Annotated in this window: 43 protein-coding genes, 3 tRNA genes and 3 pseudogenes; 21 read left to right on the top strand and 28 right to left on the bottom strand. The window is 38.0% G+C overall.

Features of this window, described 5'->3' with window-relative positions; all coding sequences use genetic code 11:
* The first annotated feature begins 131 nt into the window (after nt 1-131).
* On the top strand, nt 132-533 hold the full coding sequence (locus B3X18_RS00750; protein WP_005015586.1) for a hypothetical protein: 402 nt from the start codon (nt 132-134) through the stop codon (nt 531-533).
* 141 nt (nt 534-674) lie between these two features.
* Here B3X18_RS00750 and B3X18_RS00755 read toward each other — a convergent pair whose 3' ends face one another.
* The gene (locus B3X18_RS00755) at nt 675-1,982 is read right to left on the bottom strand and encodes a hypothetical protein (RefSeq protein ID WP_005015587.1); all 1,308 of its coding nucleotides are present in this window, start codon (nt 1,980-1,982) and stop codon (nt 675-677) included.
* A 114-nt stretch (nt 1,983-2,096) separates the two neighbouring features.
* On the opposite strand from B3X18_RS00755, the gene B3X18_RS00760 reads away from it, so the two are divergent.
* The 3 genes from B3X18_RS00760 (at nt 2,097) to B3X18_RS00770 (ending at nt 4,908) form a co-directional block, all read left to right on the top strand.
* Complete coding sequence (locus B3X18_RS00760) at nt 2,097-2,282, top strand: AlpA family phage regulatory protein (RefSeq protein ID WP_005404905.1); 186 nt, start codon at nt 2,097-2,099, stop codon at nt 2,280-2,282.
* 446 nt (nt 2,283-2,728) lie between these two features.
* Complete coding sequence (locus B3X18_RS00765) at nt 2,729-3,919, top strand: YagK/YfjJ domain-containing protein (RefSeq protein ID WP_005015590.1); 1,191 nt, start codon at nt 2,729-2,731, stop codon at nt 3,917-3,919.
* Entirely contained in the window at nt 3,919-4,908 is a 990-nt protein-coding gene (locus tag B3X18_RS00770) for a hypothetical protein (protein WP_005015592.1), read from the top strand. Before B3X18_RS00765 ends, B3X18_RS00770 begins: the two co-directional genes overlap by 1 nt.
* Before the next feature lie 235 nt (nt 4,909-5,143).
* On the opposite strand, the gene B3X18_RS00775 is transcribed toward B3X18_RS00770, so the two are convergent.
* Nucleotides 5,144-5,233: transfer RNA gene (locus B3X18_RS00775), tRNA-Ser, on the bottom strand.
* 96 nt (nt 5,234-5,329) lie between these two features.
* Nucleotides 5,330-5,668: pseudogene (locus tag B3X18_RS00780) on the bottom strand (GreA/GreB family elongation factor); the annotation flags it as partial.
* Between the two features lie 104 nt (nt 5,669-5,772).
* Between B3X18_RS00780 and gmtY the strand changes: the two are divergent.
* The 4 genes from gmtY to greB are packed head-to-tail and all read left to right on the top strand — an operon-like array spanning nt 5,773 to nt 10,913.
* Nucleotides 5,773-7,083: a gamma-mobile-trio recombinase GmtY gene (gmtY, locus tag B3X18_RS00785; protein WP_034688991.1), complete on the top strand. Its 1,311-nt coding sequence runs from the start codon at nt 5,773-5,775 to the stop codon at nt 7,081-7,083.
* Nucleotides 7,080-9,845, top strand: a complete 2,766-nt coding sequence (gmtZ, locus tag B3X18_RS00790; RefSeq protein WP_286935012.1) for a gamma-mobile-trio integrase GmtZ — start codon at nt 7,080-7,082, stop codon at nt 9,843-9,845. The genes gmtY and gmtZ overlap by 4 nt, the downstream gene beginning before the upstream one ends.
* Nucleotides 9,835-10,446: a gamma-mobile-trio protein GmtX gene (gene gmtX / locus B3X18_RS00795; protein ID WP_034688826.1), complete on the top strand. Its 612-nt coding sequence runs from the start codon at nt 9,835-9,837 to the stop codon at nt 10,444-10,446. The genes gmtZ and gmtX overlap by 11 nt, the downstream gene beginning before the upstream one ends.
* A complete protein-coding gene (greB, locus tag B3X18_RS00800; protein WP_034688828.1) occupies nt 10,443-10,913 on the top strand; it encodes a transcription elongation factor GreB in 471 nt (156 codons plus the stop codon). The genes gmtX and greB overlap by 4 nt, the downstream gene beginning before the upstream one ends.
* Here the strand turns inward: greB and B3X18_RS00805 are convergent.
* From B3X18_RS00805 to B3X18_RS00825, 5 genes and pseudogenes are all read right to left on the bottom strand, one after another.
* Nucleotides 10,904-13,069, bottom strand: coding sequence for a DEAD/DEAH box helicase (locus B3X18_RS00805; RefSeq protein ID WP_051590410.1), 2,166 nt, complete (start codon nt 13,067-13,069; stop codon nt 10,904-10,906). The genes greB and B3X18_RS00805 overlap by 10 nt on opposite strands.
* Entirely contained in the window at nt 13,069-14,517 is a 1,449-nt protein-coding gene (locus tag B3X18_RS00810; protein WP_286934995.1) for a Hachiman antiphage defense system protein HamA, read from the bottom strand. The genes B3X18_RS00805 and B3X18_RS00810 overlap by 1 nt, the downstream gene beginning before the upstream one ends.
* Nucleotides 14,514-15,635 carry a ComEC/Rec2 family competence protein gene (locus B3X18_RS00815; protein WP_051590411.1) on the bottom strand — a complete coding sequence of 374 codons (1,122 nt, stop codon included), beginning with the start codon at nt 15,633-15,635 and terminating at the stop codon, nt 14,514-14,516. Before B3X18_RS00815 ends, B3X18_RS00810 begins: the two co-directional genes overlap by 4 nt.
* A gap of 141 nt (nt 15,636-15,776) precedes the next feature.
* Nucleotides 15,777-17,054, bottom strand: a complete 1,278-nt coding sequence (locus tag B3X18_RS00820; RefSeq protein WP_034688833.1) for a hypothetical protein — start codon at nt 17,052-17,054, stop codon at nt 15,777-15,779.
* A gap of 193 nt (nt 17,055-17,247) precedes the next feature.
* Nucleotides 17,248-17,391, bottom strand: a pseudogene (locus B3X18_RS00825) (transcription elongation factor GreB); the annotation flags it as partial.
* 342 nt (nt 17,392-17,733) lie between these two features.
* Between B3X18_RS00825 and B3X18_RS00830 the strand changes: the two are divergent.
* Complete coding sequence (locus tag B3X18_RS00830; protein ID WP_005025093.1) at nt 17,734-18,843, top strand: transglycosylase SLT domain-containing protein; 1,110 nt, start codon at nt 17,734-17,736, stop codon at nt 18,841-18,843.
* Between the two features lie 99 nt (nt 18,844-18,942).
* Here the strand turns inward: B3X18_RS00830 and B3X18_RS00835 are convergent, their stop codons facing one another.
* Nucleotides 18,943-19,329 (bottom strand): SCP2 sterol-binding domain-containing protein, encoded by a 387-nt coding sequence (locus B3X18_RS00835; RefSeq protein WP_005015601.1) that lies wholly within the window; start codon nt 19,327-19,329, stop codon nt 18,943-18,945.
* Between the two features lie 204 nt (nt 19,330-19,533).
* The gene (gene ttcA / locus B3X18_RS00840; protein ID WP_005015602.1) at nt 19,534-20,436 is read right to left on the bottom strand and encodes a tRNA 2-thiocytidine(32) synthetase TtcA; all 903 of its coding nucleotides are present in this window, start codon (nt 20,434-20,436) and stop codon (nt 19,534-19,536) included.
* 496 nt (nt 20,437-20,932) lie between these two features.
* On the opposite strand from ttcA, the pseudogene B3X18_RS00845 reads away from it, so the two are divergent.
* Together B3X18_RS00845 and htpX are read left to right on the top strand one after the other, a co-directional pair.
* Nucleotides 20,933-21,578: pseudogene (locus tag B3X18_RS00845) on the top strand (lytic transglycosylase domain-containing protein); the annotation flags it as partial.
* 337 nt (nt 21,579-21,915) lie between these two features.
* Nucleotides 21,916-22,821, top strand: coding sequence for a protease HtpX (gene htpX, locus B3X18_RS00850; protein ID WP_005015604.1), 906 nt, complete (start codon nt 21,916-21,918; stop codon nt 22,819-22,821).
* Between the two features lie 89 nt (nt 22,822-22,910).
* On the opposite strand, the gene B3X18_RS00855 is transcribed toward htpX, so the two are convergent.
* From B3X18_RS00855 to B3X18_RS00895, 9 genes are all read right to left on the bottom strand, one after another.
* On the bottom strand, nt 22,911-23,486 hold the full coding sequence (locus B3X18_RS00855; protein WP_005015606.1) for a DUF4112 domain-containing protein: 576 nt from the start codon (nt 23,484-23,486) through the stop codon (nt 22,911-22,913).
* 70 nt (nt 23,487-23,556) lie between these two features.
* Nucleotides 23,557-24,897 (bottom strand): magnesium transporter, encoded by a 1,341-nt coding sequence (mgtE, locus tag B3X18_RS00860; RefSeq protein ID WP_005406148.1) that lies wholly within the window; start codon nt 24,895-24,897, stop codon nt 23,557-23,559.
* Nucleotides 24,898-25,104: 207 nt separating this feature from the next.
* Nucleotides 25,105-28,203, bottom strand: a complete 3,099-nt coding sequence (locus B3X18_RS00865) for a multidrug efflux RND transporter permease subunit (RefSeq protein ID WP_005406092.1) — start codon at nt 28,201-28,203, stop codon at nt 25,105-25,107.
* Nucleotides 28,204-28,578: 375 nt separating this feature from the next.
* Nucleotides 28,579-29,556: an MBL fold metallo-hydrolase gene (locus B3X18_RS00870; protein WP_005406164.1), complete on the bottom strand. Its 978-nt coding sequence runs from the start codon at nt 29,554-29,556 to the stop codon at nt 28,579-28,581.
* 201 nt (nt 29,557-29,757) lie between these two features.
* The gene (locus B3X18_RS00875) at nt 29,758-29,949 is read right to left on the bottom strand and encodes a hypothetical protein (protein ID WP_005406082.1); all 192 of its coding nucleotides are present in this window, start codon (nt 29,947-29,949) and stop codon (nt 29,758-29,760) included.
* A gap of 632 nt (nt 29,950-30,581) precedes the next feature.
* Nucleotides 30,582-32,216 carry a chaperonin GroEL gene (groL, locus tag B3X18_RS00880; RefSeq protein WP_005015664.1) on the bottom strand — a complete coding sequence of 545 codons (1,635 nt, stop codon included), beginning with the start codon at nt 32,214-32,216 and terminating at the stop codon, nt 30,582-30,584.
* Between the two features lie 58 nt (nt 32,217-32,274).
* Nucleotides 32,275-32,565, bottom strand: a complete 291-nt coding sequence (locus tag B3X18_RS00885) for a co-chaperone GroES (RefSeq protein WP_005015665.1) — start codon at nt 32,563-32,565, stop codon at nt 32,275-32,277.
* A 184-nt stretch (nt 32,566-32,749) separates the two neighbouring features.
* Nucleotides 32,750-33,523, bottom strand: coding sequence for a metallophosphoesterase family protein (locus tag B3X18_RS00890; RefSeq protein WP_005406207.1), 774 nt, complete (start codon nt 33,521-33,523; stop codon nt 32,750-32,752).
* On the bottom strand, nt 33,504-34,442 hold the full coding sequence (locus B3X18_RS00895; RefSeq protein WP_005025058.1) for a diacylglycerol/lipid kinase family protein: 939 nt from the start codon (nt 34,440-34,442) through the stop codon (nt 33,504-33,506). Before B3X18_RS00895 ends, B3X18_RS00890 begins: the two co-directional genes overlap by 20 nt.
* A gap of 397 nt (nt 34,443-34,839) precedes the next feature.
* On the opposite strand from B3X18_RS00895, the gene B3X18_RS00900 reads away from it, so the two are divergent.
* Nucleotides 34,840-36,669, top strand: a complete 1,830-nt coding sequence (locus tag B3X18_RS00900) for a phosphoenolpyruvate carboxykinase (GTP) (protein ID WP_005015671.1) — start codon at nt 34,840-34,842, stop codon at nt 36,667-36,669.
* A gap of 233 nt (nt 36,670-36,902) precedes the next feature.
* Nucleotides 36,903-37,331 (top strand): hypothetical protein, encoded by a 429-nt coding sequence (locus B3X18_RS00905; protein ID WP_005406087.1) that lies wholly within the window; start codon nt 36,903-36,905, stop codon nt 37,329-37,331.
* 36 nt (nt 37,332-37,367) lie between these two features.
* Here B3X18_RS00905 and B3X18_RS00910 read toward each other — a convergent pair whose 3' ends face one another.
* Both B3X18_RS00910 and folD read right to left on the bottom strand, forming a co-directional pair.
* The gene (locus B3X18_RS00910; RefSeq protein ID WP_005406100.1) at nt 37,368-38,036 is read right to left on the bottom strand and encodes a class I SAM-dependent methyltransferase; all 669 of its coding nucleotides are present in this window, start codon (nt 38,034-38,036) and stop codon (nt 37,368-37,370) included.
* Nucleotides 38,037-38,358: 322 nt separating this feature from the next.
* Nucleotides 38,359-39,207, bottom strand: a complete 849-nt coding sequence (folD, locus tag B3X18_RS00915) for a bifunctional methylenetetrahydrofolate dehydrogenase/methenyltetrahydrofolate cyclohydrolase FolD (RefSeq protein ID WP_005406102.1) — start codon at nt 39,205-39,207, stop codon at nt 38,359-38,361.
* A 152-nt stretch (nt 39,208-39,359) separates the two neighbouring features.
* Here folD and B3X18_RS00920 point away from each other — a divergent pair.
* Nucleotides 39,360-39,433, top strand: a tRNA-Cys gene (locus B3X18_RS00920).
* 12 nt (nt 39,434-39,445) lie between these two features.
* Nucleotides 39,446-39,531: transfer RNA gene (locus B3X18_RS00925), tRNA-Leu, on the top strand.
* Between the two features lie 466 nt (nt 39,532-39,997).
* Here the strand turns inward: B3X18_RS00925 and B3X18_RS00930 are convergent.
* The 4 genes from B3X18_RS00930 to rlmE all read right to left on the bottom strand — a co-directional run bounded on the left by B3X18_RS00930 (nt 39,998) and on the right by rlmE (nt 44,044).
* Nucleotides 39,998-40,312 (bottom strand): DUF5713 family protein, encoded by a 315-nt coding sequence (locus B3X18_RS00930; protein ID WP_034428752.1) that lies wholly within the window; start codon nt 40,310-40,312, stop codon nt 39,998-40,000.
* Nucleotides 40,313-40,376: 64 nt separating this feature from the next.
* Complete coding sequence (folP, locus tag B3X18_RS00935) at nt 40,377-41,228, bottom strand: dihydropteroate synthase (protein WP_005406069.1); 852 nt, start codon at nt 41,226-41,228, stop codon at nt 40,377-40,379.
* A gap of 134 nt (nt 41,229-41,362) precedes the next feature.
* Nucleotides 41,363-43,258 (bottom strand): ATP-dependent zinc metalloprotease FtsH, encoded by a 1,896-nt coding sequence (gene ftsH / locus B3X18_RS00940; RefSeq protein ID WP_005015684.1) that lies wholly within the window; start codon nt 43,256-43,258, stop codon nt 41,363-41,365.
* A 135-nt stretch (nt 43,259-43,393) separates the two neighbouring features.
* A complete protein-coding gene (gene rlmE / locus B3X18_RS00945) occupies nt 43,394-44,044 on the bottom strand; it encodes a 23S rRNA (uridine(2552)-2'-O)-methyltransferase RlmE (RefSeq protein ID WP_005015686.1) in 651 nt (216 codons plus the stop codon).
* A 194-nt stretch (nt 44,045-44,238) separates the two neighbouring features.
* Here rlmE and yhbY point away from each other — a divergent pair, with 194 nt between their 5' ends.
* Together yhbY and B3X18_RS00955 are read left to right on the top strand one after the other, a co-directional pair.
* Nucleotides 44,239-44,562, top strand: coding sequence for a ribosome assembly RNA-binding protein YhbY (yhbY, locus tag B3X18_RS00950; RefSeq protein WP_005015688.1), 324 nt, complete (start codon nt 44,239-44,241; stop codon nt 44,560-44,562).
* A gap of 12 nt (nt 44,563-44,574) precedes the next feature.
* Nucleotides 44,575-45,111, top strand: a complete 537-nt coding sequence (locus tag B3X18_RS00955; RefSeq protein ID WP_005025044.1) for a DOMON-like domain-containing protein — start codon at nt 44,575-44,577, stop codon at nt 45,109-45,111.
* A gap of 60 nt (nt 45,112-45,171) precedes the next feature.
* On the opposite strand, the gene B3X18_RS00960 is transcribed toward B3X18_RS00955, so the two are convergent.
* Complete coding sequence (locus tag B3X18_RS00960; protein ID WP_005015692.1) at nt 45,172-45,564, bottom strand: hypothetical protein; 393 nt, start codon at nt 45,562-45,564, stop codon at nt 45,172-45,174.
* Nucleotides 45,565-45,894: 330 nt separating this feature from the next.
* Here B3X18_RS00960 and carA point away from each other — a divergent pair, with 330 nt between their 5' ends.
* The 4 genes from carA (at nt 45,895) to B3X18_RS00980 (ending at nt 51,594) form a co-directional block, all read left to right on the top strand.
* Nucleotides 45,895-47,034, top strand: a complete 1,140-nt coding sequence (gene carA / locus B3X18_RS00965; RefSeq protein ID WP_005015695.1) for a glutamine-hydrolyzing carbamoyl-phosphate synthase small subunit — start codon at nt 45,895-45,897, stop codon at nt 47,032-47,034.
* A 15-nt stretch (nt 47,035-47,049) separates the two neighbouring features.
* Nucleotides 47,050-50,280 (top strand): carbamoyl-phosphate synthase large subunit, encoded by a 3,231-nt coding sequence (gene carB / locus B3X18_RS00970; RefSeq protein WP_005015696.1) that lies wholly within the window; start codon nt 47,050-47,052, stop codon nt 50,278-50,280.
* Nucleotides 50,281-50,371: 91 nt separating this feature from the next.
* Nucleotides 50,372-50,848 carry a transcription elongation factor GreA gene (gene greA / locus B3X18_RS00975; protein ID WP_005015697.1) on the top strand — a complete coding sequence of 159 codons (477 nt, stop codon included), beginning with the start codon at nt 50,372-50,374 and terminating at the stop codon, nt 50,846-50,848.
* Between the two features lie 125 nt (nt 50,849-50,973).
* Nucleotides 50,974-51,594, top strand: a complete 621-nt coding sequence (locus tag B3X18_RS00980) for a CatB-related O-acetyltransferase (protein WP_005406123.1) — start codon at nt 50,974-50,976, stop codon at nt 51,592-51,594.
* An 87-nt stretch (nt 51,595-51,681) separates the two neighbouring features.
* Here the strand turns inward: B3X18_RS00980 and B3X18_RS00985 are convergent, their stop codons facing one another.
* Nucleotides 51,682-52,050, bottom strand: coding sequence for an MGMT family protein (locus B3X18_RS00985; RefSeq protein ID WP_080941304.1), 369 nt, complete (start codon nt 52,048-52,050; stop codon nt 51,682-51,684).
* Between the two features lie 86 nt (nt 52,051-52,136).
* Nucleotides 52,137-55,572 (bottom strand): beta strand repeat-containing protein (locus tag B3X18_RS00990; protein WP_286935010.1); only part of this gene is annotated, 3,436 nt, incomplete at its 5' end.

Raw genomic sequence — 55,572 nt, forward strand, 5'->3', positions numbered from 1 at the left:
ATGACTCATATAAAATTACTGTCCGCTGCCTGCTTATTGATCGCTTTGCTGAGTGCTTGCACCCCCTCACAAGATAGGGCTAGCAAACTGATCAGCCACAGGCAGAGCTTGATCCGAAAACCCAGAAATTCATGCAAACGGATTTAAGCGAAACACTGGCCGATGATGAAATGCCGGCTTCATCTGAAACAGATCTGAACAATCAAAATTTAGATACGGCATCGATTGCTGATGAGCAAACAGAAGCTAAGGCTATAGCTGAAGAATTTGACATACGCGTCTACCGTGCTGAATCGCAAGGTTCATTGACAGGTTATATTGATAAAATCGATATTATTTCACTCAACGATCAGCCCACCACCATTACGGGCGTTCAGGTCAACCGCGGCAACTGTGAAATAACCCGCATATATGATTATAAAAACATGTATTACGGCTCAGCGGCTTTAGCTTATCCGCGCTGCAAGGTTGAGTCTATTCGTGAAGTCAGTATCAGTACAGCTTATGGGACTTATGCTTATCGGATTGGGTGATTTCAAAATAAAAAATAAGCGGAAAACTTGCTTAACTTTCCGCTTAAACACATAATTTCTTATTGGCTTTTTCGCCAAATTATTATGTAAAAATTACGAGTAAAAAAGGCCCCCTTAATACGCTGCGAAAGTTATCATGAGTTATTCATAATTAAACAAATTTGTCTTTTTTTTATGATCACTGTAAGCTGACTTTATTTGATTCCAAGTCCACGTAAAATTACCCATGCTGTTACGACTATTTGATATAAATTCTATTTTCCAATTATCGGTTTTATCAGCATCAACACTCATTTTGACCTTAAAACCCATATCTAAAAAACCAAACTCTAAATATTTAAAAAATGCCAATATTCTTGCTCTAGCATCTTTATCTCGTTTTATTTTATTTGGACTTGTCTTTTCTCTAGAATCATTGTGAGAAAAAATAGATTTATCATATTCGTCTAAAAAATTTTCATACATAATACTGCGTAACACAGGAATGATTGAACCCTCTTTTTCTACACTTCTATACACTAAATGTTGTTCTTTGGGCCAAGTTTGCAATAATAATTTCATTATATTATTACATTCATAAAGCTTATTATATTTAGACAAACGCTGCCCATTCAAAAAATTTGATTTACCAACAGCAAGCTTTAATTTAAAATTTTTGGGATCATCTTTTAAAAAATCGAAATAAAAAAGCTCAATCAGATGTTGAAACAAAAAATGCAATAAATTATCAACTAAAGTACCTGGTTTGAAATTTAATGGTGTCTTCAAAGTTGAATAATATTTTTTACCTTGAGACGTATTAAATGTAGAAAAACCTGTGATAGATGTACGTGCAAATATTGAGTAGTATGGAATTTCTCTTAGCAAATCCATAAATTTTCTCTGAATTGCCTTATTTTCCAATTGAGTATTCGGGCTCACTATTTCTGCATATAATTGAAAGTATCTAAAAATTGATCGATTTACTCTATCTTTAGAAAGAAAGGAGGATAATGCATAGTTATTGAAAAAGTTATAATAATCTAAGAACTGATTTGTATATTCTTTAGGAGAGCTTAAATTATCTATTAAATTATAAAAAAAAATCTCTATAATATCTTGGTCAATGTTTAACTCTGATATTAGAGCCTTATTGTACGATATATCATGAAATTGTTTAAAATCCCAAAAGTATTGATTTAACTCATAAACAATATCATCCTCAAAAAGGTCAAATTGAATCATATCATCAAAACTATCAACTTTGATTGAAAAATTATTACCCTTTTTTTCTCTTAGAAAATTTCTAATTTCAAAAGCTACGACTTCGTTATTTTCCTCAAACCATCTATACATATCTGGAAATCTTTTTTTTGCTTTAATCATCTCACACGAATAAATAACAACTAATCTAAAAAGATTCGCTAATACTGCTTTAAACAACTCTTCTGTTTGATAATCTCTAATCACGTAATCATTCTCAACTTTTATTTACGTATATTCTTACCATAATTCCTTTGTGTTCACATCAGTCGAAATTAGAATTTTATGCAAAACAATCAACACCCTACAAGCACTATGTGTATGCTTAAATTGAAAGATGTCATCAACAAGTGCCAAATTAGCCGATCCACCATTTATGACAAGCTGGATCAAAAATCCAAGCGTTATGACCCTGACTTTCCTAAACCACGCAAGCTGGGAATGAACAGCGTTGCCTGGGTTGAAAATGAAGTTGAGCAATGGCTGAAAAACCTGCCTTACCACTAATTCTATTGGCATAACTTTCATAATTTCTTAGTTCTCAAATTCCCGTAATGACCAAAGGGCAATTTCATCATTTGCCCTTACGGGACAGCTATGACTTATGAAAGTGAATTTAGGTTTTTTAATTTAATTAATAAGCATTAATTATCTATATGAAATAAATAGTTAGGTATCTAATACAGATTAAGTAGCTCTTATACACTCAGTACTGATATCTCATTATTCTTAATAATAACTAGGTACTTAGATACCGATTATTAGCACAGATCAATTAATACCTTATTCAAGTAAATTAATCACTTAAATATAAAAAATAGATTGATTAAACAGATGGATACAACTGTCTGGGTAACCGATTCAGTATTCACCGTACTCAGTTATCCACCCAACAGTACCATCATTTTAATAGTTAAAACTTACTTAGATTAGAATCTTATGAGTAATCCCATATGGAACCACAAATTAATATTGAACAAAATTATCCGTCTAATGTATTAGAGCTCACTAGTGAACAATGCAATGGTAAATTTACTCTTAAAGAGAATCCCGTTGTTTCAAGTATGTTCAGTATGATTTTTGCCATTAATCAAATTGAACGTGAATCACTAGAGTACTTATTTAAGCTCAACAATGAAGGCTTAAGCTTAAAGACCTATGACACTTCACTTGATTTATTCTTAAAAGGAATCTATTCAATTGAACAAGTCAGTCAAAGTAACTATCACTGTGAACATAGCGTCATTTTTAAACAAGCCTATGATGCAGTGGTTGCACCTCACATTCATCCTAACGATGAAACTTTATTTTGGAATGCACTACCAAATTATAGATTCGTAGTATTAGATGAGGAGACAGGAAATCCCAAAAGCTCCCATACAACTGCTCAACTAAAAAATGAGTTGATTCGTGAGATTTTTATCCGGATAGATTCACCTATCTTTAAAGCGGCCCAGAATGCACGTGCTGAAAAAGCCAAACATCAGTACAAGCGGGCAGTCAAGTTAATACAATGCCTGAGAAAGCTTTTTAGCAAATTGTTAGTAATCCGTATTGATTTATGCTGGAAACACCTGATACAGGATAATCTCACGTTTGACGAAATGAGAGCCTATTTCGCTCAACTGTTAAAGCGCTTTCATTATGACAAAAACCTTCCCAACATTGCTGGTTATATCTGGAAGCTCGAATTCGGTCAGCATAAAGGCTACCACTATCACTGCCTGTTCTTTATGGATGGTAATAAGTTCCAGCGTGATACTCACTATGCAGAGGTCATTGGTCAGTACTGGTCACAACTGACCGGGAACAAGGGCTACTACTTTAACTGTCACCGCGACAAGATCAAGTATCGCAACCTGGCTATTGGCATGGCTCATCATGATGATCAGACCTTCTTTGACAACCTTGATCAGGTTCTATTGTACATCTGCAAGCAGGATCAGTTCCTCATTGATCAACGTCTTCTAACCCAAAAATTACGTGTATTCCAGACAAGCAAGCTTCCTCGTAAAACCGGGTCTGTGGGGCGTCCCCGCCAATTTAAATACCATGAGCTGTCACCTGTTCAAGCTACACCAAAAGAGCTTGTAACAGGTATCCATACACCGGCTAAATTTAAAGTATTAAAAGGAAATATATAATGAGCTTCGAAAAACTTGAACAAATCAATGCAACAGACTTAATAGGTGGCTCAAATAATCTGCAGCTCTTGTCTTACCTGAAGCATTTAAGTGAAACTGCTCATCAAATGAGCTTGAAGAACTCAAAACCGTTCCAGACCAAAGGAGAGGTACTCATACCTTCAGCAGCATTAATTCAACTAGACACAGCAGTAAAAACCATGTTGCAAATGGTTCAGTCAGGTTGTACGCCTTCCCTCTCCCTGCAAGCTCATCCATTTGTATTAGACAAAATGAGTAGCCTGTTATTTTTTAAAGTTTATGAAATTGTTAAACAGAGGCAATGGATAGATCTTTTAGCAATTAACCAGCATCCCGCAAAAGCCCAGATACATCTATTTTTACAGCAATTATGGAATGAAATCCGGGGATATGCTGCAAGTACTGAGGCTCAAAGTAATCTTAAAACCCGTAACAAGCTAATAACCGATCAAGCTACCAAAAATTCTAGAGTCGTTAGCCGACTACTTACTGCTCATACTAATATTCAGGTAGCGAGAGTTTCTTGTTTATTTAATATGACTGGTCATACACAGCTACTAGACATGAACAGAGATGAGAAGGTGATGACAAAGCTAAAAGGCAAGTTAATTAAAGAGCTTCTACAACTCAATCAAGGAGGGATATTATGTATTCAGTGGCGTATCCAGCAAACCCTGTTCGGTCAGTACTATTTAAATATGCTGGTTTATTATCGTGATCAACATCATTTAAATTTACCTAGTCATGAAGACCACTTTATACATGGATCTGATGACAGTACACAACCGACTGTTCAACTGGATTTAAGCAATACTCTTATACATTACGCTCGAATTGAAAGAGATAATTTTCAGGGAATAAATCTGGCGCAATGGAAAGTAATTTTTAAAGTGATGCTCTATCCTTTGAAGTATTATTATTATCATTCCAAAATCATATCACCCAAGTTTGAATACATCATTTACTGATGGCATTTTAATCAATTCTTTAAAAGCCCAATAATTATTTATTGGGCTTTTTTTATTGAAAAAGTAGTTTTATAAGACTGCAATAAATTAAAACTGAAACGCTTCATTTTCCTATTACATCCTAAATATACCTATTTGAGTTAAACACATCCAAAATTTTATGTGGGGTAGTTTGAGGGGTAAGCTACAGGTAAAAAAATAAGCCCTTGTAGATACAAGGGCTTATAAAAATATTTGGCGGAAGCGGTGAGATTCGAACTCACGGAGGGCGTGAACCCTCGTCGGTTTTCAAGACCGGTGCATTAAACCACTCTGCCACGCTTCCAACGAGCGCTATCATATAAACTATTCGTAAAATTGGCAAATCATTTTGTAGATTTAATTGGACAAGTGTTCAAAATAGAACCAGATATTATGAATTTCATGGTTTTTCATAACAAATTGCATTGATATACCATTGCTTTTTCCCTGAAGGGGTCATCACTTCAATCTCATCATTCACCTGTTTTGAAAGTAATGCCCTAGCCATAGGTGAGTCAATTGAAATATGTTGAGGATGATGATCATAAATCTCATCTATCCCGACAATTCGTAAAGTTTTCTGTTCACCATATTCATTTTCAATATCTACCCAAGCACCAAAGTAAACGCGTCCGTCCTGTTCAGGTGAATGGTCAACAATTCTCAGCTCTTCCAGCCGTTTTCCTAAATATCTTACCCGACGATCAATCTTGCGTAAGAGCTGTTTATTGATATTATAACCCCATGTTTAAACATACTATTTATTAATAAAACAGTTTGACAATTGATCAAATACTGATAGCTTGATTGTTAAAACAACTCATACTACATAATAAATATTATATGGCTTACGTTAAGAAAATTTATGTCAACTATAGAGACTGCACATCACATAGTAGCTTGACTCTGCCTTGTATCTTTACCGAGAAAGGCATCATCATTTCTCACTTACGTTACTTAGCTTGGTTTAATTCAAAGAGTGCTGCATGGAAAGAAAGATCATGTTATGCCTTACAGCTTCTACTGAAATATATTAACTCTGTTCCTAATATTGATAGTGCAACAAAGCTACTCAAAGCTTTCACAGAAGCTTTAATCACTGGCACCATTGACTATTCTAATGGTAAAGATCCCCTTGAATTATATTGGAGACCGCGTTCAGTTAGGGATACCAATAATTTGTTATTTCATATAACTCACTACACTGACTTTCTTACTCTACAGGATGAACACTCATCGATTAGAGTTAATCCGTTCCGTAAAGCTACTTGTTATGAAGAACGTTTGAATTGGTGTGCTTACTACCATAAGCAAGCAAATGTATTTTTAAATCACTTAACATCTAATCAACTAACGCAAGACCAAGTACGTTTGGTTGATTCTTTTAAAGAAAGCCTATTTGATTTTGAATATGCTGTACGTTTTCCTGAAGATCAAATAGAAAGGCTCCTATACCTAGGCTTTGATAAGAATGGAGATATAGATTATAGATCTCAGGCAATTACGATGTTGATGAATTATGGTGGTCTAAGAAAGAGTGAAATTTTTCATATCTATACCTCAGATATTACATTGCACCCTACCCGCCCTTTCGAAGCTTTGGTTAGAGTCTATCATCCAGAATTAGGTAGTTCTCCAGATCCCGCATTCAGAAACCGAAAGGAATACTTATTAGCAAAAACAAACTATAGACCAAGAAATAATTATCTATTTTCTGAAAGACTCTATGCTGGCTGGAAAACTCCTTTACTTACCTCAAGAGAAGGATACTTTGAAGTTGTTTTTAATCCACCTGAAAAAGCAAAAGAATTTTTATCAATTTGGGCAAATTATTTAAAATTTCAGCGAATAGAACCTAAAAGAAACAGTCCTCATCCTTTTGCCTTCACTAATACTTTTGGTGAACCTGAAACTATAAAAAATTTCCAAAGATTGCATAAAAATGCTGTTGAACGTATTGGATTACAGTGTAAAAAAAATCTTGGAACAACAGAACACGGTCATCGACATGCTTACGGTTTTCGGGCAAAACAAGCTGGCTTAAATCAGGTAGAAATACAAAAAGCTATGCATCATAAAAGTCCCACCTCTTGTCTTGTATATATAAAACCTACCTTAGAAGAAGTCCAGGACAAGTTACGAGCAATTAAATAATGAAACCACAAATCATACGGCAGATTGAAAGTAAAAAATTTAATAGAGAATTTTCTACTTATCCGACTTTAGAATTGTTAAAACAAACATGTAAAAAATTAAATATTACCAATTCAATGCTTTACAAACAGACCTATAAAGAATTTGGATTACCTGCTCATCCTGAAAGAATCTATGAGGATTGGATCAGCTATAAAGATTTTTTCGATATTGTCGACTTTGTTTCATACACTGAATTAAAAAAATTAATCACACCTAAGAATCTTAAAAATGCTAATGAATATAAAAAGTATGTTGTAAAACAGAATGATTCATCTCTTCCTCTTGACCCTCAAGGGGTTTATCAAAACGAATGGGAAAATTGGTATAAATTTTTAGGTAAAGTTGAGCCCTTTAAACCAGATTTCATATCAAGAGAATATGAAGCTTGGGCAATAAAAATTAAAGAATTTATGACTCGAGCAAGAGGTGGAGGGAGCAAAGAAACCCATCTATGCAGATTTGTACGGCTTTATATAGAAACCTTTGATAAAAGTAAATCTCCCCATTCTTTTTTAATTCAAGAAAAGTTTGATGTTAAGCCTTTCAGAGATTTACTGGAAAACTTTAATTCAGATGTTTTAAAACGAAGCATTATTAAAGCTGTAAATGAGTTCTTAGATTATATTATTGATAATGATCTAACTATTGAAGATGAAGATACTGGTGAAATTGTACGTGTAGATAATGCACGTAACCCCTTTTCCCTTTTACTCAATCAACAAAATTTATCCTCAAGCTTTATTCGTTCAGAAACGACAAAACCCTGCCTACAATATCATTTTGTTAAAAAGGCTCAAGAATGGATCTTACCTAATAAAGCAAAATGTTTTCAGGATTTAGAACACTTACATAAATTTGATGCTGACTGGATCAAAGTTAATTTTGATCAACTTGATTTGCATGATCCCGACTGTGTATACCGCATTATTGATGATCAAGCATACTTATGGTGTCCTACAGACTGGATTCATACCTATGCACTAACTAAAGTACCCTTAAGAGGCCGGCAAATTGCCTATAATGATTCAGGTGAAGCCGATGAATATATTGCAGAGTTAGATCTTCAAAACAAAATAATATGGAAGAAAAATGACTCTATATTTGCAGGCTTAACTAAACAACAATCCTTTATTAAGAAAATGCCTGACAATCAGATAGGCATGTTTACTACTACTAATAAAACAAATAAAAATGGACAAGGTTACACAATTCCATGGATGTCTGAAGATTTAGCCTATTGGTTAGTGAAACTCCGCAAGTGGCAACAGAAATATAATCCTATTAGCTACCCAAGTACTTGGTTAGATTGTCAAAGAACAAATTTGAATGAACTTCAAAGAAAGGCAAAAGGATTAAATTGTTTTCTCTTTAGACGTTTTAATGATTTCGAACCTGCAACAGTTGGAAATGCTCTTACCCCACGTTTAGCTGCTACTCTTTTCCATATACAACCTTCAAACTTAGCTCTAGCTACATTAGAAGGTAATCCAGCGACATTAGGTTGTTATAAATCCAAATATACTCCTCATAGCATGCGCGTCAGCCTCATTACAGCTTATGTACTGGAAATGGGAATGCCTATAGAAATAGTGATGAAAATTGTTGGTCATAGCTCTGTTATCATGTCTATTTATTATTGCAAGGTTTCACACAGTGAAATTAGAACCAAATTGGAAGAAAGCGAAAAAATAATTTTAAAATCAGAAGTTGAGTCTATTCAAAAAACTATTGAACAAAACAAAATTGAAAATATTAAAAATCATTTAATTGGAAACAATGCAGAATTATTACAGGCATTGTCGAATGAGGTTCCTGCAGGAAATTATGTATTTAGAGATTATGGTATCTGTCCGTTTGCAGCATCAAGATGTGACGATGGTGGTGAAATAATCAAAAGTAGTTCGTTCTATACTCCTACACCTCAGGGTTATTTAGGTATTCAAAACTGTATACGCTGCCGACACTTTATTACTGGTCCAGCTTTTATCGGTGGCTTATTAGCAATTACCAATGAAATTTTACTCCAATCTAATGATCAATCTGATATTTGCTCCAAATTACAACTTAAAGTTAATCAGCTTACTCAAGACATTGAGAATCTGGAAAGAGAAGAATATATAGCCAATTTTAAGCAACAAAAATTTGAAGGTACTTTAAAAAGATTTCAATTAGAAACTGAACTTAGAAATTATGAAGCTGAGTATGAAACGGCAGCAAAAAAATTAGATATGCTTCTATGCGACATACAAGCAGCATATAGTCATATTACGAAATGCCATAAACTAATCAATAATACCTCACTTGAAAGTAATGAAAAACTTTCCTTAATCACTACTTCCGATGCAGAATTAATATTAGAAATGGAAGAAGTTGGCCATTATCAGCAATTACAAGAAGTTTGTGAAAATGCTGTCATTTATAAATCATGTAATGCTGATCAGGCTATTTATCCAAGGACACAACTAATCGATAAAATGGCTTTATTTAACGAAATTATGCCTAGTTTATTTATGCTATCCAAAGAACAACAACTGATTGCAGGCAACCAAATTTTCAATTTATTAATGAGCCGTCTTAAGTCCTGGGATAAAGTACAAAAAGTCATGGATGGTAAAATTAAGCTTGTTGAACTAGCTGAGTCAGAACAAATATTAAAATCTGAAATTGAGCTAATACTACATAATTCGCCAACTTTCATTGGGGCAAATCATGGATCCTGAAGATTTATTAAAAGAGTTAAAAAAGAACAGCACTTTAAAAGTTCAGCAATCACTTGATGCTATATATGAAGTTTGTAATGAACAAAAAGACCGGGGCATTAATGATTTCTCAATTAGTACAATTTCTAAGTTGGGTTTTCAAAGAGGAGTACCCAAAGCTCAAAGTATCCGGAATAAAACAGGTGAAAAATACAAAACCTTAATTCAATCTTTTGCTGATCAAAGTTCTCATAAACCTAAGCTGAAGAATCCTTCTAAAAGTAATAACGAATGGATAGATGAAATTTTAAACCCTAAGCATCAGTTGCTTGTTCGTATTATGGCATCTGAGTTAAAAGAAGCTCAGCAAATGATCCGCGAAATTATTCCTCCAAAGCAAAGGATTGATATTTATGACCATAAGAATATGATATCCGATCAATCGTTCAAACTTTCTGAACAAGAAGTTCGAGCTTTACAGTATTTGCTATCATCGGATTTTCAAAAAAAGTGGGATCTGAAACCAACACAGTTTGGTGAACTTGTTGATAAGTTCAATAAGCCTATTTTTAAAGTTTCAACATTGGATGCCCTACGTAAGGCGCTGGAGTATTTATCTTGAATCGCAAATTGCTAACTGCAGAAGGCTATCAACGCTTACAAGATGAGTTAAATGATTTAGTTCGTAAAGAACGACCAGAAATCACTAAAATTGTTTCTTGGGCTGCAAGTCTCGGTGATAGATCAGAAAATGCTGACTATCATTATAATAAAAGAAAGCTGCGCGAAATTGACCGTAGAATCAGATTCTTAACTAAACTTTTTGAAGTTGCTCATAAAGTTGAATACAGCCCTGAACAAGAAGGAAAAGCTTATTTCGGAGCTTGGGTTGAATTAGAAAATGATGAAGGTGAAATCATCAAATTTCGGATTGTAGGTGATGAAGAAATATATGGTCGAAAAGACTACATTTCACTTCAATCACCTATGGCAAAAGCATGTTTAGGTAAGTCAATAAATGATGAGATTCAGGTAAATACACCTAAGGGAAAAAAAATCTGGTACATAATAAGTATAACTTATAAATAACCAATAACTCTTTGAAGAAAATCATTTTCAAAGTCAGAAAGGAATGAATATCTATTACTATTTTTACCACGGAAAAAATCTAAAATAGAATCAATATTTTCTAAATCTTCAAGATTTATTTCATCAAATATTTTCTTAGAAACTTGGTTCGGTATACCAAACTCTTCTAATGCATTAAATGCTGATGGAAAAAAGAAATTTTCTAAATTTGAAGCAAAAATCTTATAATTACCATATTTTAAACCATACTTATTAAAAATATATTCTTGAATATCACTAATTGCATATAATATTTTAGGAAGATTATAGTTAACCAGATTCTTCTTAAAATTAAAAACAGATTGAACTGCATCATCTATAGTATAATCATGTTCACGTGATCTTCTAAAATTATAATCATTGATGATTAGAGTACTGTCTTCTTTCTTATCAATAATATCAATTATTTTTTTATTTAATTGAGCTTCAGTTCTTACAGATCCACCGGCCATAGATGAAATATTAAAATAATTAAATAAAATAAAAGAAATATGTTTTAATTCTTTTTTATTAGGATAGATACCATCCCAACACATATATGGATTCCAATCAGTTAAATTAGAAACCAAATCTTCAGCAAAATTAATCATTTTATTAGGATCAATACCTTGATGTTTCAATAAAATTGATAAAGGTAAAACTTCCTGTTCATAAAATTTTTTAACTCTTTCTTTATTCGAACTATTAACTTCATCGCCTAGATGTAATAATAATGAATCGGAAATATTTTCACTTTGTGTAACGATAGGAACATCAATATATGGTAATTCAGCTTGGGGTTTCCTTCCAAATATATAAACATTACCAACATAATGCTCAAACATTCTTCCAGAACGTCCAGCAATATTATTAAAAGTAAACATATCTAATTTAGTTTTTCTTGTAATACAATCATCATAAATTACAATATTTTTCGCATTGGTATTTACACCCTCAATTAAAGTTGAAGTACAAATAAGAATATTAATTTTTGATTCATTAAATAAATCTACAATTGTAGAGCCAACTGCTCGTGGAATTTGAGCATGATGGTAAGCGATACCATGTTTTAGACCTTCAACCAAGGACCATTGAGGATGATATGTATAAGATAACCAATCCGCAAATTCATTATTATTATCATTTATTTCTAAGATATTTTTGTTTAAGATTCGAGATAATAAAGCACTAGCTCTCTTTGGTGATTTACAGTAAATTACTGTTTGCTCATCACGACCTTTTGATTTTAATAAAGGTATTAAAAACTTATCTCTTTCTATATCAATATCAGCATCTCTTCCATTAGTATTTATATCAAAATAAATTTCATTTGTCGCTACTGTTGCAAAGTGATCGAATTTAAGAAAAGAACATCTTAATTCATCTTCTATGCCTTCAAATAGACCATTAATTCTAGGTCCCAGCATATAAAACCGTTTACATTTATTATAAAGAGATTTAAAAGCTAAGTTCAAACTATCACATCTTTCATCATTAGTTGAGGTAGGAGCAAGTTTATAAAATTCATCGATAATAAAAAAATCTACTGATGAAATTGACTTAGATTCAAGTACTCTCTCTTGAGTAAAAATAAATATATTTTTTTTAGATGAAGTTTGGTTTGCTTGAGTAACAATTTTATAGTAATCGCTATATTTATATAATTTCTTTTTTAATTCATCTATTAGTGCAATTGTAGGTACAACAATAACAAGATTATTAAACATATGGCTTGAAACCAATGCTTCAATAATCAAACTTTTTCCAAAACTAGTAGGAGCACTGAGAATAATATTCTCGCCATTCATTATTCTATAAAATACTTCAGCTTGTCTTATATGAAAAACTTTATCTTTATCTTGCGGCGTAGTAAAAAAACTCGTTCTGAAAGTATCTTTTGATGTTAATTCCTTATTTTTCAAATAAGGAAAAAGTCCTAACTCACCTAATAAATGATCTAAAATAAAATCTCTTTCAATCTCTCCTCTTCTTTCAAGAGTTCTTATCACTATATCTTGAATTAAAGATTTATTTTTATGAGTATTAAATTCATTTATAAGAGAAATAAGAAAATTATCCCAATCTGAAAAATGAGGGTTTTCTAATTTATCTCTTGCTTCTTTATACCAGTCTGACATCAAGATAATTCCTTATACAATTCATCATTAATTTTTTGAATATCAGATACGGGAAAACAAAAAACACGGAGATCAACAAGTTTTACCAATCCATCGTTTATATTACTTTTCAAAAGATTACGACATTCCAAAACATGATCTTCAAAAAGTTTTATAAAATTTTCTTTGTCAAAATTATTAATTAAATCACTATCATGCATCAGAAATATAGGTATTATTATTTTATCAAATCTTTCATCAATTGATAAATTAGCATCGGATAACCTTTCTAATTTTTCTTTATGGGGCCAAGAATCATCAATTTGATTAGTTAAAGCAAATAAACGGTTTTTTAATGAGCGAATATCTACAATATATTCGATATTTTTAACTATAGATTCAATAACTTCTTCAAGTGTTCTATTAACTGATGAAGCTCCTATCCATAATTCTAAACTATCAAAAATTAAAACAGCATGTGTACATGAAAATGTTTTGTTATTTATATCGAATAACTTATTCATTACTGGGATAGTTTTATATGTTTCTCTTATTGCAATATGTAAACAAAGATCCCCTAAAGCATCCAGGTTATTTAATAAAAAGTTATCTTTTGCAAACTTAAATAGCTGCCTATCACTTCCATTAAAGTTCTTTTGTTCTTTTAGAGTCAAAGCGTAATCAATGATCCAATCATAGACTGTTTCACTAAAATTATTAATTTTCCATTCGCCAAACTCAAACCCAATATCAATCCCCTTAATATTAGGATCTGAAGCATTACAATTTACACAATATTTAAATGGTGATAAAGGATGCTTTGGTGGATTATAATCAATACCATTTTGAATTTTATACTTAATAAAATTTTCATTTATAATATTTAGAATATTAATATCTTTTAATACATCTTTAATAGAAATTCCATATAAAGTATTTTTACCTTGCTGGTACACTAAAATACCTATACAGTCATTATTATAAATTACTGGTGAACCCGACATACCACTATAGTTAGTTACAGTTGTTGCTTGAGTAACTTCAAAGCTATAATTAGAAGTTGTGACATTTGTTAAATCATTGGAAATTTTTACCTTAATTGGCTCATAAAATATATCTTTTTCTGCAGGATAACCACATGAAAGTACTTCATTATCTATACCTACATTAGTAGAATATAAATTTATATGATGATTTAATTCAAAATCTAATATTTCAATTATAGCTATATCTAGTTCTTTATTACAATATATACATTTAGACTCTATGTAATTACCTTTTGAGTAATCATCACTTGATAAATAAATTCTAATATATTTTGGATTTATATCTATAACATGATTAGCAGTTAACAATATTTTTTTTGAAATTGAAAAGCATGTTCCTCTTTTTATTAATCCAGATTCGGTTATAGCTTCTATAACGTATATAGAATTCAATTTAAAATGATCAAGACTAATAACACTCATAATTCAACCCCCTGTATTCCCTGAAATAATTTAACATTTATATATTTTTCATTAATTTCATTTATAAACCAATTAGGGATATGATTTACTTCATGATTAATATAAATTTCAATTTCATCTTGTTGATTTACGAATATTATCCTTGATAATGTTTCTAAATCAGGGTGGCTATGAATATTACCATTTGTACTTATAAAATATTTTTTACTTTTAATTCTTCTAAGCAAATCTAAATTAGTATTATTTTTACTACCATGATGGGATATTTTTATTAAATCTACTTCTAAGGTTTCTATACACTCCATATCTAACCAAGATATGATTGTTTCTACATGACAATCACCTAAATATAGTATTTTTTTATCACCATATTCTATTAGAAAAGCAAAACTACTTTTATTCGTTAAAGAAGGATCCGGAAAATAAGGTGTAGTTGCTAAAGATTCAATAGAGCTATGTGATGTTGCATTAATATTAAAATTTTCTGTATGTGAATCGATGATATTTTTTACAAATAACTCAAAGGCTTCAGAGTAAGATTTAGTTAAAATTTTAGGCCTTATTTTTTTCTCATTAAGACTTTTCAGCCAATTTTGTTTTAATTCATTAAGATCATCTTGCGTAGGAGAAATAATTGTAAATTTTATTTTATTACTATAAAACTCTTTTAATTTCTCCCGATATATAGCTTCTTGAGAAACTATCGAATTACAATTTATACCTTTCTCTTTAATTAAATAAGATAGAGATGTGCCTTCGGCATACCCTACTGGTATAGTAGTTTCAATATTATCGCATTCACATGCAAAAGCTTTTAACTGTCTCTCAATAGTACGATCTATTTCTTCATTATTTATTGTAATATTTTCAAATATTTGCTCAACACCATTAAAATATATTTCATTAATTTTTGGACATTTTTCATCTAATAAAAGTTTGATAACTCCATTAACATGGTCGTTATCAATGTGAGTAACAATTAACGTATCAATTTTACTAACCTTATCAAATATTTCCTTTTTCCATTGGTCAAATGAATGTGCAGTACCTCCATCTATCAGTACAAATTCCTCATCTGTTTGTATGGAGATACAATCTCCATTTCCAGCTTGATGCATGGTTATTCTGATCATAAAATATGCAATTTTTTAAGTTACGAAAATATAACACATTTCTTCTTTTCTAGAAATGGCTTATCTTTAGTAACTTAAGCATATTCTCTTAAAATATATACTATATAGTTTATTGATTTTATTAACTTAATTAATTTCTATACTTGAGTTAGAGCACCATAAAGATAGTATTTGTTCTGAGGTATATTTTTCCCATTTCTCATAATTGCGAATTATATTAGCACTAATAAATAACTCTACATCTGAATAATTCCAGCTCTCTGGAAGGCAACGAGGATATTTTGGTTTTTCTTTTTTTTCTTCAAGATAATCTAAATAGCTTAAGATTTTAAGATTAAATAGGGGTTCTTTAACAAATTTATTATTATCTTTATAGATATTTTCTACTTCATATAATTTGGACATTGTTTTATTAGCCTGATAGCTTAATAATGAATAAATTTCATTTAAATTGAATTTACTAATCATACGCATTAAATTAAATTCTAAAGCATTATTTTTTTTAATCGGTATCTTTTTCCTACTACATATATCATCAATTAAAAAATAAACCTCTACTAAACGCTTTGTATCTAAATAATTTTTAATATCCTCACAATCATCTACTTTTAATTTATAATTAATAATATTACCATAAAGCTGTCCAATCCATTCTTCTAAATTATTCATTCCTTCAGGAATTATTATTTTTATTTCAGATCTAAAGTTTAATGATAAGTACTTTGTGATTTCCTTTTTAATTTCATCTCCTATATAACAATCCAATTCGAGTTTAAGCATGTCTAATTCATGTTGTTTTTTTATAATATTATCATACTGGTTCGTTATAAAAATATAGCCTTTTTTAATTAGTCTTTCTATAATATCATTAAAGCCATTAGCTTCTATTTCATTGAAAATATTCCATTCATTGATTGATATACTCTCTTTTATAATAGTGCTTTTAGTAATAAGTACATATAAGAAAATCTTTTCTAAATAGGTTAGCTCTGAATTAGGAGAAGCAATTTCTATATTTTCTTTTAATGAAACCAATTCTTTAAAATTATTTAAATGTAATTTTATAGAATTATCAGCTTTATTCTTTTGGCATGGATAACATTTTAGTTCATGAATAATCCTTTTATATTTTTTAAAGTCAAGATCTCTTCTTTTTAAAATCTTAATCTCTTTAATGCACTTTCTACAATCCATTACTTCATAAATTATTATATATCCACTATTCTTAACAATACGTTCTAATTTATCAGGTGTTCTAAGGCTGTATTTATCTAATAGAGCCTTAATAGTATGATTAAACTTTAAGTTATCAAAATCACTAAAATCCCAATAATCATTTAACATATCGAGATTAAAGTCTTTATATTCTGTATTAAATACAATTTTATAGTTTTTATTAGTCATTTGTTTAAAAATTAATCTAAATAAGATTTATTTATCATATTTTTTATAAAGGAACAATAAATTAAATAGCTTTGTTTACAATTCTATTGGATACAAATCTTATAGTATGTAATTTTAGTATGCATACTATTCGTATTTAGTTGAATTTAAGGATAAAAATAATTATTAGTATAAATTTTAGGGTTATTATTTAAAAATCGGCATTTTCACTACGATCGCCCAGGCTGGCAGCCCAGTTAACTTTCTTGGTTATTTCCGGACGTTCTTCGTGCCAGAGCTGTTGTAATTCAGCCACCAACCGGTCATAGCCGGCTCGAGTAATTAAGTTAGATTTCATTATGAATATTCAGTTTATATAATTATCTATTATGCCATACAGTTTCAACATATTATCACAATCTTAATTTAAAATTTATTAATATCAATTATTTATATAAATATCGCTCAGCTATTTTTGATCAAAATTTGACATAATAAAATTTGCACTTTATTATCCGTTCACTTTTTAGTATTTATGTTCTTTTTATCTATGTAGTTAAACTACACAGTTTTATTTCATCCCTGTCATTTTAAATGACTTCATGACTGCCCATCCTCTTATTGAATTTATCAACTTATAAAAGTTGCAGACCCGTTTTTGTCTGCCTTTTAGGGCATAAGTTACTTTAGCGGAGACACCATGCACAGTAGTTCAACTTTTGGGTCAAGGCTTAGCCTTAACTCTTTATTTTCTACTCTCCCTGTTCGATTACTTGTATTAAGCACAGCTCTTGTACCTTGGCACAATATTAATGCAAGTAAAGCTTCACAATATAATTCCGTTGTGAATACCAATACGTTAACTGTGGTCACGGTGGAAAGCCCAACGACCTTATTTAAAGATGGCAAGATTATGTATGGCTTCGGCTATGATCTTGTCCGTAATTATGCTCAAAACCTGAATGTCAGGCTCGAACTAAAGACAGTTGCAGACAACGCAACAGCTTTAAAATGGGTCGCTCAAGGCAAAGCCAATATGGCAATGACTACGGCTGACTTTAATACTATTGAAAAGCACCAGCTGACGTCTTTCTCTGCAAGCTGTGGAGATACAACCAGTCTGGTTAAAAATGGTTTAAACCCAGCATTGAACTGGGTATTCAAGCAGGCCGAAGAACCGCTAGCTGCTACTGCAAGTGGCTACATTTGCCAAGGTAAACAAAATGGGGCCATTCGTCAGTTGGCTTCTTTTTACAACCGTAATGTAGTACAGCCTGATGCCTGGAAAACCATTCAGCGTGATTTGTCAAAACGTATGCCGATTTATAAAGCGAGTTTTCAGCAAAGTGCTGAACGTTATGACCTGGACTGGCACCTGCTGGCTGCAATTGGCTATCAGGAATCTTATCTAAAGCCCAATTCAGTTTCACCTACAGGCGTACGTGGCCTGATGATGCTCACCAGTAGTACAGCTAAAGCTATGGGAGTACAGAACCGTACAGATCCCCATCAGAGTATTCAAGGCGGGGCCAAGTACTATGATTTAATGCTCGACAAGTTTTCTGACGTTCCTTATCCGGACCGTCACTGGTACGCCTTGGTAGCTTATAATATGGGTCCTGGTGCTGTTGGCCAGATTCAAAAACGTATTCAAACCCAAGGCCGTAATCCAAATAACTGGGTAAATCTTTATGATTATCTGGAACGCCATCAGACAAGTAATGGTCGTTATCATCAGGCTGTGCAATATGTTACCCGTATTCGAGCCTATCTTGAACATATCAAGAAGTCTGAGCTGGTCACAATTTAGACAAAAGTGTTATATATGATATAGAATGTAAGACAAAGAATTTAATTCATAAAAAAAGCTTACCTTCAGTAAGCTTTTTTGCTCTTAAACTTCTTTTTTTCAAGAAGTTTGCGCAAGGATATTCTTAAACAGGTCTTTCTGCTCTTGGCTTGGCTTTACAGTCTGTAATGCCATCAATTGTGACATATCGCCTTGCACCTTGATTTTGCCTGTCATAAATGCTTGCATCGCAGCTGCCATATCGAATTCAAGGAAGACTTTACGCAGGGTTTCGCCATCCATATTCAAAGTAGTTTTAGCATTTGAAGACAGACCTTTCTGGATTTTTCCACCATCTAATGAAAGTTCAGTCGTATTATTGTCTGCATTTACAACTACAAGATTAATTGCCAGATTAGCCAAGGCTGGTGGCAGGTTCAAATCACCTGCTTCAGCAGTTAATTTATCAACAGTTGCAAACCAATCATCAGTGAGTAACGCAGGCATAATTTTTCCTCAAGTATATTTTTCAATTTATAGAGCTGTCTTTCCAGACAGCATATTCATGAAGCTGTGAGCTTTTATTTTGTTATAGCATGTAATAAGGCAATTAGAACAATTTTTTTGTACTGATCATTCAGTTTTTGATGTTTTTATGTATTACTGATTTAAATAGGCACCTTAACTGGGCAAGATGCCTAATATTTGCTTTTATTCAGCAGCAAAACTCAAATTAACTACATCCAGACGATTAGTTTTTTCCGGTTCTTTGAAGTCATACTCACGTTGCGAATCAAGTATCTCAAAATCGAACAGTTCACGGTCAGCCAGCTGAGATGGTGATACGTTCTGCAAAGCGCCGAAAATACTGTGCAGACGTTTCGGATGGGCTTTATCCCAATCACGCAACATATCATTAATGATTGCGCGCTGCAGATTTTCCTGAGACCCACAGAGATTACATGGAATAATTGGGAACTGGCGCAGCTCCGCATATTTTATAATGTCTTTCTCTTCCACATAAGCCAGTGGACGAATCAGAATATTCTTTTTGTCAGATGACAACAGTTTTGGTGGCATGGCTTTTAGACTGCCACCATGAAACAGGTTCAAAAAGAAAGTTGCCAGAATGTCATCACGGTGATGTCCAAGAGCAACTTTAGTTGCGCCGATTTCCTGGGCAAAACCGTATAGGGATCCACGGCGTAAACGAGAGCACACAGCACAGTATGTTTTACCTTCCGGTGTCAAGCGTTTGGTAATGGTATAGGTGTCTTTTTCCAGAATGTAATATGGAATATTGTTTTCTTCCATATAACGCGGCAAGACATCCTCCGGAAAACCAGGCTGCTTCTGGTCTAGGTTGACAGCAACTACATCAAAGTTAATTGGTGCAATACGCTTGAACTGTAGCAAAATGTCCAGCAAGGTATAACTGTCTTTACCACCCGATACGCACACCATTACCTTGTCGCCATCTTCAATCATCTTGAAGTCACGAATAGCATGGCCAACTTGGCGACGCAGCTTTTTAAGCAGACGATAATAGGCTGAACTGGTTGGCAGTTCTGGCTTGAAATTAAATCCCTGGTTGGACTCAACTGGCGAGTACATAGAACAGAATTACCCATAAAAGAAATACCGCGCGATTTTAGCCGATCTCCCTCCGATTCGCATCACCGAATTACAATTAATGTGGAACACCACTGGTCAGAAAAAAATAAGCCTTTGTATAAAAAATAGACGCTCGCGTTCAAAATTGTATCAAAATGCTTATATTTTGGACTTTTCCACAGTTTTCCACAAAACCTGTGGATAAAATTGTGGATTTCTCTAGGCTTGACAGGGGGTGTAATCGGCCTATTAAGGGTTTTATTTAAATTGATCATTTTTTGATCAATTAATATTTATTAATAATTACAATTACTTATATATGTCAAGATATACTTTTTAAAAAATTTTTTTTATTTATTTGGTTATTTTAAAAACAAATGGTCTTGCTTTTTTTTCAATTTTTTTTGTTAAAGAAACTCAAGTTTTTGGTTTCTATTGTAGAGTTTTTTGTTAAACTCGGACTGAATTTTGAGCTCCAAGTTGCTTACAGATTACTATGAAAACTTACTTTGATATTTCACGCTTGGGTATCTGGGGATGTGCCGTACTTGTACTGGTTTCAAGCTATAGTAGTGCAGGTCAAATGTATGTCTATAAAGACCAAAGTGGCAGCACCCTCCTGACTAACCGTAAAATGAATGACAGTTCATTAAAGAAAGTTAAAGTTACTTATTATCCTGAGAGTAATATTCACAGTTATAGTAACTGGGGAAAGTCAGAAGCGGCGGTGTTGCCAAGCTATAGCAAAAATCGTGATGCTTTTGATCATATAATCAAACAGGCGGCTCAGCAGCATGGTGTCAGTGAAGGTCTGATTAAAGCAGTTATGCACACTGAATCAGGCTTTAATGTAAATGCCCGCTCTCCTGTAGGTGCACAGGGCTTGATGCAATTGATGCCTGCAACAGCACGGCGCTTTAATGTCTCAAATGCATATGATCCTTATCAGAATATTCTAGGAGGAGCCAAATATTTAAGCTGGCTCCTGAAACGTTTTAAAGGCAACACGCATCTTGCTCTTGCAGCCTATAATGCAGGAGAAGGTAATGTTGCTAAATACGGTGGTATTCCCCCATTCCGTGAAACCCAGGATTATGTTCGTCGGGTCACCAGTCGTTATAGCAACCTTTACTCGGGCGGAGCTCTAAACCTTACTGCCAGTAATAATCCGGAAAATGGATTGCTGGTTCAGGAAACAGTGAATTCTGCTGCAAATACTCAAGCTGCAGGCCGGAGCTATGCGCCCCGGCAAATTATTACGCTGGCAGATGGCTCCTATACAGATGCACCAGGCACTTATGTCAGCTCTAACGCTACAGCCTCAGCACGTATTCATATTTCTAACTGATCTTTTAATTCATTTTTTCTATATATATTTTTCAAGTTTTTCTTGAATTTTAACGAGCATCACCGCATATTAGTTTTACGATTTATATTTCAAAATCGATTTATTTTTTCTATCAAAAGAGGATTATCTCAATGATGCGGATTGGTTTGTTCTTGCTAACCAACCTCGCGGTACTGGTAGTAGCTGGCATTATTTTGTCGCTCTTCGGAGTCGGAAGTTATCATGGTGCGGGTGGCCTTAATCTGGGCAACCTTTTAGTCATCTGTTTTGTATTTGGTATGGTGGGTTCTCTCATCTCCCTCTTTATGTCCAAATGGATGGCTAAAAAGGCGACCGGTACACAAATTATTGACCCTAATGCTCCTCAAAATCAGGCAGAAGCCTGGTTATTGCAGACCGTTGCTGAATTATCACAGCGTTCTGGCATTCAAATGCCAGAAGTGGGCATTTTTCCGTCTTATCAGTCTAATGCATTCGCAACAGGCTGGAACAAAAATGATGCACTGGTCTCGGTCTCTACCGGTTTGCTTGAACGTATGAATAAGGATGAACTGCGTGCAGTACTGGCGCATGAAATCGGCCACGTCGCTAATGGCGATATGGTTACACTTGCCCTGATTCAAGGGGTAGTGAATGCTTTTGTCATGTTCTTTGCCCGTGTAGTAGGCGACTTCATTGACCGTAACGTATTTGGCCGTGAAGATGGTGAAGCACCTGGGCTGGCTTACTTTGCAATTACGATTGTACTGGATATTGTATTTGGTATTCTTGCCTCTGCAATTGTCATGTGGTTCTCACGTTACCGTGAATATCGGGCCGATGAAGCGGGTGCACAGCTTGCCGGAAAACAGGCTATGATTTCTGCCCTGTTACGTCTACAGGCAGAGTCTGACATGCCAGATCAGATGCCTAAAGAAATGAAAGCCTTTGCAATCTCTTCTGGTAAAGAAGGTGGTTTTAGTCTGGCTGCTCTGTTTATGACACACCCGACTATTGAAGACCGGGTAGCTGCTTTACAGCGTCTCAACTGTCCATAAGTTTTTCTGTTGATTCATCCAGATTCAAAAAAGCCTCCTGCGTGGAGGCTTTTTTACATTTAACCTTTTAAGCTAATGCAGTGTATATTTTAAAAATACTGCTGTGCCAGCCTGATAGCAAACCACAAACCGGCTGCAAATAGAATCAGGAACAGAACTCCGACCAAGTCAGGTATATGTAGCCATAACCAGGCCACCACTGGCTGGCGCCAGAAAGTAGAATGTTGCTGTTTACGTTCTAACTTCTCATGCAGATAGGGATGCCTTAAATGAATATCTGTAGTCATCTGATATTCTGTGCGGATATGTTCATGCACAATATCAAGTGCCTTGCGGCTCGGCCGGATAAATATATCAAATACCGTACCGATTACAGGCACAAAACCGACCACTGCATCCAGGGCAGCCATTTTAATAACTGGCCGCAATTTATGGGAAGGCACGCCAATCTGGCGCCCTTTGTAAACTGCATAACAAGTCAGGGCAAAGCCTGCCAGATCTCCTGCAATTGGTACCGTGCTCAAGGCTGCATCCGCACCGATTCCCTGCTTGGTAAAAGGAATACGAACTAAAGAGTCCATGATATTGGCAAACTTGGCCAGATCACGCTCCAGACGGATCACTTCTTGCTGAGTAAGTTTTTTTTGTTTTTCAAGCCCGGGCATTACCAATTCCAGTCATTAGAGAGTCATCAGCATAAAACAGATTAAAACACGAGATGTATTAATCTGTGTACTAAAACAATAATTTGGATGCTACAAATAAGTAGATAATCACGCCTGTAGCATCACAGATTGAGGTAACTAAAGGTGCTGAAGCACTGGCAGGGTCCAGTTTCAACTTATTTAAAATAAAAGGCAAGCTCATACCCGTCAGACAACCCATGAGTACAATCCCTACCATGCTAATTGCCAGTACAATCGCGACCATGAAATCACCGCGAATATAACCTAGCATGGATACGGCACAAGCCATCGTTACGCCTAAACAAAGTGCCACCACAGTTTCACGGCCGAGCAAGCTGAACCAGTCTTTAAACTGTACATCTCCGGTCGCCAAGGCACGCACCATGAGAGTAGCAGACTGCGATCCGGCATTTCCCCCACTGCCCACCAGTAAAGGGAGAAAGAATACCAATACAATGTGAGTTGAAATAATCTCTTCAAAATGTGCAATTCCAATTCCCGACAGTAAACTGCCAAAGACCAGAATAACCAGCCAAAATACCCTTTTTTGGTATAAGGTTATGATGGGAGCAGTTTTCAGGCTGAGCTCAGCTAACGGACTGACTGCACCGGATTTTAAAATATCTTCGGTAGTTTCTGCCTCTACAATATCCATCACATCATCATAAGTGATAATGCCCAGCATTCTTTCCTGCTCATCCACTACAGGTAGAGCGATTAAATCATAGTAAGCCAGAGTTTTAGCAACGACTTCCTGATCATCATAGGTATAGACATAAATCACATCCCTTTCCATTACCTCTGCAATTGTAGCTTCGGGCCTGGCCTGAATAATCTGGCGTAGAGAGATGACACCTATCAGCTGATTCTGCTCATTTACAATATAAACCAGATAAAGGGTTTCCCGTGTTGCGGCGATTATACGCAGCGCCTGGATGGCTTCATCCATGCATAAGTCTTGGTGTAAGGTAACAAAGCTGGAACTCATCATCGCACCAGCTGTACCTTCAGGATAAAGCGCCAGTTTTCTTAAGGTATTTTGAGACTCCTCAGATAGCAGTGTTATAAGCTGTTGTTGTAATTCTGGTGACAGTTTTTTATAAATATCGACAAAGTCATCAGAATACATATTATCAAGAATAGGGATGAGATCAGGAACAGGTATAAATTCAGCCAAAACAGCTTGCTGGCTGAGCGGCAAATATGCAAACACCTCACTTGGCTCATCCAGTTTCTGTAGGATCTTGACCTGTTCTGTAGGGGTCAATCCTTTTAATACACTAGCCTGATCAGCAATATTTAATTCATTTAAAAGGCCAATAGCCGTATTGAACTTTTCAGAACGGAGCTGTTGGTGAACATATTGTATTTTCTCTGCAATCTGCGGCATGCCTGTCTCATGATAATTTATTGATTAAATAAAAATTTATTTTTGATCAGGGGGATTAAACTACTTCTATCATGCTCTGGAGAGTTTTCACTATAATTTTGCAATACGCCTACATTTATCGAATAAAGTCATAAACTGAGGGCGGTCTTTAAAGTAAGAAAACCTGATCTCGTCAGGTTTTTTGAAAGACAAATCAAGATAAATCAACTAGCCAAGGTGCTGTTTTCTTGTCATCAGATTCCGGACCAAAACATACATGAATGGAATGAATATTACTACCAAGACCGTTCCAAACATGACTCCACCTAGAACACTGGTACCAATTTCCTGACGGCTGGCAGCTCCTGCACCAGAGGCAAACACTAGCGGTACTACACCAGCACCAAAAGCCAGAGAAGTCATCAAGACCGGCCTCAAGCGCAAGCTGGCGCCTTCCAGAGCTGCTGCTACTGCATCTTTGCCACGTTGCTGGGCCAGTGCAGCGAATTCAACAATAAGAATGGCATTTTTGCATGACAGACCAATTGTTGTCAGCAATGCGATCTGAAAGTAAATATCATTAGGAAAGCCAGCTAGATAACTGAACAGGATATTCCCACCAATACCAAGTGGTATTGCTGCCATAACCGCTGTCGGTATGCTCCAGCTTTCATAAAGGGCAGCGAGGCACAGAAAAATAAAGCCAATCGACACCAGATATAACCAGATTGCCTGATTACTGGACTGCTGTTCCTGAAAAGATAAACCGCTCCAGGCTAAGTCAATGTCAGGAAATTGATCAATCAGGGCCTGGACATCCTGCATCGCTTCACCGGTACTAAAACCAGATCCTGCATCTGCTTCCATTTGTAATGCAGTATAGCCCATGAAACGGTTAACTACTTCTGGCCCGCCAGTCCATTCAAAACTGGCAAATGTAGAAAATGGAACCATTTGACCAAGATCATTACGGACAGACCAGAAATATAAATCTTCAGGTTGTGCCCGATAAGCTGCATCACCTTGCATAATGACCCGCTTAATCCGTCCCCGGTCAATAAAATCATTAATATAACTACCACCCCAAGCAGCCGCCAGAGTACTGTTAATCGCAGGCTGACTTAAGCCTGCTGCCATTGCCTGTTTCTGGTTAATATTGACCTTCAACTCAGCCTTGTCCGGATTAGCTTTTTTGTCCAGATTTTGAAAACTGTCATATCGATTAGTTTTGGTCTGTAATGACTTAAACTGCTGTTCTAGATAAGTCCGGCCTTGGCCGTTAATATCGCGAATCCAGAATTCCAATCCATCTGTCTGTCCGAGACCACGAACAGCTCCCGGCATATTGACCATAATTCTGGCATCAGGATTATTACTGAAATACTTTGTGGCACGTTCACGAATTGCCTGCGCAGAATTTTCCTGCCCCGGACGATCATCCCAGTGCTTGAGCGCAATGAAACCCTGTCCAAGATTTTGACCTGTACCAGAAAAGTTACGGCCATAGCGGATAAGTACCAGTTCAACATTCTCTTGTTCTTCACTCAGGAAATAACGCTGAATCTCTTCTCCTACTTGCTGGCTCTTAGCCATTGGAGCGCCATTTTGCAAGCTAAACTGGATATTAAGCGTGCCCTGATCTTCACTTGGAATAAAACTGCTAGGTAGTGCACGATAAAACAGCGCAAATACAGCAATCAAGGCTATAAATACGACTGAATAAATCATTTTGTGCTGCATGGAACTCTGGATCACTTTGAGATAATACTGTCTGAGTCGCTCCAGTTTTTTATTGAACCCATTGGCCCAGCGAGCATGTTGCTGCTTGGGTTTTAAAATCAATGCACATAAAGCAGGAGTCAAAATCAAGGCGACTAGCAATGACAATGCCATTGCTGCCACCAAGGTAATTGAAAACTGCCGGTAAATTACACCAGTTGAGCCACTAAAAAATGCCATCGGAATAAAGACAGCAGTGAGAACCAGCGTAATACCCACTAGCGCACCGCTAATTTCCTGCATTGACTCTAGTGCAGCCTGTTTTGGGCTGAATTGCCTCTCTTCGATCAATCGCTCGACATTTTCAACCACAACAATCGCATCATCTACCAGCAGGCCAATCGCCAGTACCAGAGCAAATAGGGTCAATGTATTTACACTTAAACCTAATACGTACAGTATGGCAAAGGTTCCTAAAATTACTACAGGTACAGTAATGGTAGGAATTAAGGTTGCACGCCAGCTTTGTAAAAACAGGAACATCACCAAAATTACAAGAATCACTGCTTCAATCAGAGTTTTAACTACCTCTTTAATTGACTCTTGAACAAAAGGTGTATTATCACGTGGATAAACAATTTTATAACCGGCTGGTAGCTTCTCGGTAAGACGGTCTATGGTCTGTTTAATCAAGGCGGAAGTCTGCAAAGCATTTGCGCCTGTAGCCAGTGAAATGCCCAGACCTGCTGATGGATAACCATTAATGGTATTAAATGACTGGTAGTTCTCTGCCCCAAGTTCAATTCGGGCAATATCTTTTAAATATACAAAGCCGGCATTAGCGGAAGATTTAATTATAATATTTTCAAACTCTTCAACCGTTTTTAAACGTGAACCCGAACTGACTTTAGCATTCAGATACTGTTCACTAGCTGTAGGCAAGTCTCCAATACCCCCTGCTGCCACCTGAGTATTTTGTGCTTCTACAGCTGCACGAATATCACTTGGCATTAAATTATATTGTTTTAAACGATCTGGATTCAGCCAGATCCGCATTGCATATTGCGAGCCAAAAACATCGACTTCACCAACTCCTTCAATTCTGGAAATTTCCTGTTCCAGATGGGTCATCATATAATCAGATAATTCGATATTATTACTTTTACCAGTCTGGTCATAAAGGCCTATGACCATATGCGTATCGCCTAGCGATTTCCATACATTAACACCTTGCCGCTGTACATCCTCCGGCAGACGGCTGAGCACGCCATTAATACTATTTTGTACCTGAACTTGGGCCGTATCTGGGTCTGTCCCATTCTCAAAACTAATACTGATCCGGCTACGTCCCGCTGAATCACTGCTGGAGCTAAAATATAAAAGATGATCAATGCCTTTGATTTGCTGTTCAAGCAGCTGCGTTACACTCTCTTCTACGGTTTCTGCAGAAGCGCCATTATATGTAGCCGCTACTGTAATCTGCGGTGGAGCAATATCCGGATAGCGTTCTACAGGCAGGTTTATGACAGAGAAAATACCAAATGCCATTACAATAATGGCCAGTACTCCTGCAAAGATGGGACGTTCAATGAAATATTTTGACAACATAAATGTTCAGGCCACCTGCTCGGCTAGAGTGAACGGAAAAAGGATATGGCGTACCACGGTCTGGCAGATTAAAGTTATAACATTGAACAGGTATGACGAAAATTCATTATTCTTACGCATTTACATAAATTTATATAACCTATTAAATGAGGAGGGAATATGAAGAAAAGTAGTTTAAACACTATTACTATAGAGATAATTGAAGTTATTGGGGCTTATAGAACACTTTCTTATTCTGAGCTGCTGCTCATTAGAATAACTATTTGACAGCTCATTATGAAAATAAAATTAGCGAAATTTTGGATATAACGATCTTGCCAATTTACCAAGTAATAAAAATTAAAAATGGCTTCACATGAAGCCATGTATTAGAAATTATTTTTGCAAGACATTATTAAAATAAACAGGTATCCAGAGATACTGTTCATTGGCAACCTTAGAAATATGTCCAATGCCCGGAAAAGGTAAATGTGGTGCAGCTACCCAGCTACCTTCATCCGCAATTTTACTGAACAGTTTCAGTCGGGTTTTTACAGCTTCATCTGGCTGGATATCATACTCAATAGCAGTACGCGGCGCTTCAAACTGCACACTGTGCGAATGCACTGTATCTCCAATAAAAACCATTTTATCTTTATTCTGCTCCAGCACAAAACTGTGGTGGCCGGGTGTATGGCCACGTGTATCCATCACCTGAAGGCCAGCAATCGATTGCCCTTCTTTAAACGTTATAAATTGTTTATCTTGTTGATAAGGTGCTATCGCGTCCTGAATTTTGTTGCGGGTTGACTGATAATTTTCCAGTTGTTCTTTAGACAAATTTACTGGTGTCTGACCTAACCAGTAATTTACTTCACGTTCATGAGCATAGACTTTGGCGTTTGGAAAAACTTTTTGACCCTCTTTAGTTAAACCGCAGACATGGTCAGGATGTAAATGCGTCAGTAACACTACATTCACGTCCTCAAGCCGATAGCCTGCCTTGACCAGATTACTGCTCACTGAACCGAGATGCGAACCAAAACAGCTAGCAGCACCACTATCTACTAAAACTAGCGCTGTTCCAGTATTAATTAGGAAAGCATTTACCGATGTTTGTACACCCTGTTGCTGATCATTATGATATTTCTTTAAAATCTGCTGAATATGTTTTACCTGAGAATTATTTAGCGTTTTAAATAGACTAGGTGACATATAATTGGTGCCATCCAGCAAAGCGGTAACTGTATATTTACCCCACTGCTGATGATAATACCCTGGCACCTGTTCAGTGGGTGTAGCTGTTGAAGCCATGCCAGTTGAAGAAAGCACTGTAAAACTAACCAAACTGATGAGTGTTTTAAATATTTTCACTGCTTACCTGCTATATTAATTAAGAGCATGAACTGTTTTTAATATATTTTACCCCATTAAGCGAGTCTGTTTTTGGGCACTCGCCAATTTTTATACCCTTCTGATAACCGATAAGCTCGTTGCAAAAAGTTCTATACTGATTTAGTTTATAATATGGAAGAAGATTATATTTTTTATCAACCGATTTTTATCCTATAGGTTCTATAGAAACATTGTTAAAGTAGCAATGAACAACCCTATACATAGTCCTAAAATAATTAAAATCATCTTTTTTTGAAATTCAGCAGCTCGTATATCTTCAATTAGAATATCCTGTTCAAATTGCTTGAACTCTCGATAAAGCTGGTCACCTGATTTGGAGCCCGGTGCACCTTTTAATTTAAAATTATGCATACCACTCTTTCTCGCTTTCGCAAACCTGAAAATCTATTCTCATAGAGAAAATCTAGTAAAAAATCTGCTTTTTCTAAAATAACCAGGATATTTGCTTTGAGACAAACTAATTTTAAAAAATGAAAAATTTAAATCTATATCCAGCTAATTATTTTATAATTCAATTAAATAGTTACACTGGCAACACATTACACTTTTATAAAAAACTTAAATCTAGGTATCTTGGACTATTTCTTTATATTTAGCTTATACCCTTACTATTTATAAGGGTTTTAATTATTTTTAAAATCTTTCTCTAAAATGAGCTTAATTTCGCAATAATTTTTTAAATTATCTCTATGGTATTTTTTTCCAAATTTAATTATTTTTCTAAAATTTTATATATTAAAAATTTTTTAGCAATAGGAATAAACCATAGGACTGAACTCTTAAATTAAATATTTTTCAGGTAAGCCTCTCTGTTTTAACTAAAGATTCATAGAGTAAATATTTCAGAAAATAAAAAAGGTCGCACAAAGCGACCTTTTTTATTCACTCCACTATATCAAGAAAACTTTTGTAGTGAAGCGATAAATATATTCAAGCCATATCCATATATGAAATATCAATGGCTTAAATAAAGCTTGGACAGATTACATCATGCCGCCCATGCCACCCATACCGCCCATATCTGGCACAGCTGGTTTGTCTTCTGGAATGTCAGTAATCATGCATTCAGTGGTCAGCATCAGGCCAGCAACAGAAGCAGCATGTTCAAGCGCAGAACGCGTTACTTTTGCAGGGTCAAGAATACCCATCTCCAGCATGTCGCCATATTCACCTGAAGCTGCGTTATAACCATAGTTACCTTCGCCGCTCTTCACTGCATTGATTACTACTGAAGGCTCATCACCTGCATTAGAAACAATTTGACGAAGTGGTGCTTCAATAGCACGACGCAGAATATTGATACCTACATTCTGGTCATCATTGTTACCAGTTAGGCCATCAAGTGCTTTTGCAGCACGAACCAGCGCTACGCCACCACCAGCAACTACACCTTCTTCAACCGCAGCACGCGTTGCATGCAATGCATCATCTACACGGTCTTTCTTCTCTTTCATTTCAACTTCAGTTGCAGCACCAATTTTGATCACTGCTACACCACCAGCTAATTTAGCAACACGTTCCTGAAGTTTTTCTTTATCGTATTCAGATGTAGATTCTTCGATCTGTGCACGGATTTGCTGTACACGCTCAGCAATTGCATCAGCATTACCTGCACCATCAACAATCACTGTATTTTCTTTAGATACAGTAACTTTATGTGCAGTACCCAGATCTTCAAGGTTAGCCTGCTCAAGAGACATACCCACTTCTTCAGAAATTACGGTTGCGCCAGTCAGGATAGCAATATCTTGCAGCATGGCTTTACGGCGGTCACCAAAGCCAGGAGCTTTCACTGCACACACTTTAATAATACCGCGCATGTTATTTACAACCAGAGTTGCCAGCGCTTCGCCTTCTACGTCTTCTGCGATGATCAGTAACGGCTTACCTGTTTTTGCAACAGCTTCAAGTACAGTAATCAGTTCACGGATATTACTGATTTTTTTGTCAACCAGAAGAATGAACGGATTTTCCAGCTCAGCCGTCAGAGTATCTTGCTTGTTTGCAAAATATGGAGAGATATAACCGCGGTCAAACTGCATACCCTCTACAACATCAAGCGAGTCTTCAAAGCCTGAACCTTCTTCAACGGTAATTACGCCTTCTTTACCGACTTTTTCCATTGCCTGAGCAATCAGCTTACCTACAGTCTCATCAGAGTTTGCTGAAATTGAACCCACTTGTTCAATAGCTTTAAAATCATCTGCTGGCTTCGCTGTAGCGCGGATATTTTCAACTACAGTCTTCACTGCAAGATCAATACCACGTTTCAGGTCCATTGGGTTCATACCCGCAGTTACTGATTTAATGCCTTCATTCAGTATTGCTTGCGCAAGTACAGTTGCGGTTGTTGTACCGTCACCCGCGATATCATTGGTTTTTGAAGATACTTCACGTACGAGCTGTGCGCCCATATTTTCGAATTTATCTTTTAGAGAAATTTCTTTAGCAACGGTTACACCGTCTTTAGTAATATGCGGTGCACCAAAAGAACGGTCAATCACTACATTACGGCCTTTAGGACCTAAAGTTACTTTAACAGCATCTGCCAGAGTGTTTACACCAGCAATCATTTTTGTACGGGCTGAATCACCGAATTTTACGTCTTTAGCTGACATTTTTAACTCCAATTTTTTAAGAAATACTTGATCTGATCACAAATGAGTTAAACGTAAATTAGCCTTCTAACACCGCAAGGATGTCAGACTCTTTCATAATAAGAAGCTCTTCCCCATTTACTTTTACAGTTGTACCGGCATAAGTTCCAAACAGAACCTTGTCGCCAACTTTTACGTCAAGTGCACGTACACCATTATCAGTAATTTGACCATTACCCACTGCAATGATTTCACCTTGAGAAGGTTTTTCTGCCGCAGAACCTGGCAATAAAATACCACCAGCAGTTTTTGTTTCTTCTTCTACACGACGAACTACTACACGGTCATGTAATGGACGAATATTGCTCATAATTAACTCCATCAGACTAAGTCTTTTTTAAGTAATCAGTTATTACTTTATTTATAAGTCTAAGTAATAACCTAAAGTGTTTTGATGACACTTTTGTGGGGATAGAAAAAAACGCTTCAAGGGGGAAAATAAAAAAAATTTGTATTTTTGTATTTTTTTTAACCGCTCGACAGATCTTGGGTAATTATTTAATCACATCTGTCCGTAAAACAAATGATTGACTCTTTTCATTAAACCAGTATTGCAGAATTTCACCAGATATTGAAACAGTGTTAAAACTGTTCGGCAGGTTCTTGTGCAAGCGCCAGGAAGTCGCAGTACCGGCATGAATATTATAAATAGGATGATCAACTTTTAAATTATACAGTCGGGTCAGATCATAGATCGCGGTTTTATGTAAATGGCCATGTAAAATACCAAACAATTTATATTGTCCCCAAACCTCTAGAGCCATACGGCCGAGTACCGGACAGTCTTTTAAACCATGGGGGTCGTCAGGTTCAGTATAAAACGGCTGATGTGACGTAATAATTTTAAGTTTATGTAAGGGGGCCTGTTCTAGTTTCTCACGGGTTTCATGAATTTGCTCTAGTGAGACATGACCACGTGTATGATAACGCCGTCTTACACTATTGACTCCAATAACATAAAAGTGTTCGGTTTCTAGTACATTTTCCAAATTACCGAAAAAATACTGGTAACGGGTAAACGGGCTAAAGACACGATTCCACAAATGATAAAGTGGTATATCATGATTGCCAGGTACAACCAGATAAGGAATCTGGAGACTCTCTAAAAACTGCTTACAATAATAAAACTGGGTAAACCGGGCACGTTGGGTCAGGTCCCCACTTACCACGAGAGCTTCGGGTTGTTGCTCTTTACAGAATACTCGTAAGGCATTTAGGCATTCTGGCCGCTCGGTACCAAAATGCAGATCAGAGAGATGGAGCAGCATAGGGCACCATTATGTTAAGCGCATTTTTTTCAACTGTAATTTTTAAAGGTGTCTGCAACTCGACAATTTCTCCATCAATCGCCACTTTAATATTTTTTTTAGCTGCATGTACCTGAACCTGATCTGCGCAGAAGCTATAGACCTGTGAAGCCTGTTCAAGCTTGCCTTGTATCAGTTGAAATAGCAGTTTAAACAAAGTTCTTTTATCAGTATTTGCTACAGCCACACCGGCAACCCGGCCAGCTGCCGCACAGTCAGCAACACGCAGACGCATTTCCTGTAGCTGAAGTTGATTATTACCAAAAAAGACCAGCGGTGTATTTAAGGGATATCTTTTACCATCCACTTCTAAAGTCAGTTTTAAAGCTTTGCGGTCTCGAATCATGACATCCAGAGCTGAAGCATATGCATTAAATGTGAAGCGGCCAAACCGCTGGTTATATGCCTCCCTTCGCTTAATAAAGAGTGGATATAATCCTAGACTTGCATTGTTCAAATAAATCTGATTATTAAGTTTTGCCACATGAATCGCCTGAGGCCGACCAGAAATAATTACCTTTGTAGCTTCAAGCAAATCTAAAGGAATATTCAGGGCCCGCGCAACATAATTAAATGTCCCTAAAGGTAATAAGCCTAGCGGTATGTCAGTATGCAATAACTTTGCCCCTACTGCATTTAGAGTACCATCCCCCCCAGCTGCGACCACAACCCCTACATCTGGCCCATTTAAATGACGATCCAGCACATCCTGCATCAGCTGGTCAAAATCTGAGTTTGAATGTAATTCCAAGACCTGAATTTCGAAGCCATGTGTACTGAGTTGAGTTAGTATTTCTTCATAAAGCTCATCGCGACGGGCTGCATGAAAACCAGAATTTCTGTTATAAATAATAGTTAGAGGGCGCAATTGCTCATTCATAAACAATAAAAATTAAAGTAGTTGCTCTAATTTCGTCCAATTAATAGACAATTAAAATAGGCATTATGTAAAATTTAAATGAGTATGATTTATTTTACCAATAATAGTAAATTCAAATTTTTTTAACGTAATTATTTTATTTTTAATAAAATTTTTTAAATAAATACTATATATTTTTATTAAAAATAATTTGATGTAAATTTCTTAATCTAATTTAATATATTGATTTTAAGAATATTTATATAAAGATCTACATGTAATTACTTTCAGCCTTTAGTCTTATTTTTTTTATTAATTTATGCTTTAATACTGCCACTTTTTTTATTCATTTTGTTTGTCTTGTTTAGACAGACGAATTTGTACTTGTACTTTGTACATATTTTTAATAGGCCTCACCATGACCCAAGTGAACGCACCAGAATTCGTTCGTCATCCTAAGCTTATTGCATGGGTTGAAGAAATTGCAAAATTAACGAAACCTGCAAAAATTGAATGGTGTGACGGTAGCGACGAAGAATATCAACGTCTAATTGACCTGATGATTGCTAACGGCACCATGAAAGCATTAAACCAAGAAAAACATCCTGGTTCGTATCTTGCAAATTCTGATCCTTCCGACGTTGCTCGTGTTGAAGACCGTACTTACATCTGTTCTGAAAAGCAAGAAGATGCCGGTGCGACCAATAACTGGGAAGCTCCAGCCGAGATGCGTACCAAACTGAATGGTTTGTTTGACGGTGCTATGGCTGGACGTACCATGTATGTCGTACCTTTCTCTATGGGCCCGCTGGGCAGCCACATTGCACATATCGGTATTGAATTGACCGACTCTCCTTATGTTGCAGTGAGCATGACTAAAATGGCTCGTATGGGTAAAGCCGTTTATGATGTGTTAGGTACTGATGGCGAATTTATTCCATGTGTTCATACAGTAGGTGCACCGCTTGCAGAAGGTCAAAAAGATGTCTCTTGGCCATGCAACAAAGAGAAATACATTGTTCATTACCCAGAAACCCGTGAAATCTGGTCTTACGGTTCTGGTTATGGTGGTAACGCATTACTTGGTAAAAAGTGTCTGGCACTTCGTATTGCCTCTGTCATGGGTCGTGACCAAGGCTGGCTAGCTGAACATATGCTTATTCTGGGTGTAACCAACCCTCAGGGCGAAAAACACTATATCGCTGCAGCATTCCCGTCAGCCTGTGGTAAAACGAACTTTGCCATGCTGATTCCACCTGCGGGTTATGAAGGCTGGAAAATTGAAACTGTAGGCGATGATATTGCCTGGATCAAACCAGGTGAAGATGGCCGCCTGTATGCAATTAATCCAGAAGCTGGTTTCTTTGGTGTAGCACCTGGAACCAATACTAAAACTAACCCGAACTGCATGGCAACGCTGCATAAAGACGTCATCTATACTAACGTTGCTGTGACTGAAAATGGCGAAGTATGGTGGGAAGGTCTGTCTAAAGAAATTCCAGCAAATCTTACGACCTGGAAAGGACAGCCTCATGCAGAAGGTGAAAAAGCTGCGCATCCGAATGCCCGCTTTACTGTTTCAGCAGCTCAGTGCCCTTCTATTGATGCAGACTGGGAAAACCCGGCAGGCGTACCTATTTCTGCATTTATCTTTGGTGGACGTCGTGCCGATACAGTACCTTTAGTTTCAGAAGCTTTTGACTGGGTAGATGGCGTATACAAAGCAGCAACCATGGGTTCAGAAACCACTGCTGCAGCTGTAGGTCAACAAGGCATCGTACGCCGTGATCCGTTTGCAATGCTTCCATTTGCTGGTTACAACATGGCCGACTACTTTGGCCACTGGCTAAGCATGGGCGAAAAAGTTGCTGCGCAAGCTGAAGCACATGGCAACCATTTACCGAAAATCTTCAATGTAAACTGGTTCCGTCGTGACGCTGAAGGCAACTTTGTATGGCCTGGTTTTGGCCAGAACATGCGTGTTCTAGAGTGGATCATTGACCGTTGTGAAGGTCGTGCAAGTGCAGTTGAAACTCCAATTGGCTATGTTCCAACTTATGAACAGCTCAACTGGACTGGTCTAGACTTTAGCAAAGAACAGTTTGATACTGTAACTTCTCAAGATAAAGACCAGTGGATTAAAGAACTGGAAAGCCATACTGAGCTATTCAGCAAGTTAGGTGACCGTTTACCACAAGCACTGAAAGACCGTCAGAATCAGCTGCTTGATGCTGTAAAATCAGTTTAAATCAATGAAATAAAAAAGGTCGCAATTGCGGCCTTTTTTATTTTAATTTCATCCAAGCTCTATTGATCAATTACCAGAGAAAAATTGCTATTATCATTTACCCATTAAATTGATGTCTTTAACATTTACTTAAAATTTCTTCAGCTTACTGAAGCATATCGGTCCTTAAGATTGCTTATTTCCGCTAGTTCTATGCCATACTTGAACCTATAAGGATAAAAGGCTTTCTAATTATGAAGAAAATAACTTTATTGGTTACTTTACCATTATGTTTTATTATAACGGCATGCCAGACTACCCCTCGCCAGTACAATGGTATTACGGGCTATCAGATTGAGAACAAGTCTGCCCAATCAGCGACCATTGCCTATACTTTGGCATTACGCGCCAACCAGTCTATAGATGAAAATAAATTGCAGATGGCTTGTCAGCAAGTATTAGGTACTGGTAAAACTTATAAAATTTCAGTATTAAGCGCCAATGAGATTCCAAATCCTGCTGCTACCCAGCAGGACAATTATGGTATACAACTCGGCCAGAGCCGGGCCTCATTCAGTTTATCTGATACCCCAAGTTTAAATAACAGTGAAGATTACGCAACTCGACAGGCGCTTGAAGCCAAGCCTGCAACTCTACGCGTCATTCGCTATACCTGTTCGTAATATTTTATGTTTTATCAGCTCAGACGTTATTTAAACTTATAACGTCTTATAAAAGCTGACATTGCGAAATTCTTTAGCTTCATCCAAGTCTGGCCAGGTGGTGGCACTACGTTCTTCAGTTTTGCAGTAACGAGAGTGGCTAAAGTTTTTTACCCGACTATCTGCCACCCAGACAGTTGAAGTGAATTTCAGAAATTCATCCAGAAAGAAGCGGTTACTCTGATCGTAAAGCACATCAGCCGCCAATAGCACATCAACCTGCTCTGCCTTATACAAGTCATCCAAATACTCAAGCTCGACATCATTAAGCTTTGCATTCTCGCGACAAGCCGCCAGACTGACCTGATCGATATCACAACAGATTACCCGTTTGGCGCCTGCCATTTTAGCGGCAATAGCTACTACTCCAGAACCAGCACCAAAATCCAATACCACTTTATCTTTGACATGCTGTGGTTCGGCAAGCAACCACTGTGCCATAGCAAGTCCTGAAGCCCAGCAGAAAATCCAGTAAGGCGTATCATTCCAGATACGTCGAATAACCTCATCATCGAGGCGGTCAGTAGGAAAAACTGGCGGTATTAACCATAATAAAATAGGGGTTTCAGGTAATTGCTGTGCCTGTAGTTCACACTGTGGTATAACCTCATGTAAAGCTTGAAGAAGATGCTCAGGAGCCTTAGCCAGTTGAAAAGTACAACTCATCAAAAATTTAACCTTTATTAAAGCGATTCAAAGTTATTAAAGCTTAATATGATACGCACTCTGGTCCATACCCCACTGCTTAAAGGCAGAATTTATAATAAAAGAATAATTCTGCGCCCTATAATTTTTTTAATACTTTTTAACGAATTTCGCAGACCAGAGATAGTTTTTTTGCCTTTTTCAAAACAGAAATAAAGTGAACAGCCGATCAATTCAAATAAAGATCAGGATAAACAGGCGATGAAAATAGTTTTAAAAGCTTTATTAACATAAAAGCCATGCAAACTTGATATTTACATAGCTTTTAATAATGCTTTTAAAATTAAGCCAGGGCTTTCTCAGCAGCTTCAACTGTCTGGCGAATTAAAGTCGTGATTGTCATTGGCCCTACGCCACCTGGAACAGGAGTATAAGCAGAAGCCAGCTCTTCAATACCTGCTAGTTGAATATCCCCCACACCACCGCCATCACGCGGATGAAAACCAGCATCAACTACCACAGCACCCGGCTTGATCCATTCCTTTTGTATAAACTCGGCTTTTCCAACAGCCCCTACAAGGATATCAGCCTGCTTAACAAATTCAGAAAGGTTCTGTGTACGTGAATGGCAAATCGTCACTGTAGCATTAGCCTGAAGCAACATCATTGCCATTGGCTTGCCCAAAATAGCAGAGCGGCCTACAACAACGGCATGTTTACCTGCAATTTCAATATTATTTTCTTTTAAGATCGTCATGATTCCAGCAGGTGTTGCAGAGCCATAGGCAGCCTCTCCCATTGCCATACGACCAAAACCCAAGCAAGTCACGCCATCTACATCCTTTTCTAGCGATATGGCATCAAAACAGGCACGTTCATCAATCTGTTCCGGAACAGGATGCTGAAGCAGAATACCATGTACATCAGGGTTTTCATTTAGCTTTTCAATTTCTGCCAGTAACTGCTCGGTAGTTGTTTCTTTTGGCAGTTCCACTTTAAGAGAATCCATACCAACACGACGACAGGCATTCCCTTTCATACGTACATAAGTAGCTGAAGCACCATCATCTCCTACCAGGATAGTTGCCAGAATTGGCGTACGACCTGTTTTTGTCTTTAACGCCTCTACACGTTGTAACAAGTCAGCTTCTATCTGTTTCGCCAGTGTACGACCGTCTAAAACCAATGCCACAGCACATCTCCCAAGTGGATATGAATCAATTTTGCACATAATACATGATTATTTAACCGTTTTTATTTTAGTTGCTGTTTTTATGTGCATATTCACCATACATCCTATTGTTTTTTTTTCAAAGATTGCTAATATGTGCATCACCAAGAGATGGCGGGGTGGCAGAGTGGTCATGCAGCGGACTGCAACTCCGTGTACGCCGGTTCGATTCCGACCTCCGCCTCCAATCTTGTATAACGCCCGGGTGGTGAAATAGGTAGACACAGGGGATTTAAAATCCCCCGCCCACAAAGCGTGCCGGTTCGAGTCCGGCCCCGGGCACCATTTTAAAGCTAAAATAAAATGGTGTAATAAAGAATCCAGCTTCAAGCTGGTTTTTTTATGCCTGTAATTTCTTGAATATAAAAATATAAATTTTACAATGATCAAGTTTATTCAAATTACGATTTTCTCCTCTTCTACATCAACAGTTTAGTAGCTTAAGCATCCAGACATTTCTAAATACAAGTTTTGCAATTATTTAAAAAATAGCTCATCAAATAGATAATCATCGCATATCACAGTGCTGTACTCTCAGTCACAGCTACTGTGCTTTAAAATTTAATAATTAAGGAAATAAATAACCATGAGAAAACAAGAGTGATAATTCCGGCAAAAGTTAAGGATGTATGCCGTTAAGTGGATCAAATATTATATTTAACGATGACAGGATTGCAGGAAAACATTCAGGACAATACTGCCAACTATAGAATATCCTGAACAAACCATAAGACTTTGCAATAAAGTTATCTTACCACTCCCTATTGGCAACCAGTTCTTCCATATCAATATCCAGATAACCAGCTTCCTGTACAACCATCATCATAGCCTCAGCAATATAATCAGCTGCTGCATCATCTAGAGATGAATCCATCTGCTCAAACTTGGGTTTCATTTTATTGATTTGAACTATGATCTCCTGAGCAGAAGAATATATATCTGTGTGACTCAAAGAACTTGCTGTAATTTTTTCAGAAAACTGTAGCAGCAACTGTTTAATACGTGATACCAGCTCATCAGGATAGTATTCATCCTCAAACATAGGAGTTAATAATTCATCATTCATTACTTATTCTCAAAAATAAAAATCCGAGCCTAAAGAACCCGGATTCAGTCAAATATAGAAACCATCAGGCAGATAGTGTAGCACACCAGATTTTAATCGCATCACTGGTAGCCTTCACGTCGTGTACCCTTACGATAGATGCTCCCTGCTGTATACTCAAAAGATGCGCTGTGACACTGCCAATTATACGATCTTTTACCTCTGCGCCTTCCAGGGCCTCACCAATGAAGCGCTTACGTGACAGTGCAGATAGAACCGGATAACCTAATTCATTAAGCCGCCAGAAATCCTGCAACAGTTTCAGGTTATGGCTAGCATTCTTGGCAAAGCCAAAGCCTGGATCAATAATGATATTATCTGCCCGCATTCCTGCTGCGATAGCCACCTCAACTCGTACAGTCAACTCACGAAGCACTTCTTCAACTACATCTTCGTAATTGGCCAACTGGTTCATTGTAGTAGGCTCACCACGCATATGCATGATGACTACAGGTATATCCAGCTCTGCCGCCACTGCAAGTGCATCTGGGCGACTCAATGCCCGCACATCATTCCAGATATGGGCTCCCTTCTTCACTGCTTGGCGGATTACTTCAGGCTCACTGGTATCAACAGATATAATTACATCATGTTGTGCCAAAGCTTCTACTACAGGAAGTACACGTTGAAGCTCTTCTTTAACCGATACTGGAGTAGCGCCTGGCCGGGTAGATTCCCCTCCAATATCAATAATAGTTGCCCCGTCTTTTATCATCTGTAAAGCATACTGGAGAGCTTGCTCTTTATGGTTATATTTTCCGCCATCACTAAAGGAGTCAGGAGTAACATTTAAAATCCCCATAATATGCGGGCGAGCTAAATCCAGACTTACATCTTTGCATTGTAAAGTCTGTTTAGGTAATGGCATTAGCCGCATTGGTCTCTCCTGATCTTATGATTGATACATTTTAACAAGTTAAATTCAGGCTGAGTGTTAAGTTATTTTCATGCTTCTGTTTTTACATAATAAAAAAGAGCCACTTGAAGTGGCTCTTTTCTAAATAACTGTATTTAGTTCATTGCTGGCAATGGAGGCGGTGTAGACGGACCATTTTTAGGTGGCTCCAGATCTGCAACCGGATTATCTGCAACATAAACTTTAGGTGGCTGAGGATCACGACCTTCCATAATGTCACGGATCTGCTCACGATCAATAGTTTCCCATTCCATCAGAGCTTTAACCATTTTATGTGCAATATCCTGATTACCTTCAAGAATATCCCAAGCAACTTTATATTGCTCATCCAGAATACGGCGCACTTCCTGATCGACTTGTTGCTGGGTAGCTTCAGAAATAGTGCGACTATTCATACTGCCCATAAATGACTGCTGTGAATCATCTTCATAGACCATTACACCCAGTTTGTCAGACATACCGTATTTGGTGACCATCGCGCGTGCCATTTTTGTTGCACGTTCAAAGTCGTTAGATGCACCCGTTGACTGCTGATGAATAAAGATCTCTTCTGCAATCCGGCCACCGAACAAAATAGATATCTCGTTCAGCATTTTGTCCTTGTAATGGCTGGTCTGATCAAACTCTGGTAACTGCCAGGTTACGCCTAAAGCCCAACCACGCGGCATAATTGTTACCTTATGGACCGGATCAGTACCGGGCAGCATCTCAGCAACGATTGCATGTCCTGCCTCATGGTAAGCAGTAGCACGACGCTCTTCTTCACGAAGAACCATCGATTTACGCTCTGGCCCCATATACAGTTTATCTTTTGCATCCTCGAAGTCATGCATGTCGACTGTGTTCTTGTTGCGACGTGCCGCAAAAAGAGCTGCCTCATTGACCAGGTTTGCCAGTTGGGCACCCGAAAAGCCAGGTGTACCACGCGCCAACACTTTAACATCTACACCGGTAGTTGAAGGCAGTTTTCTTAAATGAACATTCAGAATCTGTTCACGACCCTTAATGTCTGGTAGACCCACCATTACTTGGCGGTCAAAACGACCTGGACGAAGCAAGGCTTTATCGAGTACATCAGCACGGTTAGTAGCTGCAATTACGATAATACCTTCATTTCCTTCAAAACCATCCATTTCAACCAGCATTTGGTTAAGAGTCTGCTCACGTTCATCATGTCCGCCACCTGTACCTGAACCACGATGACGACCCACTGCATCAATCTCGTCAATGAAAATGATACAAGGTGCATGACGTTTAGCCTGTTCAAACATGTCACGTACACGCGAGGCACCCACACCAACAAACATTTCAACAAAGTCAGAACCGGAGATGCTAAAAAACGGTACTTTTGCTTCGCCGGCAATAGCTTTGGCGAGCAAAGTTTTACCTGTACCCGGCGGGCCTACCATTAAAACACCTTTAGGAATGGTCGCGCCTAGACGCTTAAATTTTGCCGGATCTTTCAAGAAATCGACAATTTCAACCACTTCCTGTTTGGCCTCATCACAGCCCGCCACATCGGCAAAGGTTACTTTAATCTGGTCTTCAGATAACATTTTTGCTTTGGATTTACCAAAGCTCATTGGCCCGTTCTTGCCACCTGCACCGCCACCCATATTTCGCATAAAGAACATGAATAACAAGATGATTAGAAGTACAGGAAAGCTTGCAATGAGTAATTGCATCAATAAACCTTGACGTTGCGGTGCTGTACCCTCAACGACAACATTATTTTTGATAAGGCTCGGCATAAGCTCAGGGTCTTGAACCGCAGGACGAATGCTTTCAAACTCTGAACCGTTGACTTTTTCGCCATTAATACGCTCGCCATCAATTGTGACTTGCTTAATTTGACCGGCATTAACCGCTGCCACGAATTCGGAATAATTCATCGCAGTCGGCTTGTTGCGGTCACTGATGTTACTGAAAATCAAGATCAGAACACCCAGTATTATTAGCCACAATACGGCATTCTTGAAGAGATCGCTCAAAGCTTTATTCCCATATCAATCTAATTTGATCATGCCCAAAATTTCTGGGGTGACCCTAACAAAAAACTGTAAAACAGCATGCAATGTCTAAAAAAGTACAAAATGCACAATTTTTGACGGGTTGGCAAGTAAAGTTTATTGCAACGCTTTTTTACGGCCTTGTCCAATTAAAAACACTTCTTTCGAACGGGCTCGTGACGCGGCGGGTTTAACAGTTTTTAACACATCAAAACTATCAACCACCTGCTTGCGAAACTCATCAAAGCCAGCCCCTTGGAATACTTTTACCACAAACTGTCCGTTGGGTCCGAGTACCTTTTGTGCAAAATCTAAAGCAAGTTCACACAAATATATCTGGCGGGGCTGATCAACCGCCCTATTACCAGATGTATTGGGGGCCATATCCGAAATTACAACGTCTACCTGACGTCCATTTAAAATATTTAACAATTTTTCGAATACTTCTTCTTCACGGAAGTCACCCTGCAAGAAAGTGACATCTGCCAAAGCATCCATCGGAAGAATATCGGACGCAATTACCAGTCCTTTATCCCCTACCAGTTTACCCGCTATCTGCGACCAGCTCCCTGGAGCCGCTCCCAGATCAACTACAGTCATACCCGGTTTGATGAGCTTATATTTTTCCTGGATCTCAAGAAGTTTATAGGCAGCGCGTGCACGATAGCCTTCCTTTTGCGCCTTTTTTACAAAAGGGTCGTCCAGATGCTCTCTCATCCACGCACGACTACTTTTAGATAACTTCTGGTTGGTAATGCGTGTTGCCATAACTACTAAATATTGAAATAACTTCTATTTTTTTATTGTACGTGAAAAATGTGCAGCTTGCAGTATACATCTGTATCTAAAGCGCCCTCCCCAACGGATATTTTTAATAAGCTTCATCGATAATTTAAGAGTTTTAGAGTGTTTGAATTCGGTTTTTGCTATACTGGGGCGTTTTTAAATTTAGGTTATATTTCATGGCGGCTCTCTCTATTCAAGAACGCAAGCGTTTACGTCAAATTGGACATGCTCTTAATCCAGTAGTAATGATCGGGGGGCAAGGCCTGACCGAAGGCGTGATTGAAGAAACCAACCGCGCATTAAACGATCATGAACTAATTAAAGTGAAGATTGCTGGCGAAGATCGTGAAGCACGTGGACAGGTTATTGATGCGTTAATAGAAGCTACTGGTGCTCAAGCAGTACAGAAAATTGGTAAAATTGTTCTGCTTTATAAAAAGGCAGCCAAACAGAATCAGCATTTGTCGAATCTGGTTCGTCACGCGCATCTTTCAAGCTGATCATTTTCTCTTATGGCTAGTTACGAACTTAATCCTTTTAAAAGGTTTTCTGCTATTTCCTTGGTAGGTGCAGTTGAACAGCAAGATCAGGCTTCTTTAAATATCGGTTTCTGGATTAGTGACCCAAACCAGCTAATCCTTTGGCCAGATAAAGTCGCATCAAATCCACGCCGTGACTATCTATGGGAAAATACCTGTTATGAAATTTTCATTGGTGTAAAAGATCAAGATTTTTATCGGGAAATTAACCTTTCCCCTTCTGAAGCTTGGCAAGCCTACCAGTTCGAAGAGTATCGCTATCCGGAAGATATTCCTCCAAAACCAGCTTATGATATTGAGTTAAATCAGCTCAAGCGGACACATTATGGTTTAAATGTGAGTCTGGATCTGGGACGGTTTATGGCAGACCATGAATTGAAGTGGTCAGATTTATATCTTGGCTTGTCGGCAGTACTTAAGACTTCACAAGAAGTACATTATTTCGCTATGCAGCATAGTAGCCCGCAACCAGATTTTCATAATAAGCGTGACTGGCTACATCAGTTTTGAAACTTCCAGTAATAATTTAAAAAAGTGAGTTTATACTCACTTTTTTATTATTTATTCAACTTAATTATGACGCTGAACCTTATTCCACACTTCAACAGCATTTGCTTTAGAGCGTTTAAATGTCTCGGTAAGGTTTTCTTTATGTTTTAATGAAATCTGGCTGATGTCTGCTTTCAAATCTTGGCTTAATTTGGCAAGCTCATCCACCAGATGAGTAAATTCACTTTTAACCAGATTTTTTAATTCAGAAATTTCTTGGCCCGAAAAGGTTAGTTGACTTTTTAATGACTCTAAACGCGCCCATAACGCCTGGTTGGATTCACGCGCAGGCTCCTGCTGTGTTAACGCTTCTGATGCTGTGTTGACAACTGGTGTAGTCTCAATTACTTCATTCTTTTGTTCTTTAGCCAATGGCTGAGCTGCTTTTTTAGCTTTCTGAGAAGAATTAGTCATAATAATATTCCCTGCTTTGATGAAAATTATAAAATCATCTTAATTTATTGAATAAAAAATGATCTATTTATTGTCTGACAATTATTAAAAATCTTGCTTGCTCTCTCATTCTTTTCTCATGGAAGGCTTGCGCTTGTGTTTATTTGAAGTTACAAGCTCCCTATCTGATATAAACATTATAATTAGCGTGGACTTTTAGACTCTTCATGCGTACAATACGCTGTTAAGTTACAAGCGAGCAGACCAAAAGGAGGGCGTGTTTTTTTTAGACAGCCACCCTTTTTTTATGTCTACTCGCTTTTTTACAGCCTAAAATTCAGGAGCTTTGGTTTGAGCATCCCCGCCATTTTAGCCCTTGCAGACGGAACTATCTTTAAAGGTAAGTCTATCGGTGCATCGGGTTGTACGACTGGTGAAGTCGTTTTTAACACCGCCATGACTGGCTATCAAGAAATTTTGACTGACCCAAGTTATGCACAACAGCTTGTGACATTAACTTATCCTCATATTGGCAATACTGGCTGTAATACTGAAGATGCCGAGTCCGGCCGTATTCAGAAAGTCTGGGCCAATGGCCTGATTATTCGCGACCTGCCTTTATTGCATAGCAACTTCCGTGCAGATATGTCTCTTGGTGAATATCTTGAGCAGAATAATGTTGTTGCGATTGCAGATATTGATACCCGCAAACTGACCCGTATCTTGCGGGATAAGGGCGCGCAGAATGGCTGTATTCTTGCAGGTGAAAATATTACTGCTGAAGAAGCATTAGAAAAAGCGCGGGCTTTTGGCGGTCTTGAAGGTCTAGACCTGGCAAAAGAGTGCTGTGATCCAGAAGGTTTTGAATGGACCGAAGGCTCATGGGCATTAGGTCAAGGCTTTACCCAGCCTGAATTAAAATATCATGTAGTAGCATATGACTATGGTGTCAAAACCAACATCTTGCGTATGCTTGCAGATCGCGGCTGTAAATTGACCGTTGTACCTGCCCAGACCCCTGTTGAAAAAGTACTGGCACTTAATCCTGATGGCGTTTTCCTGTCCAATGGACCAGGTGACCCGGCTGCATGCGGTTATGCAATTGAAGCTGTAAAAACTATTGTCGAAACAACTACACTACCGGTCTTCGGTATCTGTTTAGGGCATCAAATTCTGGCTCTTGCAAGTGGAGCAGCTACCCTCAAGATGGGTCATGGTCACCATGGCGCCAACCATCCTGTACAGAATATTGAAGATGGTACAGTGATGATCACTTCGCAGAACCACGGTTTTGCGGTAGATGAAAGTACCTTACCTGAAGTGTTACGTGTAACTCACCGTTCGCTGTTTGATGGTACAAACCAAGGTATTCATCGTACTGATAAACCGGCTTTCAGTTTCCAAGGACATCCTGAAGCGAGTCCTGGTCCGCATGATTGCGCACCGCTGTTTGATCATTTCATTGAACTTATCGAAGCATCTAAGAAGTAATTAAGGAGCGAAATAATGCCTAAACGTACGGATATTAAAAGCATCTTAATTATTGGTGCTGGCCCTATTGTAATTGGTCAGGCATGCGAGTTTGACTATTCAGGTGCACAAGCATGTAAAGCGCTGCGTGAAGAAGGCTACCGTGTTATTTTGGTGAACTCTAACCCGGCAACCATTATGACCGACCCTGCAATGGCAGATGCTACTTACATCGAGCCAATCACTTGGCAGACTGTTGCCGCGATCATTGAGAAAGAGCGTCCGGATGCGGTCCTTCCAACCATGGGTGGTCAAACTGCGTTGAACTGTGCGCTTGCACTTGACGCAAATGGTGTATTAGAAAAATATAATGTTGAATTGATTGGGGCGACCAAAGAAGCGATCGAAAAAGCAGAAGACCGTAAACTGTTCGACCAAGCAATGCGTAAGATTGGTCTTGAGTGTCCAAAAGCTGCGATTGCAGAGTCAATGGAAGAAGCGCTTGAAATTCAAGCTCGTTTCGGTTTCCCAGTGATTATCCGCCCATCATTCACCATGGGTGGTTCTGGTGGCGGTATCGCTTATAACCGCGAAGAATTCCTTGAAATCTGTGAACGCGGTTTTGACCTTTCTCCGACTAAACAGTTATTGATCGATGAGTCTTTAATTGGCTGGAAAGAGTATGAGATGGAAGTTGTTCGTGACAAAAACGACAACTGTATCATCGTATGTGCGATCGAAAACTTTGATCCAATGGGTGTACACACCGGTGACTCGATCACGGTTGCACCTGCACAAACATTGACTGATAAAGAATACCAATTGATGCGTAATGCATCTTTAGCAGTTCTTCGTGAAATTGGTGTTGAAACAGGTGGTTCTAACGTTCAGTTTGGTATCAATCCAAAAGATGGTCGTATGGTGATCATCGAGATGAACCCGCGTGTATCACGTTCCTCTGCGCTTGCATCGAAAGCAACAGGTTTCCCGATTGCAAAAATCGCAGCGAAACTGGCAGTTGGCTATACCCTTGATGAACTGAAAAATGATATTACTGGTGGTACAACTCCAGCATCTTTCGAACCAGCAATTGACTATGTCGTCACCAAAGTTCCACGTTTCAACTTCGAAAAATTCCCGCAAGCTGACGCGACTTTAACAACTCAGATGAAATCTGTCGGTGAAGTCATGGCCATTGGCCGTAACTTCCAGGAATCTGTGAATAAAGCACTTCGTGGATTAGAAGTGGGCGCTTCTGGTTTTGATGAAAAAATCGAAGTGGGTACTGAAGGTGCACGCGAGAAGATTCTTCAGGAACTTAAAGTTCCAGGTCCAGAGCGTATCTGGTATGTAGCGGATGCATTCCGTCATGGTTTCACTTTAGACGAAGTATTTGCAGCGACCAATATCGACCGCTGGTTCCTGGTCCAGATCGAAGACATCATCAACACTGAAAACCAGATCAAAACTTTAGGTTTCGGTGACTTGAACGCGGACAACATCCGTTCATTCAAACGTAAGGGTTTATCGGACCTGCGCATTGCGAACTTGATGGGTATTTCACAAAAACAATTCCGTAAACACCGTTGGAACCTGGGCGTAACCCCTGTTTACAAACGTGTGGATACCTGTGCAGCTGAATTCGAATCGGATACAGCATACATGTACTCAACTTACGATGAAGAGTGTGAGTCTAACCCATCGAACCGTGACAAGATTATGGTGATCGGCGGTGGACCTAACCGTATTGGTCAAGGGATCGAGTTCGATTACTGCTGTGTACACGCGGCGCTTGCAATGCGTGAAGATGGCTATGAAACCATCATGGTGAACTGCAACCCTGAGACTGTTTCTACGGATTATGACACATCAGACCGTTTGTACTTCGAACCGATTACCTTGGAAGATGTACTTGAAATCGTTCGTACAGAGAAGCCTAAAGGCATCATCGTACAATACGGTGGTCAAACGCCGCTTAAATTGGCTCGTGCTTTAGAAGAAGCGGGTGCGCCAATTATCGGCACATCACCTGACGCGATTGACCGTGCAGAAGACCGTGAACGTTTCCAGCAAATGATTCAACGTCTGCAACTACGTCAACCAAACAACAGTATCGTAAAATCTGCTGAAGAAGGTATGGCTGAAGCAGCGAAAGTCGGCTACCCGCTTGTGGTACGTCCTTCTTACGTTCTTGGTGGCCGTGCGATGGAAATCGTATACAACGACGAAGAACTCAAACGCTACTTACGTGATGCGGTTCAGGCATCTAACGAAGCGCCAGTTCTGCTTGACCGCTTCCTGGATGACGCAATTGAAGTTGACGTTGACTGCGTGTCTGACGGTAAAGACGTTGTGATCGGCGGGATCATGCAGCATATTGAACAAGCGGGAATTCACTCAGGTGACTCAGCATGTTCTATTCCTCCGTACTCTTTATCTAAAGAAGTTCAGGACGAAATGCGCCGTCAAACCATCGCGATGGCGAAAGAGCTTGGCGTAATCGGTTTAATGAACGTACAGTTTGCGGTGAAAGGCGACGATGTTTACATCCTGGAAGTGAACCCACGTGCATCACGTACAGTGCCTTTCGTTTCTAAGTGTATCGGCGAATCTTTAGCGAAAGTCGCTGCACGTTGTATGGCAGGTCAATCTCTTGAGTCACAAGGCTTCACGGCTGAGATTATCCCTGAGCACTTCTCTGTAAAAGAAGCCGTGTTCCCATTCAACAAATTCCCTGGTGTTGACCCGATCCTTGGCCCTGAGATGAAATCGACAGGTGAAGTAATGGGTGTGGGTAAAACTTTTGGTGAAGCATTCTATAAAGCAGTGCTAGGTGCAAATGAACGTTTACCTGGTCTTCCAACTGAAGGCGAAGTGAAACATGCATTCATCTCTGTACGAGACTCAGATAAACCTCGTGCTGTCGGTATTGCGAAACAATTAATTGACCTAGGCTTCAAGATTCTTGCGACTGATGGTACATTTAAAGTGATTAGCGAAGCTGGTCTTGAATGTGAACGCGTGAATAAAGTGACTGAAGGTCGTCCTAACATTGTGGACCGTATCAAAAACGGTGAAATCCACCTTGTCATTAATACGACTGAAGGCAAAAAGGCACAAGAAGACTCATTCTCGATCCGTCGTTCAGCACTTCAAGGTAAAGTGTATAATACAACTACATTGAATGGTGCGGACGCTGTATGCCAAGCTCTAGCAATTAAATTGCCAATGGATGTATATCGTTTGCAAGACCTAACTAAAGGTTAATTCGCTTCCAAGAAGTCCCGCTACCTTCTTGGTGGCGGGCTTTTTTTTATTTATATATTTTACATCCTTCCACTGACTTTTGAGGGACAACATGCAACGTTATCCTATGACCCCTGAAGGCAAAACTGCCTTAGAGAAAGAATTACACCAGCTTAAAACTGTAGAACGTCCACGTATTACAGCAGCGATTGCAGAAGCACGTGAACATGGTGACTTGAAAGAAAATGCAGAATACCACGCTGCACGTGAACAGCAAGGTTTCTGTGAAGGTCGTATTCAGGACATCGAAGGTAAACTGGGTGCAGCTCAGGTTATCGATATTAAAGATCTTGAGCAGAATGGCCGTGTAGTTTTCGGTGTAACAGTAACTATTGAAAATCTTGATACTGAAGAACAGAAAACTTATAAAATCGTTGGTGATGATGAAGCTGACTTTAAAATTAATAAAATTTCTGTGAACTCACCTATTGCACGCGGACTTTTAGGCAAAAGCGAAGGTGATGAAGCAAAAATTGTTACGCCTCAAGGTGAAGTAGAATATGAAATTGTGAGTGTTGAATATATTTAGTCAAACACGATACACATGAAGCCCCTTTCATCAGGGGCTTTTTATTGACAATATTATTTTCGCTCATCTCAAATTTTAAAATTTTTCAGATATAATCTGCTGCTCTTCAGTATTTAATTTTTCTTATGGATCAGCTGATCAACTCTCCGGTTAAACACTGGTGTGAGTTCGAATTCATCTCGAAGACAGTAAAGAATCCGAATATTCATATTAAAGGCAATTATAGTTATTACTCAGCCTATTGGGATCAAGGGTTTGAACGTTGTGTAGTGCGTTATCTTCATGATAAACCTGCTACCCCAGATAAACCGATTGATCAGCTTTATATTGGTAATTTTGTCTGCTTTGGTGCTGAAAGTGTCATTATGATGGGGGGTAATCAGCTACACCGTACAGAATGGATTTCAGTGTTTCCCTTTGATACCCGTAGTTTTGTGCCAGCAGGAGATACAATTATTAGTGACGGTTGCTGGATTGGTAGCCGTGCCATGATTATGCAAGGTGTAAAATTGGGAGAAGGCGCAGTAATAGCAACAGGTGCTGTAGTAACTAAAGATGTTCCACCTTATGCAGTTGTCGGTGGTGTACCTGCACGAATTATTAAATACCGTTTTTCTCAAGAAGACATCCAGAAGCTGCTTTCCCTTAAGCTTTATGATATGGACGAAAAGCAGTTATTAAAAATACGCGGGCGACTACAGTCAGATAACGTTTCATCTTTAATAGCATTTTTAAATGAATTTTAATCCGCATCTGATAGAGACTGTATATTAATTTTTATCTTGCTAATTTCCAGACAGAGAGAATTGATGATCTTAAGTTGATTTAGAAATTCAGGGTAGCCACTGAAATTTTTTTAAGTTTATCTTTCCATTTATGACTGTTAGGCCCTCTTCAATTAATAAAACAGACTGTATATTTTGACCTTGTGTATTTAATTTACTTAGGCTAATTCTACCTTGACTATTAATTACGCGATGCCATGGAATATCAGTTTCTATAGGCAGATTTTTGAGTATATAGCCGACTAATCGTGCATGTTTTGGCAACCCGGCAAGACGCGCAACCTGCCCATAAGTTGCAACTTTACCACAAGGAATCAGACTAATAACTTCTAAAATCTGTCCATATAATTCATGTGCAGAAGAAATAACATCCTCCTTAAAATCTATAGCTTTATAAAGTATAAGAAAACTTAAAATTCTAAATAGATTATCACTTAAGTTTAAAAAAATTTTAACTAAAGACAAAAAAGGACCCGAAGGTCCTTTTTTGTTACCTTATATATTTAGAAAATAATTTGGCCATTCTGTAACAGTTCATCCAATGTAATGGCACTTGGCTGATTGGTCAGCTGTAATAATGGAGTGGCAATAAAAGTAGTTCCGGTTCCATCCCGGTCGATGGACAAAGTTACAGTTGATGACGTTGAATTATAGTTTAGCTGGATATATTGTCCCAGATTATTAGCATTAACCTCGCCTCCTAGCAGATCCGACACATCAATCCGGTCAGCCTGATTATCGATACGAATATTACCTACATGGAAGTCTGTCCAGGTATCAGTACCATTACCGCCTCTTGCATTAGCAGCAACTAGCAAATCAAACACTACAGTATCAGCGCCTGGACCACCAGTAATGGTGTCGTTGCCTGCACCACCATTAATATAATCATTACCTGCCCCTGCATTTAAAGTATCATCACCATTACCACCTCGCAGGATATCATTTCCTGAACCGCCATTTAACGTATCATTTCCATCATAACCATAGAGGCGTTGAGATACAGTACTATTGCTATTACCTAAGATATTAGCATTAGCATTACCCTCAACAATCGGTGAAGCGCTTCCTGAAAGTAGACCACCCAACAGATCTACACTTGCAATCCCACCTCGGCTATATGAGGTAGATGAGCCTTGGCTATCTGTAGCAACCACATTCAAATTATTCAGTAAATTCAGATTTAAGATGCCTCCTAGCAAACTACCCGATAATTTGACTGATGCCAAGAATTCATTAATTTCCTGATTATCAAGTACCTGCCCTTGTGCAGCTTCAATCGTAATACGCGCCGGACGGCTAGGAACTAATGGTAAAGCTAATTGACTGCTTTGCGTAGTAACATTATAACCAAATAGATTAGCTAACCCTGTTGAGAAGCTAAAATTCTCTCCACCCAGTGATACTGCAGAATTTAATGTAATTTCTACTCTTCTTAAATCGCCATTTGCATCTGCCGCTGCAAATAGTTGCTGATTTAAATCAATCAGACCTGCTACATCTGCGCCTACCACGCCCAGTAGAGCATTACTGTTAACAGCTGCAACAGGTGCAACCTGTCCAATAATATTCAAGTTAAAGTTAGCAGTGGTAATATTACCTGCCGTATCTGTTACTCTAGCCTGCCAAGTATGATTTACACCGGTCGCAGATGAAGACAGTGCTGTGGTAGGCGTATAACTCCAGTTACCACTAGCATCTACAGTAATTGGCGTAGTTATTGTTACACCATCCTGAATAAGTGTAATGGTACTGTTCGGCGCTGCCCTGCCAAAGATTGTTGGCGTATTATCATCAGTAATCGCACTAGAATAAATATTGCCTTGAACATTACCTACATTATCGCCTGCACCTACGATTGTAACTACTGGCGGTGTAGTATCTACAGTAATATTACCTAAAGAAGAGGTATTCGTATGATTGGTAGTGTCTGTTACGGTAGCCGTTACATTATAAGTACCATCTGCAAAACCAGCTGGAGGCGTAGCAATCCACCTGCCAGTCGTGGTGTCGTACACAGCATTGACGTTCACTCCAGTACCGGAAGCAGATGTATACCTTACCACTACTGTGGTCACATCCGGATCTGCGATCACCGCGATGCGACCATCTTGGGTGATCAGGTCAGTATTACTGCTACCCGTATCATTAACTAAACTAACTCTAGGGGCTGTTGTAGAAGTATCTGCAATGTTAATAGTAAGTTTTGCCGTATCTACTGTATTTCCATCAGATAATGTATAAGTAAATACTTCAGAACCGCCTATAGACGCTGGATCTCCATAAGCTGTATAAGTATAGGCTCCTGACGAATTAATGGTAAGTACACCATATAGTCCTTCAACTGTAACATTGCTTCCATTTGATGGAATGACTACGATAGGTCCATCAGCAATTTGTACCTGAGTAATTACACCTCCCTGGGCATCATCTGTACCGCCATTACTGCTACCCGCACCTGTAATCACATTACCACCTGTTAAGGCTTCATTAGCAAAATCGGTTTCGGTAAGCTGGGTCGTAATATCAGTAGCTTGCAATAGTGTAAGTGTATTACTTAAAAGAGCATCTGCTAGTGAACTCAAGACTGTATTGAGTAGTCCGGTAGCACCAACATTATTCAAAATAGTGACTAATGGATTAATAATCTCATCAACTGGCAAACCATTCAATGTAGTTAAAACAGGAGATAACAGCGTAGTAACTGTTGGCCCCAAAACTGGACCTAATGCATTAGAAACTGTATTGAGTACCAGCGTCTGATTTTCAGGCCCTAAAATGACGCCTGAATTTCCAAGCTCTTGTAAAGATACTCCACCACTATTATCTGAATCTAGCAAGTCAGTTAATGTACTCTCATCATTACGAACCACAACACGATATGTACCTGGTTGCAAGCCTCTGACTGTAGCAGTTAAAGTATTGTCTCCTGTTACACCTAAGACATTTAAACCAAGAACATCCCCTACTAGCGAGTTTTGTGTTACTGCAGAATAGACAACATTACCATTTGCATCAACAACATCTAACCGGAAGGCATCTGCAACTGCGGCGAGTGCAGTTTGGCTTATTTCAATATTGAGTACACCAAATTGATCAGGTCCTACAATTACAGTCACACCATTGTCAGTGCCATTATCCGACTCTAATAAACCCAATACCTGAACATCTGTATCGGTCACTTCGGGATAGACTGTAGTGATCTGACTTACAATGTCCAAGTTTACGACATCATCTATGGCATTTGGTGGTGTCAAATCTATTCTTACTGGGGCTGTAGCAACGTTTCCGGCAATATCTGTAGAATTCACGCTAAGCAGCTGGTTATCCGCTACAGAAGCTGTCGGAACATTAAATGTATAGGTGCCTGTTGAACCTACTATCGTACTAACAGGATTGCCCAGATTATCTAAAATTGCTACACCTGTAGTTGTGGTTAAAGTAACAGTAGATCCTACCTCTGCTGTGCCACTCACAATGACAGTCGCCGGATCTGGATTGCCATTATCTGAATCTAAAGCAAAGCGCGCAGTAACCGTAGTGATAGTATCTATAGTAACGCCTACCGCATTAGTTATACTGCTGTTGCCATTAACATCAGTCACGACAGCTCTATATTGATAGGTGTTATCTGCGACTCCAGTCTGTGCGGCTGTTGTTGCCACCCAGGTATTTCCGCCATCCGTAGAAATCTGGTAGACCACGGTAGAACCTGTTTCCTGACCCGTTAATGTCAAATTAAATGAATTGTCATTACTGATTCCATCAGAGAGGCTGATGCCCGTATCGGAGAAATCTGCCAGACTCAGGCTTCCAGGAATTGGTGCAATATTATCTGTTGCAGTCGCGGTATCGATGGCAATGTTGCCGTTGATATCGGTTGCGGTGGCGGTGTAGTTACCGGCGAGAGCTGGCGCGGCAATGCTGCCACTGATGCTG

Source organism: Acinetobacter sp. UBA6571 (genome assembly GCF_002434085.1).
In the GTDB taxonomy this organism is placed as follows: Bacteria; Pseudomonadota; Gammaproteobacteria; order Pseudomonadales; family Moraxellaceae; genus Acinetobacter; species Acinetobacter radioresistens.

Bases quoted from the DNA above. Each gene is read 5' to 3' on its own strand.
- B3X18_RS00750 (WP_005015586.1), top strand. From the start codon at position 132: ATGCAAACGGATTTAAGCGAAACACTGGCCGATGATGAAATGCCGGCT.
- B3X18_RS00760 (WP_005404905.1), top strand. From the start codon at position 2,097: ATGCTTAAATTGAAAGATGTCATCAACAAGTGCCAAATTAGCCGATCC.
- B3X18_RS00765 (WP_005015590.1), top strand. From the start codon at position 2,729: ATGGAACCACAAATTAATATTGAACAAAATTATCCGTCTAATGTATTA.
- B3X18_RS00770 (WP_005015592.1), top strand. From the start codon at position 3,919: ATGAGCTTCGAAAAACTTGAACAAATCAATGCAACAGACTTAATAGGT.
- gmtY (WP_034688991.1), top strand. From the start codon at position 5,773: ATGGCTTACGTTAAGAAAATTTATGTCAACTATAGAGACTGCACATCA.
- gmtX (WP_034688826.1), top strand. From the start codon at position 9,835: ATGGATCCTGAAGATTTATTAAAAGAGTTAAAAAAGAACAGCACTTTA.
- B3X18_RS00805 (WP_051590410.1), bottom strand. From the start codon at position 13,069: ATGTCAGACTGGTATAAAGAAGCAAGAGATAAATTAGAAAACCCTCAT.
- B3X18_RS00810 (WP_286934995.1), bottom strand. From the start codon at position 14,517: ATGAGTGTTATTAGTCTTGATCATTTTAAATTGAATTCTATATACGTT.
- B3X18_RS00815 (WP_051590411.1), bottom strand. From the start codon at position 15,635: ATGCATCAAGCTGGAAATGGAGATTGTATCTCCATACAAACAGATGAG.
- B3X18_RS00820 (WP_034688833.1), bottom strand. From the start codon at position 17,054: ATGACTAATAAAAACTATAAAATTGTATTTAATACAGAATATAAAGAC.
- B3X18_RS00830 (WP_005025093.1), top strand. From the start codon at position 17,734: ATGCACAGTAGTTCAACTTTTGGGTCAAGGCTTAGCCTTAACTCTTTA.
- B3X18_RS00835 (WP_005015601.1), bottom strand. From the start codon at position 19,329: ATGCCTGCGTTACTCACTGATGATTGGTTTGCAACTGTTGATAAATTA.
- ttcA (WP_005015602.1), bottom strand. From the start codon at position 20,436: ATGTACTCGCCAGTTGAGTCCAACCAGGGATTTAATTTCAAGCCAGAA.
- htpX (WP_005015604.1), top strand. From the start codon at position 21,916: ATGATGCGGATTGGTTTGTTCTTGCTAACCAACCTCGCGGTACTGGTA.
- B3X18_RS00855 (WP_005015606.1), bottom strand. From the start codon at position 23,486: ATGCCCGGGCTTGAAAAACAAAAAAAACTTACTCAGCAAGAAGTGATC.
- mgtE (WP_005406148.1), bottom strand. From the start codon at position 24,897: ATGCCGCAGATTGCAGAGAAAATACAATATGTTCACCAACAGCTCCGT.
- B3X18_RS00865 (WP_005406092.1), bottom strand. From the start codon at position 28,203: ATGTTGTCAAAATATTTCATTGAACGTCCCATCTTTGCAGGAGTACTG.
- B3X18_RS00875 (WP_005406082.1), bottom strand. From the start codon at position 29,949: ATGCATAATTTTAAATTAAAAGGTGCACCGGGCTCCAAATCAGGTGAC.
- groL (WP_005015664.1), bottom strand. From the start codon at position 32,216: ATGTCAGCTAAAGACGTAAAATTCGGTGATTCAGCCCGTACAAAAATG.
- B3X18_RS00885 (WP_005015665.1), bottom strand. From the start codon at position 32,565: ATGAGCAATATTCGTCCATTACATGACCGTGTAGTAGTTCGTCGTGTA.
- B3X18_RS00890 (WP_005406207.1), bottom strand. From the start codon at position 33,523: ATGCTGCTCCATCTCTCTGATCTGCATTTTGGTACCGAGCGGCCAGAA.
- B3X18_RS00895 (WP_005025058.1), bottom strand. From the start codon at position 34,442: ATGAATGAGCAATTGCGCCCTCTAACTATTATTTATAACAGAAATTCT.
- B3X18_RS00900 (WP_005015671.1), top strand. From the start codon at position 34,840: ATGACCCAAGTGAACGCACCAGAATTCGTTCGTCATCCTAAGCTTATT.
- B3X18_RS00905 (WP_005406087.1), top strand. From the start codon at position 36,903: ATGAAGAAAATAACTTTATTGGTTACTTTACCATTATGTTTTATTATA.
- B3X18_RS00910 (WP_005406100.1), bottom strand. From the start codon at position 38,036: ATGAGTTGTACTTTTCAACTGGCTAAGGCTCCTGAGCATCTTCTTCAA.
- B3X18_RS00930 (WP_034428752.1), bottom strand. From the start codon at position 40,312: ATGAATGATGAATTATTAACTCCTATGTTTGAGGATGAATACTATCCT.
- folP (WP_005406069.1), bottom strand. From the start codon at position 41,228: ATGCGGCTAATGCCATTACCTAAACAGACTTTACAATGCAAAGATGTA.
- rlmE (WP_005015686.1), bottom strand. From the start codon at position 44,044: ATGGCAACACGCATTACCAACCAGAAGTTATCTAAAAGTAGTCGTGCG.
- yhbY (WP_005015688.1), top strand. From the start codon at position 44,239: ATGGCGGCTCTCTCTATTCAAGAACGCAAGCGTTTACGTCAAATTGGA.
- B3X18_RS00955 (WP_005025044.1), top strand. From the start codon at position 44,575: ATGGCTAGTTACGAACTTAATCCTTTTAAAAGGTTTTCTGCTATTTCC.
- B3X18_RS00960 (WP_005015692.1), bottom strand. From the start codon at position 45,564: ATGACTAATTCTTCTCAGAAAGCTAAAAAAGCAGCTCAGCCATTGGCT.
- carB (WP_005015696.1), top strand. From the start codon at position 47,050: ATGCCTAAACGTACGGATATTAAAAGCATCTTAATTATTGGTGCTGGC.
- greA (WP_005015697.1), top strand. From the start codon at position 50,372: ATGCAACGTTATCCTATGACCCCTGAAGGCAAAACTGCCTTAGAGAAA.
- B3X18_RS00980 (WP_005406123.1), top strand. From the start codon at position 50,974: ATGGATCAGCTGATCAACTCTCCGGTTAAACACTGGTGTGAGTTCGAA.